At 45.6% G+C, this 57,671-nt stretch carries 36 protein-coding genes (1 of these 36 only partly in view); 25 read left to right on the top strand and 11 right to left on the bottom strand.

From position 1 onward, the window contains the following. The first annotated feature begins 27 nt into the window (after positions 1-27). The 8 genes from QMA41_RS05090 to QMA41_RS05055 all read left to right on the top strand — a co-directional run bounded on the left by QMA41_RS05090 (position 28) and on the right by QMA41_RS05055 (position 13,230). A complete protein-coding gene (locus QMA41_RS05090) occupies positions 28-1,479 on the top strand; it encodes an FAD-binding oxidoreductase (protein WP_019276708.1) in 1,452 nt (483 codons plus the stop codon). A gap of 112 nt (positions 1,480-1,591) precedes the next feature. Then, a complete protein-coding gene (locus QMA41_RS05085) occupies positions 1,592-2,593 on the top strand; it encodes a TRAP transporter substrate-binding protein (protein ID WP_038512651.1) in 1,002 nt (333 codons plus the stop codon). A gap of 123 nt (positions 2,594-2,716) precedes the next feature. Continuing rightward, positions 2,717-3,265 carry a TRAP transporter small permease gene (locus QMA41_RS05080; protein WP_006959181.1) on the top strand — a complete coding sequence of 183 codons (549 nt, stop codon included), beginning with the start codon at positions 2,717-2,719 and terminating at the stop codon, positions 3,263-3,265. A 15-nt stretch (positions 3,266-3,280) separates the two neighbouring features. Continuing rightward, a complete protein-coding gene (locus QMA41_RS05075) occupies positions 3,281-4,621 on the top strand; it encodes a TRAP transporter large permease (RefSeq protein ID WP_281629035.1) in 1,341 nt (446 codons plus the stop codon). 11 nt (positions 4,622-4,632) lie between these two features. Next, positions 4,633-5,538: a cache domain-containing protein gene (locus QMA41_RS05070; RefSeq protein ID WP_281629034.1), complete on the top strand. Its 906-nt coding sequence runs from the start codon at positions 4,633-4,635 to the stop codon at positions 5,536-5,538. Positions 5,539-6,290: 752 nt separating this feature from the next. After that, positions 6,291-9,416 (top strand): hydrogenase expression protein, encoded by a 3,126-nt coding sequence (locus QMA41_RS05065; RefSeq protein WP_281629033.1) that lies wholly within the window; start codon positions 6,291-6,293, stop codon positions 9,414-9,416. Positions 9,417-9,923: 507 nt separating this feature from the next. Continuing rightward, positions 9,924-11,927, top strand: coding sequence for a glycoside hydrolase family 3 N-terminal domain-containing protein (locus QMA41_RS05060; RefSeq protein WP_348650161.1), 2,004 nt, complete (start codon positions 9,924-9,926; stop codon positions 11,925-11,927). 106 nt (positions 11,928-12,033) lie between these two features. Continuing rightward, positions 12,034-13,230, top strand: a complete 1,197-nt coding sequence (locus QMA41_RS05055) for a DUF1343 domain-containing protein (RefSeq protein ID WP_171352160.1) — start codon at positions 12,034-12,036, stop codon at positions 13,228-13,230. A 135-nt stretch (positions 13,231-13,365) separates the two neighbouring features. Here the strand turns inward: QMA41_RS05055 and QMA41_RS05050 are convergent, their stop codons facing one another. The 4 genes from QMA41_RS05050 to QMA41_RS05035 all read right to left on the bottom strand — a co-directional run bounded on the left by QMA41_RS05050 (position 13,366) and on the right by QMA41_RS05035 (position 19,499). Further along, on the bottom strand, positions 13,366-14,403 hold the full coding sequence (locus tag QMA41_RS05050; protein WP_281629032.1) for an HlyD family secretion protein: 1,038 nt from the start codon (positions 14,401-14,403) through the stop codon (positions 13,366-13,368). 1 nt (position 14,404) lies between these two features. Further along, entirely contained in the window at positions 14,405-15,721 is a 1,317-nt protein-coding gene (locus QMA41_RS05045) for a glycosyltransferase (protein ID WP_281629031.1), read from the bottom strand. Further along, positions 15,711-17,066 carry a diguanylate cyclase gene (locus tag QMA41_RS05040; RefSeq protein ID WP_281629030.1) on the bottom strand — a complete coding sequence of 452 codons (1,356 nt, stop codon included), beginning with the start codon at positions 17,064-17,066 and terminating at the stop codon, positions 15,711-15,713. The genes QMA41_RS05045 and QMA41_RS05040 overlap by 11 nt, the downstream gene beginning before the upstream one ends. Positions 17,067-17,543: 477 nt before the next feature. Further along, positions 17,544-19,499, bottom strand: a complete 1,956-nt coding sequence (locus QMA41_RS05035) for a chitin-binding protein (protein WP_281629029.1) — start codon at positions 19,497-19,499, stop codon at positions 17,544-17,546. A 659-nt stretch (positions 19,500-20,158) separates the two neighbouring features. Here QMA41_RS05035 and QMA41_RS05030 point away from each other — a divergent pair. Both QMA41_RS05030 and QMA41_RS05025 read left to right on the top strand, forming a co-directional pair. Then, a complete protein-coding gene (locus QMA41_RS05030) occupies positions 20,159-22,324 on the top strand; it encodes a S9 family peptidase (RefSeq protein ID WP_281629028.1) in 2,166 nt (721 codons plus the stop codon). 291 nt (positions 22,325-22,615) lie between these two features. Beyond that, entirely contained in the window at positions 22,616-24,430 is a 1,815-nt protein-coding gene (locus QMA41_RS05025; RefSeq protein ID WP_281629027.1) for a ricin-type beta-trefoil lectin domain protein, read from the top strand. Between the two features lie 66 nt (positions 24,431-24,496). On the opposite strand, the gene QMA41_RS05020 is transcribed toward QMA41_RS05025, so the two are convergent. Continuing rightward, positions 24,497-26,500: a M4 family metallopeptidase gene (locus tag QMA41_RS05020; protein ID WP_281629026.1), complete on the bottom strand. Its 2,004-nt coding sequence runs from the start codon at positions 26,498-26,500 to the stop codon at positions 24,497-24,499. A 389-nt stretch (positions 26,501-26,889) separates the two neighbouring features. On the opposite strand from QMA41_RS05020, the gene QMA41_RS05015 reads away from it, so the two are divergent. From QMA41_RS05015 to QMA41_RS04990, 6 genes are all read left to right on the top strand, one after another. After that, positions 26,890-27,753, top strand: a complete 864-nt coding sequence (locus tag QMA41_RS05015) for a hypothetical protein (RefSeq protein ID WP_281629025.1) — start codon at positions 26,890-26,892, stop codon at positions 27,751-27,753. A gap of 206 nt (positions 27,754-27,959) precedes the next feature. Next, positions 27,960-29,093: an efflux RND transporter periplasmic adaptor subunit gene (locus tag QMA41_RS05010; RefSeq protein WP_019276694.1), complete on the top strand. Its 1,134-nt coding sequence runs from the start codon at positions 27,960-27,962 to the stop codon at positions 29,091-29,093. Beyond that, the gene (locus QMA41_RS05005; RefSeq protein ID WP_281629024.1) at positions 29,086-30,357 is read left to right on the top strand and encodes a TolC family protein; all 1,272 of its coding nucleotides are present in this window, start codon (positions 29,086-29,088) and stop codon (positions 30,355-30,357) included. Before QMA41_RS05010 ends, QMA41_RS05005 begins: the two co-directional genes overlap by 8 nt. Then, positions 30,354-31,568, top strand: coding sequence for an ABC transporter permease (locus QMA41_RS05000; protein ID WP_045985340.1), 1,215 nt, complete (start codon positions 30,354-30,356; stop codon positions 31,566-31,568). The genes QMA41_RS05005 and QMA41_RS05000 overlap by 4 nt, the downstream gene beginning before the upstream one ends. A 3-nt stretch (positions 31,569-31,571) precedes the next feature. Next, on the top strand, positions 31,572-32,855 hold the full coding sequence (locus tag QMA41_RS04995; protein WP_281629023.1) for an ABC transporter permease: 1,284 nt from the start codon (positions 31,572-31,574) through the stop codon (positions 32,853-32,855). A gap of 25 nt (positions 32,856-32,880) precedes the next feature. Then, positions 32,881-33,585, top strand: a complete 705-nt coding sequence (locus QMA41_RS04990; RefSeq protein WP_029236211.1) for an ABC transporter ATP-binding protein — start codon at positions 32,881-32,883, stop codon at positions 33,583-33,585. 26 nt (positions 33,586-33,611) lie between these two features. Here the strand turns inward: QMA41_RS04990 and QMA41_RS04985 are convergent, their stop codons facing one another. Both QMA41_RS04985 and QMA41_RS04980 read right to left on the bottom strand, forming a co-directional pair. Continuing rightward, positions 33,612-33,845: a hypothetical protein gene (locus tag QMA41_RS04985; RefSeq protein ID WP_043007439.1), complete on the bottom strand. Its 234-nt coding sequence runs from the start codon at positions 33,843-33,845 to the stop codon at positions 33,612-33,614. 10 nt (positions 33,846-33,855) lie between these two features. Continuing rightward, positions 33,856-35,898, bottom strand: coding sequence for a hypothetical protein (locus QMA41_RS04980; RefSeq protein ID WP_281629022.1), 2,043 nt, complete (start codon positions 35,896-35,898; stop codon positions 33,856-33,858). A 263-nt stretch (positions 35,899-36,161) separates the two neighbouring features. On the opposite strand from QMA41_RS04980, the gene QMA41_RS04975 reads away from it, so the two are divergent. Continuing rightward, positions 36,162-37,541: a nodulation protein NfeD gene (locus QMA41_RS04975; protein WP_281629021.1), complete on the top strand. Its 1,380-nt coding sequence runs from the start codon at positions 36,162-36,164 to the stop codon at positions 37,539-37,541. A gap of 9 nt (positions 37,542-37,550) precedes the next feature. Then, positions 37,551-38,321 (top strand): slipin family protein, encoded by a 771-nt coding sequence (locus QMA41_RS04970; RefSeq protein ID WP_019276687.1) that lies wholly within the window; start codon positions 37,551-37,553, stop codon positions 38,319-38,321. A 182-nt stretch (positions 38,322-38,503) separates the two neighbouring features. Here QMA41_RS04970 and QMA41_RS04965 read toward each other — a convergent pair whose 3' ends face one another. Further along, positions 38,504-39,685 carry a lytic polysaccharide monooxygenase gene (locus QMA41_RS04965; RefSeq protein WP_095560604.1) on the bottom strand — a complete coding sequence of 394 codons (1,182 nt, stop codon included), beginning with the start codon at positions 39,683-39,685 and terminating at the stop codon, positions 38,504-38,506. Positions 39,686-40,122: 437 nt separating this feature from the next. On the opposite strand from QMA41_RS04965, the gene QMA41_RS04960 reads away from it, so the two are divergent. The 6 genes from QMA41_RS04960 (at position 40,123) to QMA41_RS04935 (ending at position 50,253) form a co-directional block, all read left to right on the top strand. Continuing rightward, complete coding sequence (locus tag QMA41_RS04960) at positions 40,123-42,006, top strand: methyl-accepting chemotaxis protein (protein WP_019276682.1); 1,884 nt, start codon at positions 40,123-40,125, stop codon at positions 42,004-42,006. A 178-nt stretch (positions 42,007-42,184) separates the two neighbouring features. After that, positions 42,185-43,627: a serine protease gene (locus tag QMA41_RS04955; RefSeq protein ID WP_281629020.1), complete on the top strand. Its 1,443-nt coding sequence runs from the start codon at positions 42,185-42,187 to the stop codon at positions 43,625-43,627. Between the two features lie 163 nt (positions 43,628-43,790). After that, a complete protein-coding gene (locus QMA41_RS04950) occupies positions 43,791-45,311 on the top strand; it encodes a M28 family metallopeptidase (RefSeq protein ID WP_281629019.1) in 1,521 nt (506 codons plus the stop codon). A 329-nt stretch (positions 45,312-45,640) separates the two neighbouring features. Next, a complete protein-coding gene (locus tag QMA41_RS04945) occupies positions 45,641-47,536 on the top strand; it encodes a methyl-accepting chemotaxis protein (RefSeq protein WP_281629018.1) in 1,896 nt (631 codons plus the stop codon). Between the two features lie 27 nt (positions 47,537-47,563). After that, positions 47,564-49,234 carry a pyridoxal-dependent decarboxylase gene (locus tag QMA41_RS04940; protein WP_281629017.1) on the top strand — a complete coding sequence of 557 codons (1,671 nt, stop codon included), beginning with the start codon at positions 47,564-47,566 and terminating at the stop codon, positions 49,232-49,234. Between the two features lie 83 nt (positions 49,235-49,317). Further along, positions 49,318-50,253, top strand: a complete 936-nt coding sequence (locus QMA41_RS04935; RefSeq protein ID WP_281629016.1) for an ABC transporter substrate-binding protein — start codon at positions 49,318-49,320, stop codon at positions 50,251-50,253. A gap of 13 nt (positions 50,254-50,266) precedes the next feature. On the opposite strand, the gene QMA41_RS04930 is transcribed toward QMA41_RS04935, so the two are convergent. From QMA41_RS04930 to QMA41_RS04920, 3 genes are all read right to left on the bottom strand, one after another. Beyond that, positions 50,267-52,042: a tetratricopeptide repeat-containing diguanylate cyclase gene (locus QMA41_RS04930; RefSeq protein WP_281629015.1), complete on the bottom strand. Its 1,776-nt coding sequence runs from the start codon at positions 52,040-52,042 to the stop codon at positions 50,267-50,269. A 259-nt stretch (positions 52,043-52,301) separates the two neighbouring features. Next, positions 52,302-53,501 carry an outer membrane protein transport protein gene (locus QMA41_RS04925; protein WP_281629014.1) on the bottom strand — a complete coding sequence of 400 codons (1,200 nt, stop codon included), beginning with the start codon at positions 53,499-53,501 and terminating at the stop codon, positions 52,302-52,304. Then, on the bottom strand, positions 53,498-55,807 hold the full coding sequence (locus QMA41_RS04920; RefSeq protein WP_281629013.1) for a lipase: 2,310 nt from the start codon (positions 55,805-55,807) through the stop codon (positions 53,498-53,500). Before QMA41_RS04920 ends, QMA41_RS04925 begins: the two co-directional genes overlap by 4 nt. Positions 55,808-56,435: 628 nt before the next feature. On the opposite strand from QMA41_RS04920, the gene QMA41_RS04915 reads away from it, so the two are divergent. Further along, positions 56,436-57,671 carry the 5' portion of an ABC transporter substrate-binding protein gene (locus QMA41_RS04915; protein ID WP_006959116.1) on the top strand. 396 nt of this gene lie beyond the right edge of the window, so only the first 1,236 of its 1,632 coding nucleotides appear in the window; it begins with the start codon at positions 56,436-56,438; its stop codon lies off the right edge, out of view.

Below are 57,671 nucleotides of genomic sequence, written 5' to 3'. Positions count from 1 at the left end.
ACGTGTTATGACCAGGAGAGTCGAATTATGAGTTTAGTCATGGACCAGCCAGCCTTTGATGCTGAAGAGCCTCAGGTAAAAACGACACAAGCAAAAGATAAGTACGATCCCAAGTACGATCCGCTTAAAGACAAAACCCCGGGACAGGGCAAGGAATACGCGCCGACTTACTGGGTTGATACGGCAGGCGCACCGCCAGAAGACGACGGCCCGATCACATCCGATATGGATGTTGATGTCGCCATCATTGGCTCAGGTTTTACTGGCTTGAGCACCGCGATTCACTTAGCTGAAATGTACGGCATTAAAGCGACAGTGATTGAAGCCAACCGCTTAAGTTGGGGGTGTAGCACCCGAAATGGCGGGCAAGCGCAATGCGCCTCCGGAAGACTGAAGCGTTCACAATGGATTCAACGCTGGGGTGTTGATACTGCTCTAAAAATGCACCAAGAGTGTGTGGATGGAATGAACACCTTTAAGTCTCTGATCAAAGACATCGACTGTGATCCTCAGCCGGGTGGCCACTTCTATATTGCTCACCGTGCCAAGATCATGCCGACGTTGGAGAAAGAAGCCAAATTGCTTCGTGAGACCTTCAACTATGACGCGCAGATCTTAGATGCCGACACTGTAAAACGAGAGTACGTTGGTGATCAGGAAGCGGCGGGGGCGATGCATGAGCCTGAAGGTATCGGCATTCATGCGGGTAAGCTGGCGTTTGGTTACCTGAAAAAAGCGCGAGCTCTCGGGGTTAAAGTGCACCCAGCCAGCCCAGTCACAGGGTGGGAAACTCGAGGTGGAGTGCATTATCTCAAGACACCCGGCGGAGTGGTGAAAGCGCAGTCGGTCGGTGTGTGTACGGGTGGCTACACTAGTCAAGGTCTGCATTCTTCTCTCAAAAATCGCCTGTTACCGGTGTTATCTAACTCCATGGTGACGCGTCCACTGACTGCGGATGAAATAGCAGCGTGCAATTTCAAAACCAATCAGGTGATTACCGATACACGCGTATTGCGTCACTACTACCGTTTATTGCCAGACAACCGAGTACAGATTGGTACACGAAGTGCTATCACCGGGCGTGACGCTCCGCAGAAAAAGTACGAAGACATGCTAAGAGCAGATCTGGCGCGTAAATTCCCCGCACTGGATCAGATTCAGGTCGATTACTCGTGGTGGGGTTGGGTAGACGTCAGCCACGACATGATGCCACGGATTTATCAGCCAAATCCGAGCGAGTCCATCTTCTATGCGTTGGGCTATGGCGGAAATGGTGTGATGTATTCGGCGCAGGCTGGTAAGCGCTTAGCACAGTGGATAGCAGGTGAAGGCCATACACTCGACCTTCCAATATTTGAATCAAAACTTCCGTTCCCGAACGTGAGAGAAGTGGTGGAATCGGAGTTATTTGCACCATTTCGACGAGTCGGGCAGCGGTTCCTCTATCAATGGTATCAGCTAAAAGATGAGGTGCTGTAATCAGTTAAACGTTCCAGATTAGGGAAATACAAACGACCAGGAAAGTTGTACCAGGTCACCTTGTGAGCAAAGCGCAGGTAGGGAATCTGCGCGATATGAAAAGGTTAAGACTATGAAACTTATAAAGAATAAAATTGTAGCAGGCATGACAATTGTAGCGATGACAGTATTGTCACACACAGCGGCTGCACAAACTTTCAAGATGGCAATCGGCGATGCTGCCGGTGGCACTCAATGGGAACTCGGCACTAAGTTTACAGAGTTGATGGAGCAAAAAACGGATGGCAAGGTCAAAATCGACCTGTTTCCGAATGGTCAGCTAGGTAACGAGCAAGATACCGTCAATGACGCAGCCATTGGACTGTTGGACTTCTCTGTTTTGGCGATCAATAACGTCACACCTTTCTCTCCAACTGTTGGCCTTCTTACTATGCCTTACGTGATTCAAAGTGCTGAAGAAGCCGTGCTATTGACGCAAGGCCCTGTCGGTCAGGAGCTGGTGGAAAACACCATCCGTGATGCTGGTGTGCGTGTTGTGGGCTGGGCCTATTCAGGCTTCCGTGTGCTGACAAACTCGAAAAAACCGGTTGCGTCTCCGGCTGACCTGAAAGGTTTGGTGATTCGTGTCCCTCGTAACGAAATTATGATTGCCTCTTATCAGGCGTGGGGTGTAAACCCAACACCAATGGCGTGGTCTGAGACGTTTACTGGCCTGCAACAAGGCGTGGTTGATGGTCAAGACAACCCATACATCACTGTCTATGCGATGAAGTTTAACGAAGTGCAGAAGTACGTCACCAACATTCGTTACATCTTCTCGCTTGAGCCACTGATCATCAGTGAAAGTATCTTCCAGCAGCAATCTCCTGAAATGCAGAAAATCATTCTTGATGCAGGTAAAGAAGCAACGGAACACAGCTTTGCTTACCTACAGGAAACAGAAAGCAAAATTCGTAAAGACCTTGAAGACAAAGGCATGGTGTTTACAGACCCAGCTGACGGTGAGAAAGAGTGGATTGATAAAGTCACTAAATCTGTCTGGCCTAAGTTCTACTCAAGCATCGGAGGCAAAGAGAAGCTAGACAACGTTCTTGAACTACTGGGTAGACAATAACGACAAGATACACCCTATCTGTCCCGAGCAGGGCAGGTAGGGTTTTTACATGGCCTTACTTGTTTATCTGTTCAATACCCTTGAGCGACTGGTTGTCATGTAAAGATCAACACCGGAGGCTATATGTCAGTCGCTAAAACAATTAAAAAACACCTGAACAATGTCGAGGAATACACTTGCTGTCTGCTACTGGCAAGTTTTGTCCTGCTGTTGTTTTCACAGATCATTTCACGCCAGCTGTTCGATTATTCCATTCCATGGGGAGACGAAGTCGCCACCTACATGTTTGTTTGGTTTGCCTATTTAGGTGCGGTTGTCGCAGCCAAAATGTCGGCGCATAACCGAGTCAGTTTTCACTTCAAGTTTTTCCCTCCTATCGTCCAGACCATCAGTGAAACCATTGCAGATTTCCTTTGGTTACTGTTCAACGGTTACTTCGTTTATCTGAGCTATGACTTTGTGTTCAACAAAATGAACCTGTTCTGGAAATCTCAGACGACGGGGATTCCGATGAAGTATTTCTATATGATTCTTCCGATCGCGTTTTCACTAATGATGATCAGGATCCTCTGGAACAATTACGAGCGCTTGTTCAAAGGAGTGAAAAGTGAAGACCCAGAGGTCAAGGAGCTCAATAAACTGACAATGCAGAAGTCGCTGAACTCGCAGTAAGAGAGAGAAGTAACGATGGATGAATATTTAACTCTGATTTTGTTTGGCGGCTTTTTAACCCTGCTGATTTTGGGCGCACCTATTACTGTGTCTCTGGCAGGGGCATCAATGGCTGCTTATTTAATACTGGATAAGAACCCGATAGCGTTAGTGCAAATCGCATTTACTTCAGTCGGTAATTTCCCTTTGATGGCTTTGCCTTCATTTGTACTCGCGGGCGCTTTGATGGAAGCGGCCGGGATTTCCAAGCGATTGGTGGATATCGCTGAGAGCCTTGCCGGGCCAGTGACAGGGGGGCTGGGTGCCGCCACTGTAATGGCGTGTCTGTTCTTTGGTGCGATTTCGGGCTCAGGGCCAGCGACGACCGCGGCTGTGGGTATGCTGATGGTGCCAGCGATGGTGAAACGTGATTATGAGAAGAGCTACGCGTCGGCGGTCACCGCTGCCTCAGGCGGTCTCGGGATCATCATTCCGCCGTCGATTCCTTTGGTCATCTTTGGTATTTCGGCGATGGGTTTAATGGCCCCACCGGAAGCCATTGCGCAGCACGGGCAGTTCGCCTCTCTATCGATTCCAAAGCTGTTTGTAGCTGGGGTTGTTCCGGGTTTGATCATGGCATCGTCCTTAGTTATTACCAACTACATGATTGCGAAGCGCAAAGGCTATTCCGGCCTGACAGAGAACTGGTCATTCGGTGATATCAGGCATACTTTGCGCCGTGGTGTGTGGTCCATATTAGCGCCGTTTCTGATCCTTGGCGGTATCTACAGCGGCATGTTTACTCCGACCGAATCGGCCGTGGTTGCGATCTTCTACTCGCTGTTTGTCGGGTTGTTTATTCACCGTGAATTGTCGTTTAAGAGTATTACCAAATCGCTGTCGACCACAACCTGGATTACAGGGCGTGTCCTGCTGATCTTGTTTGCTGCGACTGTGTTTGGTCGCCTGCTGATCGAACAGAAAATACCAGTGGTAGTGGCGGAATCTCTGCTTGGCTTCACCGACAACATGTACTTAGTGTGGGCGCTAACCATCACGCTACTGCTGTTCATTGGTATGTTTATGGAAACCCTAGCGGCCATCATGATCATTGTGCCGGTATTGTTGCCTATTATGTACATGCTTGGCGCAGATCCAACGCACGTTGGGATTGTGGTGGTATGTACGTTGTCGATTGGATTTGCCACTCCACCACTGGGAGAAAATATCTTCGTTGCCTCGGGGATAGGCGGGGCCACGGTGGAGCAAATTACCGCTAAGATTCACCCATTTGTGCTTGCCTCGGTAATTGGTGTGTTTGTGATTGCCTTCTTCCCACAAATCAGCTTATGGCTGCCATCTATGGTCGGATACTAGGAGGTATGAACGTGAAATTACAACGAATTCTTCTTTTAGCCACTGTGATGCTGAGTGCTCTCAGCAGCGCGATAGTACAAGCTGAAGAGAGCCAGCAAGCGGTCAATGTACTGGATATCTCGGAGCCGCATGTCGCAACACAGGCAGAGCGCAGAGCAAAAACGCTGCTATCTAAAGCCGTGCTGCATATTCAGAACCAAGGCGATAAGGCGGTCAGTGATTTTTCTACTGACCCAGCATTTGTTGATGACGAACTGTATGTCTTTGCGGTGGGAGTCGATGGCCAGTTTCTCGCCAGCGGTGGCTCATCAATGGTGCTAATTGGTGACAGTGTATTGGATACTCAGGATGTGTATGGTAAGCCCTTTTTTCGTGAGATGATCTCGAAAGCGGTTCACAATGGCTATGGTGAGGTGGAATACCACTGGACCAATCCAACCGATCGAATGGGGGAGCCCAAGAAAACCTTCTTTGAAAGGGTGGGAGATGTGATTGTGGCCGTGGGCTACTATCCTGAGCGTTCCAGTGCGACTGAAGCAAAACAACTATTGTCGAGGGCCATGGCCGCAATGGTGAATTCAGAGCAGCAGAGTTTAGACGCATTCAATGATATTGATGGCGATTTTGTTCAAGGCGATCTGTATGTGTTCGTGCTCGATATTAACTCTGGTAAGTTTCTCGCTCACGGCACCTCTCCAGAGTTAGTGGGGCGTTCGCATAACGAAATTCTTAACCCAGATCTCAAACCAATCGTGACCGAGTTATTATCGTTGGCGCGTAAGAATGGTCGAGGGGAGTACTCCTACCGATGGTTGAATCCGTTATCAGGTAACGTTGAGAATAAACACACTTATTATCGAGTATTAGATAACAAGGTAGTCGCTGTAGGTTATTACACTAAATCGCAGTCGTCGTAATCTAATTAGAATATAAATACAGAGCTTAATAAGGCCACTCTACGGAGTGGCCTTATTATTTTTTCCTTAACAGATATTTATTAGTGTTTTGATTAACAACTTATTTTATCTAAATGAAAGATTGGAGATGATTGTAACGATATTAAATAATGGATATAGAACATTAAGTTATAAGAGTGTCGGTTTTAATGATTATTCTTTCTTTCATTTATAAGTATTAATGGATTTTTCAGTAAAAGTGGGATTTCATCAGTGTAATACGTGAAAAGTTAACTTTTTACTTTGAAATTGTTTTGTGTAAGTTATTGAAAATATTTGTTTTTGTGTGATTTTTCGTTGCTTGGTTGAATGGGCTGGTTTTTATCGGTGAAAAGGTATTAATATTTATCAATTGATTTAATTGATATTATTTTTATCTGAGTTTTTCAGCCATATATGTTTCTATATTGTTTCATTTCTTCACTTTTATTTTTGATTATTATAAAAATCTCAAGAATTAATAACGGTTGATTATTTTATTTTTTGACAATTTAAACGAGGTTGTTGAATTCTGGGATGCTTATCAAAATTTAATTAAGCAACTTTGCCTTATTAAGATTCCCACTAAAAAATAGTTTTGGTTCCGACTTTTCCTGTAAGACAGAGAATTACTGTCTTAATACAGGTGATAGTGCATCGGAACAAACTATAAATTTGGCTTAACAAATAAAGGCATCACCTAAGTTTGATATAGGTGCTATAGGATTTAAATCATGAAAAAGACAACGATCAGTTTGTTGGTAACTGCAGCGTTAATGGGATCGCCATTGCTGGCTGTTCAATCTGCCATTGCCGCGCCACAGAATAGTATCGCCGCTACTCAGAGTGAGTCGGTGGAAACACAGATTACAATGCAAGGTGTGGAGCAATGGTACTCAACGGCTCAGGTCACAGTGAGTAACGTGTCCGGTGAAATGTTGGATTTAGACAGTGCTGAAGTTTGGGTCACCACAAGTAAAGATGCGTCGGTGAACACCGTATGGGGTGCTCCGGGTTTTAGCGTTAGTAGTCCAGCACCCAATACTTTTGTTTTTACACACGATGCGACGTCTGACCCGCTGTCAGCAGGTGCATCATTCGATCTGATATTTGGTCTTAACTCAACAAACGGAGATTTCATCGATCAAAACGACCTTAGTGTTGAGCAAGTCATCATCAAGAATGACCCCGCGTTACAAGGTAAGATTGAACTGATTGCGTCAACGTCCCCTCACTCCAGCCTGTCTTCAGCTTCCATTTTGGTTGAAGGGGAAAGTTACACAGAAACGGTTTCAGTCGCATGGGGCTCTACCTACACGCTCGACCATTTAAAAGATGGTGAGTATCAGGTCACCGCTTTGGATGTGTCGAGTGAAGAGGGGATTGCTACAGCGGCTTCGCCAACCACAACGGTGACAGTGGATAGTGACCAAGCCGCGCCAACGGCTTCCGTTCAATACGATGCATTTGTTTATTACGCGGGTATCGATCTTACAATGCCTGCCATTGAAGGAGTTGCTGGAAGCCTAACTACAAACGTTGCGGTACATCCTGCAGGCAGCGAAGATATTGAACGCAGTGTCATCGTGCCATTTGGTGGAAATCTGGATATTGGTAAACTGCTTGACGGCCACAGCTACGATCTAAGTTACTCGCCAGTCACCGTGAATAACACTTTGTACCAACCTCAGGACAACTTGAATATTTCAGTCAACAAAGACAGCGAGACTGAAGTAACTGCAGACGTTTCGTCCACTGCTATTGATACTGAAGGTTTCCGTATCGTAGAAGCAACGCTTTCAGGGCTGCCAACTGAAGCGATGCCGGTTTTAGTGAATTTAGTGGCGACAGATGGTTCCGGTCTTTACAGCTATGAGATTACAGAGAACACGTTTACGTTGCCTGATAGCATGAAACCGGGGGAATATCAGGTAGAGATTGATCCAGTATCCGCTGGCGAGACGCGCTACGCCTACGATGGTGAAGAGTCAATCATGGTAACTGCTGGTAGTACTCCGTTCGCGTTAGCCCTACCATTCCGAGAAGCGATGAGCCTAGCAGTGAAAGGTTTCCCTGATTTCGTTGCCAACGGCACCGTGACCAATGACAGTGAGCAGGCTACTCAAGAAATCGGTGCTACGCGCGTCGATGCAATCTTCAAGTACGCCGGTCTGAGTGGCTCCGGTGACCCAGATGTCATCTTGCCGAAAGATGGTCTTCCTCTTCATACTACCTACGCGAACGCTCAAACCGCTTCTGGAATTTCTGGTAAGCCCGTACTGCCTGTCATGGTAGTTTACACCGCCAACGCCAGTGGTGGCGCAAGTTGGGGTGACCTGAAAGATAACAACCTTCTTTACAAACATTACGCGACTTTCATTACTCAGGCGACAGCCGCGCAGGAATACGCTCGTGGCGATGGCAGCTCGCCAATGTCGTTTGTACTTAACCCTGACTTCCTTGGTGAACTACAGAAAAACCCATCTGACGTTGAAATGCTCAGTGTGTCGGGCAGTGTCGAAGTCAACAATCAGTTGGCGCGTGCTCTGGAGTTCATGGAAGAGACCTACGGCTATCAGCCACCTGTAGAAATCCCGCAGTTTGAGGATACGTTGAAGGGCTATATTGCGTCATTAAACTTCATCATGAACGCGCTCGCTGAGGATGTCACTTACGGTTGGCAGATTAACCTTTGGGCAGTGGGCTCTGCGAATTGGATCCATACGTCCGAGGATCAGTCTGAAGCTAAAGGCCAAGAAGTGGCTGAGTTTATCGCTTCGTTAGATGTCTACAGCGGCACCTACACTCCTGACTACATCGTGTTTGATAAATATGAACGAGATGGTTTTGGGTCGGAAGCGATTGCTAACTACGCATACAATGCAACGAGCTGGACACGTTATCTTTCTTACGTGAAAACCATCAGTGACGGTGCCGATTCACCAGCAATGATTTGGCAGATCCCAGGCGGCCATATGCCGACCGAAGAGGAAGGTAATGATCTCATCGGCGTTGAACATGAAGCGTCAGGTGGCTCTTATTTTATGGGTGACGCTCGTATCAGTACAGATATCAGTACTATTCGAGCAGGCTTACTCGATAAAGCTCTGAGCGCGGAGATCTACAACGGTGCGAGTAACGTTGGTGAACTCCTTGCAAAAGATAATGGCTATGATTGGTCGAGAATGGCGATGCATGATTTGCCGAAGAGTAATGTCTTCTCTATTTTCTGGGGAGGCGGCTCGACTACAGCAGTCGTATCGATTGGTTCCAACGGTACGGACAACGGCTGGTTAGACGGTAAGGTTGACGCCTACGCTCAAAGCCCTGCATGTCTGGTGGGCAAGGAATGTGATGGTTCTATCTGGGGTGGAGAAGGTGGAGAAACGCCACCGCCGGGTAATCAGCCACCAGTGATTGATCTATCACCGAATTACGAGGTTGATAGTGGGGAAACGGTTACCATTACGGCATCGGCAACGGATCCGGAAGGTGAACAAGTGAGCTACCAATGGACGGTACCTTCAGATCTAACAGTCGTGGGAGACACGAACAGCGCTACGCTCGAAGTGACCGCGCCTGTGACGGATTACAATCTGACCTACTCCATTTCACTAGAGGCTTCAGATGGTGAGGAGTCAGCGGTTAAGTCAACACAACTAAAAGTGATTGGTGAAAACACGGGTGGTGGCGATGGCATTTGTGCGGATATTCCTGAATTTGAGCCGGGGCAATATGAGGAAGGCGCACAGGTGACATATCAAGGTAGCCTATATGAAGCTGAACGTTGGACGGATGCAGAATTAACGCCTGCGGATCCATATTCTGGCTGGGTGTGGATTGGAAGCTGTACTGAGTAGTTTCACTCCAATCGATAAAGAATAAAATGACCAATCCGATATTGAGTAATCAATATCGGATTTTTGTATAAATTATTATCCACTAATCAATAAGGATATATTACTCTTTTTTGAAATATGGTCGTTTATATTTAGTTTGCTTATTCTATATTTTTATTTATTTGAATATGTTTGAATTAACTAGTTTAGTTATTGTTCATTTTATGTGACATAGAATTGATTGTTAGAAAATATCGATATCTCTTCATCATAATATCACCAATATTATTCCTATTTGGAATAGCCTTTTCTCATCTTTGTAATCATAGCTTTTGATATCTTTATTCATAATTAATCAGTGTTTTATTCCATTTTAAAACTTATTGGAATAGATAAGTCGTGATATTTATTCCAATAATTATCGTGTTTATTGAATAGCATTCTACCGAGTAGAGATTAGTGTGGCGCAATTTATAAGCGAATACGCACTCAATCTGAGAAACAAAATCATATTATTCGGGGGGTAGAATGAAAAAGAGCTTAAGACTTTCTTTAATTACAATAGCATGCCTGATAGGAGTTGGATGTCTTGATGATTCGGACTCCCTCTCTTTGGAAGATAGGGCACGCGTAATTACACAAGATATGACATTGAGAGAAAAGATCTCACAAAAAATAATAATGTCATTTCGTTATTGGTGTGATGAAGGAGAACCTGAATGTGTTGATGGATTAACGGAAATAAATGAGAGTGTTCGACATATTATTGGCAATGATAAAGTCGGTGGTGTGATTTTATTCAGTAGTAATTTGGTCGATATTAATCAAACTGCCGAGTTGATCTGGAACATGCAAAATGCCGTTGAAGAGGATCAAGAGGTTGGATTATTTGTCACCATAGATCAAGAAGGTGGGAATGTTGTTCGTTTGCCAAGAGCACAAGCCACAAACTTACCCGGTAATATGGCTCTTGGCGCTGCTTATTTAAATGATAATAATCCTGAACTGGCCTACGCGTCGGGTAGAATTTTAGCGAAAGAAATTAAATCGGTTGGGTTTAATGTCAACTTCGCTCCTGTCGTTGATGTCCAATCCAATCCGCTTAACCCTGTTATTAATGTTCGATCCTACGGCGAAGACCCTCAACTAGTGGGTTTACTCGGAGGGCAGTCAGCAAAAGGAATGGCCGATGAAAATGTCATCGGGACGTTTAAGCACTATCCGGGGCATGGTGATACTGAATCGGATTCACACTACGGCTTACCTATCGTTAATAAGTCCGTTGAAGAAGCGTATGCGATTGATCTAGCCCCTTACAAAGAAGCCATCGACCAAGGCTTGGCACCAGACATGATCATGACGGCTCATATTCAATATCCGGCCTTGGATGATTCCGAAGTCGTGGGCAGTCGCAGCGGCGAAACCATCGTTGTACCCGCGACATTATCACACAAGATTCAAACTGAATTATTGCGTGAAGAACTCAACTATCAGGGCCTCACTATTACCGACGCGCTGGATATGCAAGGTATCGCTGCACACTTTGAAGAAGCGGATGCGGTGATTAAAACGTTCCAGGCTGGTGTAGATATCGCACTGATGCCAACCCTTTTCAGAACAACCAGCGGTGAAGGGCAGTTAGGTGAGCTGATTGATGAAGTGGTAGCAGCGGTAGAGGCTGGAGAGCTTTCTGAGCAAAGCATTGATGAGTCTGTTGAACGAATCATTGCTACTAAGCTAAAGCGGAATGTGCTTAACGTTGCGGGGAAAGTAGACCTTTCTGAGGTTCAAGATAACGCTCAGAATTTGATAGGTAATGTGCAACATCAAGAGACAGAAAGGGAGATAACCGACAAGTCAATTACCTTGATAGAAAACCAAGACGACACCTTACCCCTCAATCCAGATGAAATTGAAAACGTACACATCATCATGCCTGATTATGGCGAAGGTGATAAAGCCAAAGCGTTGAAAGCGGCGCTCAATGAGCAAGGGGTAACGCAAGTGACAGGCGTTTTAATATCTGAAACCACGGAAGATGCAGAAAAGACAAACATTGATGGTGCTCAGACCATTATTGTCGGTACTGCTGCCACAGAACCATCTCCAGTCGAGGATAACGGTGACTCTTTCAGTACAGCCTTGAAGCGCTTATCCAGTGCATCAAATTCACTGGTATTCAATGTTCACGAGCGTCAAAAAGCAGAGGAGATTGATGATAACCAATTTGCTTACAGCATGATGAAATACGCATTCGACAATCAAAAAAGAGTTATCCACCTTACCTTGCGGGCTCCATACGATGTCGTGAACTTTGAGGATGTCTCACACAGCGCTATTGCGACTTACAACTACTACGGTATCGATGAGCAAGGCAACGATCTTGGCTCACACGTGATGGAGTCTGTGGCTAAAACCATTCTGGGCACCCTCAATCCAAACGGGCGATTACCAGTGCAAGTCTTCGAACAGAACGAAGACGGTAATATGGGCGACCTCAAATACCCCATCGGCCACGGCCTGAGTTACTAACCCCACTGCTTTTTTAGCGAATATCCCTACCACCCTTTTCAGGAAATGAAGAGGGTGCTTAACAACATCTAAATATCAAGCAACACATTAAAGATGAGGTAATAACATGAAGGTTTTACTGTCGATATTATTGATAGTCAGTACGATATTTACCCTAGGTTGTGATGAAGAAGAGTCAACTACTTCCTCAATTGCAGTGGGCGCCGATCAACTGGAAGAATACCTGCCTTATTTGGAGGGCAAACGGGTTGGGTTGGTCGTTAACCCAACCTCGCGCCTGAATACGGGCGTTCACCTTATTGATGCCATGATTGAAGAACAGGTAAACGTGACGACTTTGTTCGCACCTGAGCACGGTCTACGAGGTGAGCAGGATGCAGGTGAAGAAGTGGAAGATGGCATTGATCCTGAAACTGGGTTGCCAGTCATTTCTTTATATGGCGACCATAAAAAGCCTACCGAGGAAGATCTGCAGAATGTTGATGTACTGGTCTTCGATATGCAGGATGTCGGCGTCCGCTTTTACACGTACATCAGTACTATGCAGTTGGTTATGGAAGCGGCGGCAGAATACGGTCGTCAGGTAGTAATTCTCGATCGCCCGAACCCAAATGGGAGCTATATCGCTGGCCCAATCATGGAGCCAGAACATGTCTCTTTTGTGGGGATGGCACCTATTCCTGTCGTCCATGGCCTGACGATTGCTGAGTTAGCATTGATGATTAACGGTGAATTGTGGCTGAGTAATGGTGTGTTCCTTGATGAAGGTGACCTCAAAGTTGTTAAGGTACCGGAATACAGTCACAGCGACAGCTATTCTTTACCTGTCGCGCCATCACCAAATCTACAAACGGATGAGTCTGTTATTCATTACCCAAGCTTAGGATTGTTTGAATCGACCACCATCAGTGTAGGCCGAGGAACGAATACTCCCTTTGAAGTGATTGGTTACCCCGATGAAAACTTAAAAATTAACCATGAGTTCCAAATTGCAGATGACAGCTCTGCATGGCCGCAGCAAGGGCAATATGTGTATGGTGAAAGCTATCGAATTGCTCCACCTGAAAACACCAAATTCAGTATTGAGGCATTTTCTCGTTGGTACTGGGCGATGCGCGATCTAGGTTATCAAGATAGTGAAATTGTGGATCGACCAGAATGGCTCGCTCAGCTGATTGGGACAACGGAAGTACTCAATCAAATTCGCCAAGGAAAACCGTATCAGGAAATTGAAGCCAGTTGGCAGCCTGAACTAGATGCATTCAGCACATTGCGTGAAACTTATCGTTTATACCCTGATTAAAGCCATTAAGCGCCAAAATCAGAGCGAGATTCGGCGAGCGATTGCTGCTCGCCAATTTCAGTCCAAAGAGAATCCTCTTTAGCAAAGACTGGAGTGTTACCTCTCCAGCCTTTTGCATGTTTATCAGTGACTCGGTTAAAACGACACTTCTACACTTACCCCTTCAATCCAGCGTTCTTCAGGAATGGGCTGATCGAAGCTTAAGTTGACTTTTAGATATGCAGGTTGGCCTTCGAAAGGGCTTTGTAGTTCTTGTGGTAGCTTATTCACAACTTCAACTGGGCTTGAAACTGTTGCAGTGTAGGTTTCCCCATCCGGATATTTCACTTTAGCCTGAGTGCCTATTGTGCTGAATCGCAAGTACTTTGGATCAAGAAATGCTGTGATTTCGGGCGTTGTGTTCTTTGTAATCGTAATCAGAGGGGTGTTTTCTGAAACTCGCTCTCCTTCAAGGACGTGAATGTCAATAACCCGCCCTTCAAATGGAGCTTTAATGGTTAAGCTCTCTTGAATTGAGCGCTTTACTACAAGTTCTTTCATCAATGAACGATATTCGGTGGCGATTGGTCCCGCTAACTTTGTCTCAATATCAGTACGTTTTGACTCAGCGAAAGCAATTTTTTGGCTGCTTAACTGGGAGTTAAGAGCATTGGTTATATTGACAATGGACGCGTAGTCGACCTCAGATACCTGACCTTTTGAGCGGTAAGTATCGTAATTTGATTGAATTTTCTGAACTTTATCGAGATTACTCTTTGTTTGGTTTATTGCTTCAGCATATAAGGCTTCAATGTTAAACCCATTGTCGGTTGGTAGTTTCAGAAGTTCACTTTTAATGAAGTTAAGCTCCTGATCCAACGCAGAGTCTTTGAGAAACAGCAACGTTTGGTTATGCGAGACTTTCTTCCCTATATCTGAAGGAATGGGACCGACGATGCCTGTGTGGGTGGCGTTGATGGTAACGGGGTGTGAGGTAATTATCGCCGGAGCCACCACCAATACCTGTGTTTTAAATAAGTAGTAAGCCATTGCTATCAATGGACTAATGACTATAGCCAGAATCAAGTACCAGCGTATTCGATACCCGCCACGCTTAGCTTTGCCGTAGACGACTTTAACGCCATCCTCTGAGTGTGGGTTATTCTTCTTATCTAAATGAAAATTCACTTTCATATTAAAATCTCTTACCTTTCTTAAGTACCCACCAAGGAGCCATACTTGATTCTTCATGACTTCTTCTGACAACCTCATTCACCATTGAAAAAGCGGTTATGAGCCGCATGAAAAATTGGTAAATCGGGTAAAGAGGGAGCCATTTCATCTCTTTGATATCTTCTTTTTTTCGCTCAGACACTAAGCCTACATACACAATGAAAATGATGAGTGACAATGTGAAATAAACGCAATACAGCATGAGTGTCAGTGCCAAAACGAAGGCAATGGGATAGCTGTAGGTTATGAACAAAGTGAAGAAAACAACCAAAAGTGGTAGTAGTACGTTCTGAATCACCCCATATGTGATGGTAAAGATGAAGTTTCCCCACCCTAGCAGAGAAGGGGACAAACCATCTTTGTGCTTGCGAAGAAAAAGGAACAACAAATCACCGTCCCAACGCAGCCTTTGCAATACTAAACCTTTTAAGGTGTCAGGTACGTCAGTATGGCCAATAGCATGTGTCGCGAAGGCGAGCTTGTTCGTTGGGTATCGGCGCTTATATTGTTTGAGGCGCATGGTTAAATCTAAATCTTCCGCGGTATGGGTGTCCCAACCGCCAACTTGCTTGAGAATACTCTTTCTGAAAGCACCGAAGGCACCTGAAATGTTGTTGAGCACTCCCCAGTTTGCCATGCCGGTTTTTCCTGCTTGCATCGAAAGCATGTACTCCAGAGACTGCATTTTAGTCAGGATATTCTGGCTGTGATTCCTCACTCGTAAGGCACCACCACTGGCGATCACATCAGCGGAAGAAAACTGTTTCATCATCGTGAAAACCATGTCGTTATCAAATGAAGTATCTCCGTCAACATTGATAACTATTTCACCTGAAGCAACTGATAAACCAGCATTCAATGTGGAGACCCTTCCTCCTCTTTGCCATTTTGGTACAACACGTACCTTTCGATTTTTTACATGGGCATGGCGTTTTACCCCGTTTACTGCGGCTTGATAAGTCGCTTGGTTTTGCACAGCGCCATCAACAACGGCAAGGATCTCAATTGAGCCCGGGTATATTTGCTCAACTAGTGTATCTATCGTAATACCTATAGCTTCGCCTTCGCCATAGCAGGTGATGACAAAGCTAATTGAAGGGAAGTGTTTTGGCTCTTCTACAGGAGTTTGGTAAGCCCAGCGAAAAATCCCCGTTAGAACAAGTAAATAAAGCGGTAGCTCAATAATGATCATCAGAGGGAAAAGCAAAAACCATAGCTCCTGATTGTTCAGAAGCATGCCTCTAAAGTAATCGAGTAGCGTCAGACTATCAGACAGCATAAACTTCTCTCAGAAGGTCATCTAACCAAGACTCAGGGCTACCATTTAACGTATTGTCAGGAAGGGGACGGGCGAAAACGTTCAGTTCGAAATCATCTTCTTCAATAAGTTGACTGAGTTCTGAAAGCTTGCCCTGCAATGCGGATAAGCTTGAGCGGTGGGTTTTTGGCATAAGTACCAAAAGCACATCTTGCTTGTATTGACAGCAAATGTCTGTATCTCGAAATAAACTGCTTAATCGGGTAGTAATTTGTTCTATCAGAGCAAAGAGCTTTGCATCGCCATATTGCTGCCCATAACGGTCTATGGAAGGTAAATATAGCGCTAGAAGTAGATGGTTCTCGCTGTGTCTCAATGCCACTTTATTAACCCAACTTAGCAAGTTAACGAAGTAGCCTGCTTCAACTCGACCTTTGATTGACAGCTCAGGAGCTTGGGTTGTTTTGCCATGTTGGTAAATGTATTCACCGGATTCACCCAGTTTGTATTGATAGATCTTTCTTTCGATAAGTTCGTGTACAGGAACTTTGGAGTCGCAGCTCATACACTGTGTTACGGTTGAGGCTTCAACAAATGTATTTGAGCAAGTGTTGCACTTCTGATTCTCTAAAGGACGATCATAATCAACGCCAATGTGGCGAAGTTGTGTGAGGCATTTTGGACATTCAAGTTTCCCTCGGCGAGCAAAACTTTGTTGAGCATCGACGTGTCCACAGGTGAAACAGTGCAACGAGCTTTGAGAGTCAATATCAATACTCTGGCAACTGGGACAAACATCAACATAATTCAAATGCCCACTGTTACATTGCGAGCAAATGCGAATTCGGTCGATTAGCGCTTCTTTTTCTATGATATTGCGGCTCTGCTCCGACAAAACATAGCGGTATGCAGAGTCTAGATCTGGATACAAGGCTTCAATAAGTGGATATTGATATATAGAGGGCTCACTGACATTTTTAATTGAGATAATTCGACGCTCGCGATTAACACCTAGCCAACCAATGACAGGGTCAAGAGCACTAATATCTGATACTGCTAAGAGTCGTTTTTGCGTATTACGCCACAATTCAAAAGAAGCATTTTCGTCAAACAGACCATCAGTTAAGCAAGTGCGTAAAGTGTGGTCTGTTTTAGTAAAAAGAGACCAGCTCCATCTCAGCTTTTGGTTGTAGAAAGATTTGAGAGCGTCCTCTTGAACATCACTATTTGCATAATCAACACAAGCTGCACCACCAAAGCCTTCAGGTAGCTCATTAATTGAAGGAATATGAATGACTAGATCAGTAAGGTGGTCTGAAGGAGGAGTGTCACTGATCCAGTAAAAGTCTTTTATTGATATCGGCATAGCTAGTCTCATTAGGTAACTATTCTGACAATCGTGCCACTAGAAATCGCAGACAAGTCTAGTGCGTACTATCGTAAGTCTAGTTGAACAATATTTGCGTGGTAGGTGTATACATACAGCGCAGAATCCAGGCTCCTTTCTTGGCCGAGCGAAGCCATGTTGTGCCTAAATTCCAGCGCGTTTATCCCTAACGAAACGTCTCCTAGTCTTTGATAGAATCTAGTCGGCGCTGATTAAACTATAGTTGCACGTCTCAAAAATAAGACTGAGATTTTTTAATTATTGAGTCATGAGATTTTAGATTTTTAGATGAATTTTTATATGGGATGCGTGTCTAATTAACATTTTAATGTATTGTTTTTATTAGATTATTTGGGATTGCTTTCTGGTGCGCCGATTTTCTATGGGCAATGAGTATTAGAAGGTAAAGGCTGGTGGTTAACCCTTCCAGCCTTGGAGTAATGTATATCTTCTATTCTAGTGAACCAGTTTCCACGCCATTTCCCAATACAATCCGACTCCCGGCTCATATTGATTGGCAGATTCTGACCACTGCTGACAATAGCCGCTGGCTTGACCATCCAGACATTGGTAAATGTTGCCATCTTTTTCCTGAAGTACCTGAGTGCCAGCTTGATAGCTTTCTAAGCTTTCAGGGAAGACGTAATCGTAGCGAGGTAAAGGGTTAGCGTTAGTCACTGAAAGTAACCAATGTTTATAGCTTTCAATGGCTTCTTCTTTCATGAAGATCAAGTGATCCCCGTCTAGCTGTAGTGCACCATCTCCGGAGCGATAGTCAGGTGCGGTTTCTAGATGCTCGCGTGTTTCAAGGACAGGTTCAATCAATGGAAGATTGCCCAACTCCACCAGTGCTTCACCTGTGTATGGTGGTACAAAGCTGTCTTTTAGGCCATATACCATGCCAATTGGAGTGACTTTATCCTCCAAATAACTAACGCCTTCGCCGATTTCAAATTCCGTCTGCATCATAGACCAGAAAAGTGAGGCTTCTGATCCGGTGGCAGATTCAGGTACGACTCCCTGCCAAGATACTGAGTTAGAGGTATAAGTAACGGAGTTGGTGAGGATACGGCTAAAGTTTGTGCCGGGGACTTGCAGGAAGCCGCCATTCAAACCTTGACCAGAGGTGGTTGAAAGGAATCCGTGTCCTAGAATCGTGCCGAGAGACGTTCCAAGGAAAGTTATCTTGGTCTTATCTAAGTCAGGCACACCATCGGGCGAAGGTAAGAAGTCCAGCTCTTGCAAAGATGTATTGATTGCATTGAGGAGAGTGTGCATATCTAGGTTGCTTTGCACAGCACCACCTGGCAGGCTGGCTGCATTTTCCGGGGTCATGATTGAGCCAACGTGCCCAGAATCATCCTCCGCTCTCGAGCCATGCCATACCCAGTCAATGGCGATAACAGCATGACCATCTTCAAGCGCCGGCGCGGCAGCGAAGCTGGCATCTGATTGGTTTCCATTGAGCCCGTGTGCGTAAATAACAACAGGGGTTGAGTGTGATAGTGCGTCTTTAGGGAACAAGATAGTAAAATCTAGCCAGACATCACGTGATTTATTTGTGATTCGGCCTGTTTGCTTGTCTCTGAAGTCTTGAGACTGCAAGCGTCCTTTAAGCGAATAAACCACTTCATTGCTGTCGTGCACATAGCCAGAGTTATCCCAATCAAACTCAACCTTTGGTGCTGACTGAAGCACTTGCTCCTTTAATGGTGCAAACTGCTTGGTTGCGTCATCCTTGGTAACAGTGGTGAAAACGGTCAGAGAAAGGATCTCCTCTCTTTCGATGCCTTTCGCTTCGAGATACTCAATGTAAGGTTCGTAGAAATTGGATAGCTCTGAACCATCTTGGCTCAGTGCTTGTTCCACCCCTTTGGAAGGATGAAAGTGCTCACCGCTTTCACTTTTTAGCTTGTTAGTGACCACCGCAATGTGTGTATTGCCATAGTTAAATCTTGCTCTTGGGTAGACTGAAAGTACGTGGCTATCGTCGTCTTTGACATCCGCTGGCTTGCTCGATAAAGGAGCAACAGGCACTTTTTGGTCGGCGCTGAAGTCGAAAACCTGAACGGTGTTACCACCATCTTCAGGCAAGCTGGATTCATCAAATGGTTGGGGAAATTCAAAAAGTACGGGAGCTGCCACTGAGAATCCGGTTTTACCATTGACAATATCTTCAGGGGTAAAGCTCTTCGGGAGTTCTTGAACAAAGATGTCGGAAAACACCGCATTCTTGATGTTAATACGAAGCCCTGTTTCTGATTGGCTATCCTCTTTTGTAAACGCCTGATTACTTGGCCATGGTAATCCGCATGAATCGCTCGCTAACGGGTTACAGTGATTGCTATCCACTGCACCCCATGCGCTGCCTGTCAAAAATGTCATGCCCAATACAAGCTTGTTTAATTTCATAGTTTTTCTTCTCGCCTTGTTGTTGTGAATTCTTCTTGTCAGCACGTCTTGTGCTATAGATAAAATTATCCATATGCACTTTGTTGCTTTGTCGAACTCTATGGCGAGAAGAAAATGAATGCTTGCCAATGATCATTAATAGTTATTAATTTTCATTTATTCATTCTCATCAATGATCATTAATATTCATATTAAATGTAGAGTTAATGCACTAACTTTTTGATGTAAATAGATAAAATATCTTTATAAAAGCTCAAATGTTACAGCGACTTTCGAGTTAGCCAGTAGGTGACAAGTTCGCTTTGAGGTGGATGAATTTCGTCGATGAGATATTTTTACCGGCCTACTTATGGTTTCTGCTAGGAAATAGCACAGTAACCTAACCGATGGGCGTCCAAAATTGATGCGTATTTGTGGAATTAAGCCCTACGCATGTTCAATTTTATCTTGTCAGTGATTGCTCACTTTCGACATAATAACTATTCGTACTATTTGAACCTTGAATGTATGTTTGATAGCGTAACTGATTGTTAAATATAAGATATTGGTGATTTGTTGCTGAGTTTTATAACAGTAGCGTTTCACTATCTAGGCTGTTTTACAGACGCGTTCACTGAGTGGGCTACTTCAGCTTGATGGACGCTTTTAAGGATCGATAGATGCGTTTTCCCTTAACTACATTAGCTGTATCTGTGGCGCTTATTGCCGGGTGCAGTTCTCAAGGAGTTCAGACTGTGGCTCAACCTTCTCAATTAGAACTCGCGGTTCAGCAAGTTCCGGCTCCTGTGGCCAAGAAAGAACCCTATGCGCTTAATAATCACGGTGAGCGCCGTATAGATAACTACTACTGGATGCGTGACGATGAGCGAAAAGATCCTGAGATCTTGGCGCATCTCGAAAAAGAAAATCAATACACGGATTCGGTGTTAAAGCACACTGAACAGCTACAGGAAAAACTATTCCAAGAGATCAAAGGGCGTATTGCAAAAGATGACAGTTCAGTTCCTGTAAGAGAAGGGAGCTATTTCTATTCGAACGAAGTCTCTGGCGACAATGAGTACCCTATCTACCAGCGCGCCAAAGATTTCTCAGGGACGGATAAGACCGTTATCTTAGACGTCAATGAGCTGGCGAAAGAGCACGAATTTTTCAGTACGGGTGGCTTGTACGTTAGCCCAAATGAGAATTTACTGGCGTACGGTGAAGATACCCTAAGCCGCCGAATTTACACGATTAGAGTCAAAGACCTTGCCACAGGCGAATACCTCAAAGATGAAGTCGAAGGGGCATCGAGCGGTGTGGCTTGGCAAAATGACAATCAAGCTTTTTACTACATCAAGAAAGATCCTCAAACCTTGTTGGGCTACCAGGTCTATCGTCATGTGCTTGGTACTCCACAAAGCAGTGATGAGCTGATTTACCAAGAAGATGACAGCGCGTATTACATGTCTTTAGGCAAGAGTAAAGACGGCGAACAAGTTTACATCTTCCACTCAAGTACAGAGACAAGTGGGGTGTCTGTCATTGACGCCAATGATCCTAAAGCCAAGGCTGAACCTTTCTACCCGAGAGAGGAAGGCATTGAGTACAGCATCGCTAAGCTGAACGACTGGTATTTTATCTACACCAACTATCAGGCTGTGAACTTCCGTTTAATGAAAGTGCATAAGGATCAGATGCATGACCGTTCGAAATGGCAGGATGTGATAGCCGCGGATGATAAAACTCAACTGGTCGATTTTACGCTGTTTGAAGACCATTTAGTTTATGAGCAGCGTAAAGACGGCTTAACCACGGTTAAGGTGCGTCAGCTTTCGACGGGCAAGGAGTTTCCATTAGCCTTTAACGACACCGCGTTTGCGGCTTACATGACTGGCAACCGAGAGCTCGATAACTCAAAGGTTCGTATTTACTACAGTAGCCTGACGACGCCGGGGACGTATTACGATTTCGACCTTGAGTCAGGTGAATCGGAAATCATGAAGCAAACGCCAGTACTTGGTGATTTTGATGCCGACAACTACCAATCTGAACGTATTATGATCACCGCTCGAGATGGGCAAAAAGTGCCGGTTTCGTTGGTTTATCGTAAGGATAAGTTCAAAAAAGACGGCACCAATCCTATCTACCAATACGGTTATGGTTCATATGGTCACACGATCGATCCTACTTTTGGTTCAGCGCGCTTGAGTCTCCTAGATCGCGGATTCGTCTATGCGATAGCGCATATCCGTGGATCTGAAATGCTGGGAAGACCTTGGTATGAAGATGGTAAAAAACTGACCAAACAAAATACATTCAATGACTTTATCGATGTGACCAAAGGCTTAACGGAAGCTGGTTATGGTGCAAAAGACAAAGTGTTTGCGGTCGGTGGATCGGCGGGTGGTTTGTTAATGGGAGCCGTTATAAATCAAGCGCCTGAGCTGTATCGAGGCATTGGTGCTCATGTCCCGTTTGTGGACGTAGTGACAACCATGTTGGATGAATCTATTCCCCTGACAACCAATGAATACGATGAATGGGGTAATCCGAATGACAAGCCATACTACGATTACATGCTGAGCTACTCGCCGTACGACAACGTCAAAGCACAGAATTATCCGAACATGTTAGTGACAACCGGTCTACATGATTCTCAAGTTCAGTATTTTGAGCCAATGAAGTGGGTGGCGAAATTGCGAGAACTGAAAACGGACGATCATGTGTTGCTGTTTAAAACAGACATGGAGGCGGGGCATGGTGGCGCATCTGGTCGCTTTAAGCGTTTACGAGAAGACGCACTTGAATACGCCTTTTTCTTAGATTTGCTCAACGAAGAGTAAAATTTAACCAAGTTATCGATATGCCCGCCTTGTGCGGGCATTTTTTATCGACGCAACAAAGTTAACAGAAATAGGGTATTGCAAATAACCTTCTCATATATAAATAGAAGTCGCTCTAGATAAACACTGAAGTACCCAGCCTGCTTTTTGTTGGAACTATTCACGGTTCTGATGTTTGGTTGATTTTCCCGATTGATTTGCGGAACAAAGATCACCACTCTACGTGCCGCCCAGAGTCGAGGTATCACTCTGGCTTATAGAACATAAAAACTAACAACGTAGAGCTTTATAATGAAAAAAATCATCACCTTGTTGTCTATCTCGGTGCCTTTGACCGCTGTTGCGGACAATGCACGCATAGATGCATTTATGACGGCGTTTCACGCCAATCCGCAAAAAGTCATGGATGCGTTACCAGAGAAAGAAGGAGACGAATATCAAACCATGAGCGCTGAAGAGCTTGAGCGCTTCAGAGATCAAATGCGTGAAACGGTTATGGAGAGAGCAGAGCCAGTCATTGCTCCTCGATTCTCAGCAAACCTGAACAACGATAACCCAGCGCGTTTGGTTGATGTGGGTAACGCACTGATTCGCAATCTGGTTGAATTGGATAGTGCGGCGCCAGATTCAAAGTATCTGGATGTTCAGCCTTGGTCTGATACTTACTGGCCTTTGTACTCCGGCGCAGCCGCGTGGCGTTATTCTGACCGTGAACTTTACGCGTCAGACTGGCAGGAATACTACGATTTTTCACATACCATCAAACCGTTGGATAGCTACTCAAGCGAGCAGCGCCACTTACTTTCTCCGGCAGAGAAGTATGACTTATTAGTCGGGGATAAAAACTTCACGTTGACTAAGCGTTCATGGGACTCGGGTAAAGGTTACTATGAATCTCAGGGTAAAGTAGAGCGTTGGATGGGACTTTGCCATGGCTGGGCTGCGGCGGCTTACATGCTTCCTCGTCCTGAAAAGTCGATTACAGTACCTGATGCCAATGGAGAGATGCTTAAGTTCTATCCGTCAGACGTTAAAGCTCTAGGCACACTGCTTTGGGCTGAAGCGCCGTTCAATACACGTTTTATTGGTGGTCGCTGTAATATTCAGAACCCTGAAAAAGACGAAAATGGTCGTGTTATCGAACCTGACTGTGTGGACAACAACCCAGCAAGTTGGCACTTATCTGTACTCAACCAGATCGGTATTACGGGTCGTAGTATGATTATGGATGCGACATATGATTACCAAGTCTGGAACCAGCCGATCCTTGGCTATCAGGTTAAGTACTTTAACCCAGAGACTAATCGTTCATCAGGCAATCCAGCCGATGTGACCATCGCGATGGCGGACTACAAAAAAGACAAGTTCACCCAGTATCGTGCATCACGTGCTGTCTCAGTTGTTGGTGTACAGATGGTTGTTGATTATATGGTAGAGACGAATCCAACTCATCGAAACTACGACAAGCCAAAGCTTGATGGTGTATCGCGAGTAACGTATTACTACGATTTGGAATTGGATGCGCAGGGCAATGTGATCGGAGGCGAGTGGTATCAGAATCGTCACCCTGATTTCCTTTGGACACCAACCCCTGAAGCGGTAGCGAAGTCTTACTACGATGGCAGTGGCGAATGGGATGTGACTCAGTCAGTTCCACAAAGCTGGCAAGATAGAGCGCCTAAAGCGTCTCGCTATACTCAACCTATGACTTCTGTTGTTTCAGCTTTGTTTAGTGCGGCTGCAGGCGATGAAAAACCAGCAGAGCAATGGAAACAAATTGCTACTCAAGGTAGCCAGTGTCTGGACGTCGAAGGAAGTTCTGCCACTCCGGGAGCTCGAGTATACGGCTGGAGTTGTCACAGCGGTGACAACCAACTTTGGCAACTAACGACTGAAGGTAAGATGATCAGCAAGGTAGCACCAGGTCTGTGTCTGGATCAGCAAGGGTCAAGCATCACTATGGAAACTTGTAGCCAGCGCCCGAATCAGACATGGCGAATGGAAAATGGCCAGCTTAAAAATAGCCTAGATAACGCGTTAAAATGGAATTCCAACAGTTGGTTGGTCCAAGCTGACGTCAATGGCAGTCAGTGGTCTTGGAAATAAATCACTAAAACAATAACAATGCTCTCCTTACTAAAGAGCCCGCGTGCGGGCTCTTTTTTGATCCGATTATTGCAGGCAACTGCCTTCAAATGACCAGTACCAGTAGTAACTGTAAGGATCTGCTCCCCAGTTAGTTTGGGTTGCGACAAAGCGGTTCCCGTAGGACTGCACCTCGGTGCCTTGTGGGTAATAGTAATAAGGTGACCATTCCTCTAAGTTGGCGCACAAGTCCTGTGGTTCTGGCGTCGGTTCTTCGAGATAGGCGCTAACGCCAACATAGGCATCTGAGGAGCTACGCGCACCTGTGACCATCACATAAACATCGGCATCACCTACACCGCTGAAACCACAGTATTCGTTGTTATCGCGGTTGGTGGAAGCACAATCATGATCCGACAGTGAAGCAGGGCGATTTATCGCGACATACATATCAACATTGCCATAGCCGTTATAGGTTTGTACCCAGATATCCTCAGCTGGTGCATTCTTCAACACAAAGTGCTGCTCGTCACTACCCGCTGATTCAATCGCACTTGGTGTATTGATTTGTAAGCTTACGATATCGGGGTTAGGTGTCGGCTCAGGATCTGGCTTCCCAGAAGCGCACTGTGTCACCTGAATACCCACCTGAGCGAATGCGTTGTTCACCGCGGAAGTGTCGTATCCCAGTTCGTGAGCCGCTTTACAAACACCTTCAGCGCCCTGTTGAAAATCAGAGTTTGGTCGCCAGTAAAGTTGGTTAGCGGTGGCATAGGCGATGAACGCTTTTTTGATGTCCCAGTTTGAGCTGGTCGCGAGATGGTAAAACGCCTTGTTGAACACACCGGAGCTGTGGTGGACGTCGATACCATTGTAATACTGGTTGATATGGTCAATGGAAACGCCGTCTTTGCTTGGCTGAATGAAGTAACGCATGGCATCAGAGTACTTCATGACATGTTCGCCCATTTTCCAGTTGAAGCTGCCATGAACGTACTGGCTGAGTGCCGCCGCCGCTACATCAGAGAAGGACTCATTCAGCCCGCCTGACATACCACGGTATTCCAGACCAGAGTTCTGCTCTGTAAAGCCGTGGCTGACTTCATGCGCAATTACATCCCACGTGGCCAGTGGATACATTGACTGGTTACCATCACCAAAGGTCATCTGGCGACCATCCCAGAATGCATTGCCATAGTTAGAGCCATAATGAACCCGCATGGTCAGTTTTTGCTGGATAGGCCGGGTGTTTAACCAATCCATGTACATATCGAAAACGCGTTGACCAAAATAGTGTGCGTCATTCATTGGAGCATAGGCCCCGTTCACGCTCCGGTAGTTGTTTACGTTACAGTCAAACTGATGAACTTGCCCGCCGTATTGCTGGTTGTTCATATTGAGTGTGATGACATTTGGGCTGTCCATTTGGCAATACTGGTTAACTTCAAATCCGCCGTATTGCGTTTTAGGACCGAAGTAGTAGCGACCACTTTTGCGGTTACCACCTGGTCCTTCAGCTTCAATAAAAGCAATCCCTTCCCACCGATCAAGCACGTCACCGGACTTAGCATCGACTAGAGTAATTGGCCTTGAAGGTCCCATACCATTCATCTGAATAAAGTCGACTTTGTAGACCAAACGAGCGATCTGTTGCTCATCTTGCCAGATCATTAGTTCAGCATTCGGGTCGCGAATCGCTTGAGAAGCAAAGCCTTGGCTATTGCCTTTTGCCAGCTCTATCGCTTGCTTTGCGTTGAGCATAGGTAAGGTAGAGCCAATATCGGCATCAATGCCTGTTAAGACTTTTCCGTCAACAGGTGTCACTGTACCTTGGGCGGAAACTTGAGCGACTAAAGACTGGCCGTAAACCGGGACACCATAGTGTAACTGTTGCTTGCGAAGCAGTGTCTGTGGGCCAGCTTTAACACGACTTGCGTCCTGATAAGCCAGCGGCTGATTAGGTGCTGAAAATGCCCGTGTTGTCGGCGGATTAAGGACTTGGGAAAGGTCAACTTGAGAGTAGTCAACAACGTTGGCAGCTTGAGAAGCGAAAGCCATTGGAAACAGCATAAGTAAATTAACGTTACGCATACTTCACCTTTGTAGTTATTTTTCAATTGATTGGGGCAAAAATTGCGTGTGTAGAGTAGTGATATGCTTCTGAAATCATAAGTGCAATTGGTTTTATATGATGCTTGGGTGCAAAACATTTAAGCGCCTCTCTAATAAATGAGATGCTGAGTCGAGAAATGATAATCCCTATTTTATGTTTGGCGCTTTTTGGTCGCGTCCATCCCAGACGTTAAATGTCAAAAAAGACAAAAAGTTAAAAATGATTGATTTATTTATGTCTTAAATTCAAAGTCTTAAATGTAAATTAAACATCCATTTTGTTTTGTGTTGATTCGTTAATTGTAGTTGTTGCAGCTTACTTACACACTAACCCCACTTTATACGGTTTAGAATGAATTGAGGGTGTGATGAAGAAGAGTGTTCTACTGACATTGGTCAGTGCAGTGGTAATGATACAGGGGTGTACACGTAACGTGATTAACCAGACCGAGCTAGCTCAGGTGAAGAAAGTCGCGGTTGTGATGTATTCCGTTCCGGAAACCATTGTACGTGATGTCAGAGATCCAGAGGATATTTCCGAGGACAAACAAGTCATGGCATTTGATGCGTTGTCCATGGCGAGCCAATTGTTGGATGGCTCGGCAAAGAAAGTCGTGAATATGATGGACTCAACTTCTCACGTTCAAAAACAGATCGACGGGCAAGAAGCCGCGGACATCTCTTTGGTTGCAATGCTCAGTGAGTTAAGTGATGAAACGGGCTGGCAATACCTCACGCCACAGCAAGTGGCAGATAACACAGAATATCAGCAGTTGAGCCTGAAGTTAGTTAGCTCTCAGCATATGACAATGGAGCGTTCAATTCGCCGACATGCGGCAGTGCCAGCGGGTTACGTTAATCTTGGCCTACCTCATGGTCACGCTGAAGTGATGAGTTATCAAGATCGAGAAGAGTTTAAGTTGTGGGCGAGTAAAGTCGCTCGAGCTTTGAATGTTGATTCCATTATTTTAGTGAGTGATACCGGATACGCAACGGATGCAAAAAGCCTTCTGATGGGCGGTGGTTGTTACACCAAATCAGCTATGCACTATGCCATGTATAACGTTAATGGCGAGCAAATTGTTGATACGCGAGTGAGCTTTTCTGAAGCGCCGATGATTGAGCAATCAGGGTGTGTTGATGGCAGTTTCTTTAAGTCAGACTACAAAGGCGCTCTGGTACAACATGGCCAAGAGCAAGGCCGGAAAATCGCGGAAAAACTGCGTTCATAAATTGTCAGAATAAATTTAGATTAATTTACTGTCCTGTAGACCGGCCTAAGTGTATTACTTAGGCCGTTTTTTTATTGTCAGAACGGGCCTACAAACTCATACAAACTGTGACTGTATTTCACGCTTCAGTACGCTGTATGATTTTCGGAACTTAATAATCTCAGGGTAGTCAGATGGCTACATATAAAAATCATTGGAAGTAAAGCATGGCTAAACGTTGGCTCTTGTCTGCTGCGAGCATCGCGCTGCTCGGCGGTGGCGCGTATTTTTATCTGCAATCCTCTGCTCAGCCAGAGGCGTTTCCTACTTTGGCAGTGGAAAAAGGCACCATTGAGAAGGAAGCCGTAGCGGTGGGTAAAATTGTCCCAGCGCATTCAGTCTCCATTAAGTCTCAGATCGACGGTATTGTTGGGGAGATTTATGCGCAGGTCGGAGAAAACATAAAGCAAGGACAGCCGCTGATAAAAGTTCGTCCCAACCCGACACCACAAGCGTTAACCGATGCCTCAACAGAGCTGATGAGCAGTGAAGCAACGTTGGAGTCGGCTAAGCAAAAGCTAGCGAACTTAGAGAGCTTAGTTAAGCAAGACATTATTCCAAGCAACTACGATGATTACGTTAGCGCGCGATCGGAAGTTAAATCAGCACAAGCTGCAGTGCTGCAAAAACGTCAAAACCTTGAGTTGATTCAAAGTGGTGAGGCATCCATCGGTGATGCTCGTCTAACTTCGACCATTTATGCGCCGATTGATGGCACAGTGTTGAACCGAAAAGTGGAAGTGGGCGAACCGATCATTTCAACTGAGTCGAGTCAGGCTGCGACAGAAATGATGTCTCTCGCAGACATGAACAGCCTTATTTTCAAAGGCAGCGTGAGTGAGCATGATGCTGCGCAATTAACACCGGGAATGCCAGTTCTACTGACGGTAGCACCATACCCTGATGTACAAATCGAAGGGGTCTTAACTAAGGTAGCGATTCAATCGGAGAACCTCAATTCACCAGAGGATACATCGACAGTAAAGAGCTTCGATAATGGCTTTGAAGTGGAAGTTGGGGAACTGAAAATTCCACAAGACGTTACATTACGTTCGGGATTCTCTTCTACAGCAAAGATCACGCTCAAAAAATCTGAAAATGTACTGACTTTGCCAGAGCGTGCACTGCAATTTGAAGGGGACACGCCAAATGTGCTGATCCCGGATAGTTCAGAGCAAGGTTTCCACAAGCAGAAGGTCAAGCTTGGTCTGTCAGACGGAATCAACGTTGAAGTATTAGAAGGCGTTGAGCTCGGTGAAGACATTATCGATAACAGTATGATGGGAGCCGCCCATGGCTAAACATCATCTCTCTTACTTTGGATGTGCATTGCTGGCTGCAACCTTGAGTTTCCCCAGCTATGCTATTTCGATTGAACAAGCTTGGAAGCAAGCGAAACAGAGTGATCCCGATTACGAAAAAGCCAAGATTGGCGTCCAGATCGGCGAAACAGGTGTTGCTTCCAGTCGTAGCTCGTTGTTGCCATCTTTAAGTGCGACTGCATCATCAAACTGGAATGAAGACAGTGATAACACCAATACCTATGGTGCGACGTTATCCCAAACAATATGGGACAGCAGTCTTTGGTCTGACTTAGATGAAGCACAAGCAAACTATCTGCGAACGGAGCTGGAGCTATCTCAGGCTCACAATGAATTAGCCCAGAAGCTATTGGCGACTTATCTTGATGTCGCTAGTGCACAAGGTGATCTTCTACTGGCAAAAAATAAGCTGGAAGAAGGTAGTAAGCTGCTGAAGATTATCGAAAAACGTTACAAGGCTGGTAAGGTCAAATCGATTGACGTTGAAGAAATTCGAGCCACTCTGGTGACCGATAAAGCGGGGATCCTCAGCGCGCAGGCTCAGCTAGAAGAAAAAAGAGCTGAGCTGGGGGCGCTCATCAACAAGATGCCTGAGCATGTTGACCAAATTCGAACCGATAACCTGATTCAGCCTCCGATGTTGGTTGAGTCCCAAGAACAATGGCTTAAGTTGGCGAAAGACAGTAGCCCAGAGCTGTTAGTCGCCGCACAAAAGGTCAAAGCCAGCGAGTTCGCACGCCAATCAGCCAAAGGCGGCTATTACCCAACGGTAAAGGGTAATCTTGGCTACAGCGACGATGACAAATATTCTGACGGAGAGTTTAATGCCGGGCTAACCTTGAGCGTGCCGATTGACCTCAACGGTGCGACGCGCGCTAAGGTGGACGAAGCGTCTCTGAATATATTGAGTGCTAAGCAGGACTTGCGCAGGGTTGAAATTGATATTCAGAAACGCATTGTCCAGCAGTATACTCAGGTCGACATCAATTGGAATCAGGTTCTGATGGCCAATGAGGTGGTTGCGTCTCGTGCTAAGGTTTTGAGCAGCAAGGAGAAACTCTACGATGCTGGACTTCTGGAAGCATCGGAAGTGATTGATGCTCATAACAACCTGTTCGATGCGAAGAACAGTTTGCAAAACAACCTTTATAACTACTGGCGTCAACGCGTTGGTTTGCTGCAAACGGCTGGCAAGCTCGACGATAATACGATGGCTCTCATTTCTCAGGCCTTTCATTCATGAGTAGCTTGCTTCAGCAAACCTGGCAGACTCTGATCGCGCATCGGATGAAAAGCATTCTGGCCATTATTGCGATCGCTTGGGGTGTTATCTCTGTGGTGGTGCTGATTGCACTTGGGGAAGGATTCTACCGTCATCAAAGCCAGTCTTTTTCATTTATGGTGAACAACGTGCAGGTGGTTTTCCCGTCTCAAACCAGTAAGCCTTGGCAAGGATTACCATCGCGTCGTGAAATCGATATTCCACAAGATAAAGTCGAGATGATTAAGCAGTCGGGCTTTGTTAAGGAAGTTGCGTCCGTGTATGCCAAGTGGGATGCCAGTGTCACGAATATCAAAGGACAAAATTTAGCTCGCGCCGTGAGTGGGATTGACCCTGCTTACTTTGCTCTTGCAGAGCGGAAACTTCAGACGGGCTCCCGCAATATTTCACCGAGTGACATTGCGAGCCACACTCGCGTTGCTGTGCTGGGCGATCAGATTGCCAAAATGGGTGGTATCGGGATTGGTGAGGAGGTCAAAGTTAATGGCATTCCTTTCTTGGTTATTGGTGTACTCAGCGACGAAGACACCGGTATTTCTTTTGGTGATAGCCGCAGAGTTTTCATCCCGCAAACCACCTATCGCGATCTATGGAACGATAAACCTTGGATGCTGTTGATGAAACCGATAGATGGTATGGACTCTGCCTCGTTCCGAGAGAGTATTGTTCGCTTTTACGCTAAGCAGCTCCACTTTGACCCAAGTGATAAGGATGCGGTGCGTTTGCCTGACTTTAGTGAGGGAGCGGCTGTGATCAGCGGCATTCTTCGCGGGATTCAAATATTTCTTGGAGCCAGCGGTGCAATGACAATGGCGGTGGGGGCACTTGGTGTGGCGAACATTATGTTCCTTTCGGTCACCGAACGAACCCGAGAAATCGGTGTGCGATTGGCGATAGGGGCAACACAGGTGTCAATACTGAGCCAGTTTATCATTGAGGGGCTAATACTGGTCGCCGTTGGAACGGCCATTGGTTTAATGATCTCGTTTGCATTGGTTGCACTACTGAGCACTGTTGCATTACCAGAGTGGATTGGTTCGCCAGTGATTACCCCTGACTCGATTGCGTTGTCATTACTGGTCACCGTGGTATTAGCGTTAATGGCGTCTTACTTCCCTGCAAGACGAGCTTCGAGACTGACGCCGGTGTTAGCGCTGAGTGCGAGGGCTTAAACAATGTTGCTACCAATGAGACAGATTTTTCAGGAAATGGCAGCAGAAAAGCTGAGGTTAGGCCTGACAATATTGGCAGTTGCTTGGGCTACCTTATGTATTGCGGCCATGTTAGCTGTGGGAGAGGGCATTCGCCAGGGAGTGCTGAAAACCGCGCAAAATGGCAATGGCAATTTGATCTACCTGACAGGTGGGATGGCAACCGTAGATTATGGTGTGTTCCATCAGGGCAAGCCGCTGACGCTCAAAGTCGATGATGCCGATGTCGTCAGCGCGCTGCCGGAAGTCAAAACTGTAGCGCCGACGGCACTATGGGATGAGCGCATCACGGTTGGCGATCGCGGTACATGGCGAGAGCCACTTGCAGTCACTACTGACTTTCGAGCTATGACCAACCTTGCTCCGCTTTCGGGTGGTCGCTGGCTCAATCCGCTTGATCAGAAAGAACAACGTAAAGTTGTTGTACTTGGCTACCTGTTAGCTGCTGACTTGTTTAACCCAGAAGATGACTTTAACTGGTTTGCGACTGTAACACTGAAAGTCAATCCGGTTGGGGAAAAGGTCAAAATCGGCAGTGAAGAGTTCACAGTGGTTGGAGTACTGGAAAAAAATAGTGCCGATATTGAGCAGGGTGATCCCATTAATTATTCCAGTTTTGTCCCGCTCTCCACGTGGCAGCGCTTCCATACTAGTGCTGATATAGCTGGTATTAATGTTCAACCAAAAAGTGGTGTTGATAGAGTCAAGTTGGCGGAAACCATTCGTCAGGTGATTGCGCGCAAGCATGGTGCCAGTGTTACTGATCAGCAGATTGTTCAAGTAGAAGACATGTTCTTAAAGCAAAAAAGCATGCAGCAGTTTCTGGTTGGCTTGCAGAGCTTTCTTGGCATCATTGGTTTTGTCACACTCGCGGTAGCGGGAGTCGGTATTGCCAATGTCATGTACGCTACCGTGAAACGTTCAACCCGAGATATTGGTGTGCGAATGGCTGTGGGCGCAACGCCGACGGCGATTCGGCTCCACTATCTGGTTCAGTCGCTCATGACGATGGTGATGGGTGGGGCTCTCGGGCTTGCAGTCACTTACGCATTGGTATCGGCGATTGGTTCTGTCAGTCTAGAAGGCAATGTTTTTTATGAACGCTTGGGCAAACCTGTCCCAGAGCTTTCTTGGATTGTGGTGGCAATTGTGATTGCGACTCTGGTTGTCATCGGCGTGGCATCAGCGTGGTTGCCAGCGAATCGCGCCGCTAAGGTGACACCTATGGAGGCGTTACAAAGTGAATGATGTGGTCAAAAAATCAGGAGTCACTATGTCAGATAATGCATTGGTTCAACTGACGAATCTTTGTAAGTATTACTCAAGCGGTGAAGTGGAAGTTCGGGCACTAGATGGCGTAGAACTGACGATTGAGCAGGGCGAATTTCTCTCTATCCTCGGCCCTTCAGGTTCGGGCAAATCTACTCTGATGAATATGCTCGGCTGCTTAGATAAACCAACCGATGGTGACTATTTGCTTGATGGGCAGAACGTGGCAGCCCTGAGTGCTAATGAACTAGCGGGAATACGAAACCAGAAAATCGGGTTTGTTTTTCAGAGCTTCAACCTGCTTGAATACGCAACGGCGCTTGATAATGTCGCGTTGCCTTTAGTGTACTCAGGTATCAAAGCTAAAGAGCGTCGCCAGCGCGCGGCCAAACTGCTTGAACAGGTTGGGCTGGGTGATCGTCTCGATCATAAACCGAATCAGTTATCCGGTGGCCAAAAGCAGCGTGTTGCGATTGCTCGAGCACTGGTTAACGATCCGCAGATTATTTTGGCAGATGAGCCGACCGGTGCTCTGGATTCCAAGTCTGGTGCTGAAATCGAAGCTTTGTTTAATCAGTTACATGCGGAAGGACGAACCTTGATTATCGTTACGCATGACAATGCGCTGGCTGAACGTACCAAACGCATTATTACGATTAAGGATGGCAAGGTCATATCAGACAGGCTACCCGTCTCAGAGGTCGCATAAAAAAGCGAGCCATACGGCTCGCTTTTTTAGTTCTCATGTGGTGGAGACAAGGTGTGATTAATGGCATGAGCCTGATGAGCACTGTGCCACTCCTCAAGCTTTTTGCGTGTTTCTTTTGACGATGGCTGATTGAGGCAGTGTTCAGTGACGCATTGGTACTGCTGAATCAGCTTGTCACTGGCCTCCACCGATTGTTCAGAAATGTTGGTTGTCGCTTGCTTCAAACGTTTGGTCTTCGCTTTGTCGAATACTGATGTCATGGCGCTCTCCTTAGCTGATTTTATATACGTTGACGCGATTCAAAGCGCAGTCAGGTAGGTAAAGGGTTTGATTGTGCGCATGGAGAAGGTAGGGCATCCATAGTTCACCTTTACTTGGATCAGCACCAAATCCACTAAAACTATCGATAAACTGGCCTTGCTGATCGAAGATTTTAATCGCGCGGTTGACCAAATCCGATACAAACAATTTACCCTCATCAAAATCGATGCTGGTCGGCAACAAGAAGTTGTCGTTGTCTGTGCCGTAACCTTGTTGGCCAAAGCTGCCTACGTATTTGTCATGACGGTCATAAATGACTACTCGGTTGTTGTTCTGATCCGTAATGTACTTTTGCCCATCAGGTGTAATAGTGATGTCGGTTGGGGTAAAGAAATCTTGGTCGCCATGGCCTTTTTGACCAAAGGTACTCACCAGGCCTGCAATCCCCTGAGCGTTTAATCGCCAGCGGCAAATACGGTTATTGCCAGAGTCGGCGACGTATATATCTCGGCTGATCGGATCCACCGCGATTCCTTGAGGTTTAAACAGTTGCCAGTCGGCGTGGCCTAAACCACCAAAGTAGCTGAAAGGCACCAATTCGCCGATGAATTCGTCGTATTGGTAAATGGTAATAATGCCGCTGATATAGTTACTCACAACCAACAAGGGTAGGTCAGGGTTAAGCTGACCAATTAACGGCGTGGCAGGTGTAAGCGAGCAGATACCCAAAGATCCAGGAAGAAGCGGTAAGCTACCCGGTCTTGCTGCATCTGGTTGGCTGCGCTCAGTAGCCTGAAGTTGATAGTTACCGGCATCCACTAACCAAAGCAATTGGTTTGGGTCATCGAATTTGTCGCCAAGGAAGATGCGCACCCAGGTTTGTTGCCATCTTTGCGTCCATTCAAGCTGCGTGCTCAATGTCATCGACACCCAAGATGGTGCATCGAGCTGATGTATTGAATTGAGCCATTTATCTTGCTGCTGGAAGTGTTGGTCCCACCATTCGCTGACCATAGGGTACTGGCTGGTGTATCCACCTTGAGTTGTTGGTGAGGTATCGCCGGCAACCGAAGTCACGAAGTGAAGCTGGCCTTTTCGATCCCGCTCATCACCTAACTGGTCTATTACTAAAGTCGCTGTTGGTAGTTCTGGTGATAAGTCGGACCAATCAACTTTATGAATTTGTAGTGAAGCGAGAATGGGCTCAGTGATCAGTAACACGTCCTGATGCATCTTAGTGACCTGAATAGGTGAGAAGAACCCACTTAAACTGCCTGAGAAGTGCCCGTCGATATCGTAGACCGATACAGAGTACTGCTTCGCGCCTGGAATGAGTATGCGGTTATCAATGATTGAAACATCACGAGCAAGATCGATGTCATCCAAGTAAGTTTTGCCGCTGGTAAACGGGACCGGGTTTCCATCCCAATCGCAGCGAACCACAGTGGCAAATCCGGTATTTGCAACATACAAGTGGCCATTGTTATCGCAGCTCAGACCCTGTGGCCACAGAAAATGCACCGCTTCTTGTGCATTAACGACATTAATATCCCTTAGCCAGTTTCCATTTTCGTCGAACACGACCAAACGGCTTTCGTTGTCGGGTCCTTCGTAAAACTCATCAGCGACACATAGTTTCCCTTCATAAAACGCTAGTCCATTTGGCCCCTCGAGGTGAACGGGTTCACCCGCACCGAAGCGGTGAATGGATCGAATGTTTAGTGCCTGGTTGTATTCAAGGATATGGATGCGTTTGTTGGCAATGTCACTGACATAAATCCATGGTTTTTCTGGGTGAGGAAGAAGGCGAAAAGGCATATTAAATTGTTGGCTGCCACTTCCTACCGAACCAAAACTGGCGAGTAACTTTTTCATTTTTCTATCAAACACCAACAAACGATTGTGGGCGGTGTCTGCCAGCCAGATGCGGCCGAAGCGATCGATGCAGTTGCCTACTGGTGTATTCAGAGAAACATTTCCTGCCGCTCGGCAGGGGAGATTGGGCAAGTGAGTGACCTGCTTGCCAATATAGGTGTGATACGCGATTCCCATAGTTCTAGCCTTTGACATTAATTATATGTAATCAAACACATAACTCTAGCAGTCAAAAATGACAGTTCCACATTGCTACTTATATAAACGAACGCTCAGGTATCTGGTGTGACGTTTTTGCAGGTAAGGTAAAATTATATTTTACGTGTTGCATATTCATTGCGGAATAAGTTGCTTTGTGACGCATGATTATGAACCTTCAGAGTGGGTATCTATAATTTAAGGCGTGACCACCAAAGACTTGTTAACAACAGGAGGGTGGTATGAAATGGATATCGATTTTTATCATCAGCTGGTTACTGGCGGTGTCATCGGCTGTGGCCAATGAAGTGTGGATTATTCCGCTTAAGGGAGCGATTGGCCCTGCGACCAGTGATTATGTGTCTCGCGAGATTGAACAAGCGCATCAGACGGGCACGGTCAAGCTGATCCTACTCAAAATGGACACCCCCGGTGGGCTGGACAGTGCGATGCGAGACATGATTCGCTCGATCACTACATCACACATTCCAGTCGCCACATGGGTTGGCCCTTCAGGCGCAAGAGCCGCCAGTGCTGGTACTTACATCTTATTTGCCAGTCATATCGCAGCGATGGCTGAAGCGACCAACCTTGGGGCCGCTACTCCCGTGAGTCTGGGAGGCGGTGCTCCGCCATCTACCACACCTGCTAATGAAGATGACTCAACTCAGGGAAGTGATGAGTCTGCACCTCAAAACTCAGAAAAAGTGCCTGCTAAAACGGCGATGGAAAAGAAAGTCATCAACGATGCGAAAGCTTACATCAAAGGTTTAGCTAGGCTACATGGTCGTAATGCCGAGTGGGCAGAAAAAGCCGTCAGTGAGGCTGCCAGTTTGGATGCGATGGAAGCGTTTGAATTAAACGTGATCGACTTTATTGCCTCTTCACCAGAACAGCTGATAGAAAAAGCCAATGGTCGCGAGGTGATGATTAACAGCGTTGCTACAGAGCTGGTGCTAAAAAACGTGGCTTGGGTCGAGCGAAAACCCGATTGGCGAGCGGAGATGCTTGCGGTGATTACCAACCCTAATGTTGCCTATATTCTGATGCTGATTGGAATCTATGGCTTACTGCTTGAGTTTTATAATCCAGGAATTGGCCTGCCCGGTGTGTTGGGTGGCATCTGTTTATTGCTGGCGATGTACGCCTTGCAAATGTTGCCCGTGAATTATGTCGGTTTAGCGTTATTACTGCTCGGTATCGCGTTGATGGTTGTGGAAGCATTTAACCCCAGCTTTGGAATTTTTGGCTTGGGTGGCATCACAGCATTTGTACTCGGGTCGATCTTTCTTCTTGATAGCGGTTTGCCCGCTTTCCAAATTGCGGTGCCTTTGATTCTCGGTATTGCGCTGTTTTCCGCGGTATTCATCATTCTTACTGTTGGTCTGCTACTTAAAGTGCGTCGTAAGCAGGTCACAACAGGGGTGGAAAATTACACAGGAAAAACGGCGGTGGTGTGTGAAGACTTTGCTGAAGGTGTTGGCAGGGTAAGAATGGACGGTGCGTTATGGCATGCAAAAGCGACAGATGAAGAAATACTAAGGCAGGGTGACAAAGTCGAAGTCATCCAAATTCAAGGGTTAAAGCTGACAGTGAGAGCGCAACAAGGCGCGAAAAACTAGGAGGCGTTTATGTGGATGTATACAGGTGGAGTGATCGCGCTATTGTTGATTGCAGTAGCGACTCAAATGTTCAAAGTACTGCGTGAATACGAGCGCGGTGTGGTGTTTTTCCTTGGCCGATTTCAAGAAGTAAAAGGGCCGGGGCTAATAATCTTGATTCCGTTTATACAACAAATGGTGCGTGTTGATCTTCGTACAGTGGTGTTAGATGTGCCGACTCAGGATCTGATCACACGGGATAATGTCTCTGTGCGTGTTAACGCCGTGGTCTATTTTCGGGTGATAGATCCGCAAATGGCGATCAACAATATTGAAAGCTATAGTGATGCGACCAGTCAGCTCTCCCAAACAACGTTGCGTTCTGTGCTGGGTCAACATGAGCTGGATGAACTGCTGTCGGAACGAGAACAACTGAACAAAGATCTACAGGCGATACTTGATCAGCAAACGGATGATTGGGGGATTAAAATCGCCACTGTTGAGGTGAAACATGTGGACCTCAATGACAGTATGGTCCGAGCTCTGGCTCGGCAAGCGGAAGCCGAACGTAATCGGCGAGCGAAAATTATCCATGCGACTGGTGAGCTAGAGGCCTCGAATAAACTCAGAGAAGCGGCAGAGATACTCAATCAAGCGCCCAATGCGTTGCAGCTTCGATATATGCAGACGCTAACGGAAATCTCGACTGATAAAACCTCAACTATTATTTTCCCAATGCCGATTAATTTGGTTGAAACCATGGCTGAGTTTGCCAAATCACAGCAGAAAAATAATGAGTAGAGATGAAATGTCTTTGCTTACTAAACAAAGTGAACCTTAATTTGGTCGCGTTTCAGTGTCACTTCTAGTTTTCCGTTTGGGATAACGGGGTATGCTGACTATTATGAGCCTGATTTATCAAAAGCCAAACCCCCAAGGAATCATGGGGATTTGGATTAGCACAAGCAGATGTTGAGGCTAGACTAGCGCCATACACCCCAGTCTCCGGTAGTGCCCGGCTCTTCACCACGAGTCCACCATTGTGCTGTCCATGAACGGCCGTTATGAGTCACCACATCACCTTGCTCATAAGTGCTGTCGGCAGACCACGCATTATCCGGTTGCGTTGGTGGTGGCGTATCACCTTTCACCAAGGACAATTGATAGCTGAAGTTTGCGGTTGGAGCATGAACTTGATTTGCATGGATGTTCGAAGAGTCATACATATAGTGGTTCATTTCGGCATGCCAGATGCCAATAAACCAAGCCCCCGCTGTCAGGCTGTTAAATTGCCCAGCCAACTCAGCAGACCAAATTTCTTCACTGGTATTGTTAGCTGTGATCGCCAATGAGATATCGTGCTGTTCGCTGCCGTTCTGATCAAAGGTACGGAAACGAATGGTATCACCAGATTCCACTGGCCCAAATCCTTGCGGGACATAGTAACCAAGTACAGAGAGGTTATTGCCCGGGTCGGTTGGGTCCGTCGGGTCGGTAGGCGTGCTGCCATCCCCATTGAAGGTAATGTCACTACAGTTATAGAAACCTTCACCAGCTGGGTCTTCACGTTGCCAGCGGGTATAGAGAACCGCTTCGCCTGTTCTGTCAGAGGGCAATGTTATTTTGATGCGGTACTTTTTATCCGAACCGACTGCGACGTTACCCGCAGTATCCACCAGATCCAAGTCGGACCAAGTTAAAGGCTGGCTGCTATCGTATTCCGGCTTGCTCAAGTAAAACTGCCAATAAGACGGGTTGTGCGGAGCGGTGGCGTTAAATACCAATTCGAATTGGTTGTTGGCATCTAGCGACAGTGCCGTTTTCTGCCAATGTGGGGAAGCGACATCTAGCCCTGCTTTTGCACTGTCACCAGCGCTACACAGTGTGCCATCTCGGACAATGGCATGTACGTGTGCCATATCTCGATAGTTAGCCACATTAGCTGCCACTTCATTACGTTGAACAAAAGGGTAGGCACCGGACTGATCAAAGGCTGCCTGACAAGCAGCATTCGGAATCTGATCGTCCCAGAACCCCCCATCTAAGTAGCAAGTATTCTGACGAGCACTTGGATATTCGACCCAGCCATGAGCATGGACATTGACTGATGTGAGGGCCGTTAGGCCGGCTAGGGTAGCAAAACTGACATTCAAATAAGATTTCATAATCTTTCCTTATAATGGTTATCGATCATCCGAAAGCACCTACGACGTGCAGACAGCGATCTCAACCTAGCAAGAATTTTATAAAATATTTATTTAAGTGATTAATAAGTCGTCGTTTTGATGTCAATTTGCCACATTGTCCGCATGGAAAAGTAATGCGCTGTTGGCCGCTGATTTTCCCTTCGAGTCACTTCAAATAAATTTGATTACCAATATTTACTCAGATTCATACCTAAGCATTAAGTTGAGATTTAGCAATAAAAATAGTTCATATGATTGTTTTATTTTAAAGTGTGAAATAAATCCGTGATAACCATACAAAGAATTGCTCTTGAAGTGGGGCGCACAAAGCGGGTGAGTTATCTTTGCAATTGTGTAGGCGAGCAACTACAGCTTAGTACTGCATGACGATAAAAATGATCAAACAAGGTTGTCCTATGTTTAAAAACTTGTCTTTAAAGAACAAACTGGCGTTGTCAGCCAGTGTTGCCATCATCGTTGGTGGTTTGCTGGTGGAGCTGCTCTCTTTTCGAGCGTCTTTACAACGTCTGGATATTGAAGTGACTCAGCGGCTTGAGAGCTCATCGGCATCTTACAATCAATACGTATCAGACTGGATCGAATCCAAAGAAAGGGCGCTGACGTCAATCGTGCCTGATGCCAATATGAGTTCGATTGTCAGTAACCTCAAACAGGTGAAGAATTCAGCAGGTTTGGACAATGTATTTCTTGCTTACCCCGACGGCTCTCAGGAGAACGCTAATGGTGTCGTCTTACCGCCTGGTAATGATGACCCGCGTAAGTGGGGGTGGTACATCAATGCGATGAAGAACCCGTCAAAAGTCTTTATGGACAACCCAACGGTAGCGGCGGCGACAGGTGCAAATGTGGTCTCTTTAGGTAGCGTGGTCAGCCTAGGTGGCGAAAACGTTGTGTTGGGTGCAGATGTAGAAATTACCGATATTATCTCAGGGTTGGACAAAGTAATTCTTCCAGGTGAAGGCTACATGTTTATTGCCAATCAGCAAGGTAATGTATTTACTCATAAAGATACCAAACTGCTAAACCAACCTGTGCAACAGCTTGGCTTAGACTTCGGTGTTATCCAGCAGGCGATGAGCTCGGGCAGTGATGTCTATACCGACGTTAATGGCGAGTTAAGCGTCGTCTACGCAGCGTCGATTCAAGGAACGCCACTTATTACAGTTACTGTGCTTAATCGCGAGTCGTTAGTGGCTCCTTTGTACAGTGCAGTCTGGGGACAAATTGCAGTGACTATCTTGGTGGTCATTGTCTGTACTTTCTTGTTTAACATGTTGTGTGGCATTTTGTTCCGTCCGCTAACGAATGTATCAAACGCACTGGAACAAATAGCGCACGGTAGTGGTGATCTTACTCAGAGACTTGAAGTGGACAGCAATGATGAAGTGGGTCAGCTTGCCAATAACTTCAACACATTTGTTGGCAGTATGCGTCAGCTCATCGCCCATATTCGCGAGCAGTCCCAGCAGTTGTCTCAGCAATCAGAAGTCAGTAATCAACGTGCTAATCGAAATGTGGATGAGATCAACCACCAGCAGCAGGAAATCACTATGGTGGCGACGGCTGTTACGGAGATGGCTTCCGCAACTGCCGAGATTGCTTCTCATGCAGAACAAACCGCTCACTCTGCACAAGGCTCAGCGAAAAATACTGAGAATGGACGTGCTGTTGTTCTGGAGAACAAAAACTCCATTAACCGTCTCGCCAATGAGCTGCAAGAAGCAAGCAATGTTGTTGGAGAGTTAAACCGCCATTCTCAGGATATTTCAACCGTTCTGGCGACAATTCAGGGTATTGCTGAGCAAACTAACTTGCTGGCACTGAATGCAGCGATTGAGGCTGCGCGAGCAGGTGAGCAAGGGCGAGGCTTCGCGGTTGTTGCTGATGAAGTTCGAGTGCTGTCTCAGCGTACTCATGATTCAACTGAAGAAATAAAAGCGACGATCGATACGCTGCAAGTTACTACCGGTAATGCAGTGAAGTTGATGGAAAACAGTTCCGCTCTGGCGACGCATTCTGTGGAAGATGCGGACAAGGCGAGTGTGGCATTGGAAGAGATTAATACTGCCGTTCAAACCATTAGTGACATGGCGACACAAATTGCGACAGCAGCTGAAGAGCAAACCCATGTAACGAATGAGATTACGCAGAATATTACTTCAATCAAAGATGTCGCTGATCAGTTAGTTCATAGTGCTCAGGAAAGCTCGCAGGAAGCGGGTACAGTGAAGGGACTTTCTGGCGAATTAATGGCCAAGGTTTCGACATTTAAGCTCTGATATTTCACTAAATTATATCTTGATTAAGGCACTCTTTGAGTGCCTTTTTATTCACCCCAATAAAACGACCTGTTCAATTTTCTTTACTCAAAAACAAATATGCAATTGATTGCTTATTTGTTTTTTCCGCATATGTTTGTTTTTGGGACAACACAAATAAACAAAAAAGGAAAAAACAATGAAGACAAATTTATGCAACGTTGGGTTGGCTATTGCATGTTTTATCACTCCAGTCGCGATGGCAGATACAGTGTTGCCTGTCATTGCTGATGAAGTGAAATTCACTATGTCAGATGCAGAATTGACCGGTGTTTCAGGTCAGCACTTGAGCCAGATAGTGGAGCATGAAGGGGCTGCGTTCATTAAGTTGCACTTCAAACAGCTTTCACTACCAAAAGGGGCGGTTTTACGTGTTAAATCCGCTACTACGGATGAGATGGTTGAGTACACTGACAGCCAGCTAGATTGGTTTGCACAATCTATCTCAGGCGATGCACTTGTTATTGAACTGATAGCGAATTCTAAAGGTCAGCAAGGACAGTTTGAGCTCGATTACTACATGGCAGGTAAAGATACGGCAGAGCAAGAGATGTCGACACTTTCCACTTGTGGGGTTAATGAGCGGAAAGATGTGGCGTGTTGGGAAGATTCACACCCAGAGAAAGTCGCTTGGACAACGCCAGTCGCGAGGTTATTGATTAACGGTCGTAGTTTATGTACCGCATGGCGCGTAGGCCCGGATAACCGTATGTTTACCAACAACCACTGTGTTGAGAGTGAAACGGAACTGAAAAATACCGAAGTCTGGTTTAACTATCAGCGTTCGACCTGCAATGGTTCGATGTCGACGACCGTCAAAGTGATGGGTGATCAAATGCTCAGCACAGACTATGAGCTGGACTACACGCTGTTTACCGTTGATGATTTCGCCAAGATCGCCTCGTTTGGTTACCTGGGTCTGGATGCTTCCGAGCCTACTTATGGTGACGGTATTTATATTCCGCAACACGGTTCAGGTAACCCGAAAGAGCTCGCGATTGAAAGCGACCAGAATGGTTCCGGACTGTGTCAAATTGATGTTGCTTCGGCCAATGGCCGTGGAGTGAACACCGATACAGGTTACTTCTGTGACACTATTGGTGGCTCTTCTGGTTCACCAGTGCTCAAAACCAGCAGTAACAAAGCGATTGCGTTGCATCACTTTGGTGGCTGTGAAAACCAAGGGGTGAAAATCAGTAAAATCTGGCCAAAAGTGGCGAGCCATTTTAACAACACTCTGCCTGATGGCATGGTTGAACAACCAGGAAGTGATATCACTGAGCTGAGCCTAGATACGCCGTTGACTGGTCTTGCTTTAGCGAAAGGTGAGCAGAAAATGTATGTCCTTCGCTCAGATAAACGTGCTTCTGACGTCACAGTGTCTATTGCATCTGGGTCGGGGGATGCTGATCTTTATGTTCGTTCTGGACTTCAACCAACTAGGAGTGCCTACGACTGCAGACCATATCGCTCTGGTAATACGGAGTCATGTGATGCAGTGAATGCGAGTGAAGATCTTTACATTATGCTCAATGCGTACAGCAATTTTTCAGGCGTAACCTTGTCCGTAACGGCAAAATAGTCTGAGTCAAGCCTGGGGCACTTCGGTGCCCTTATTAACCATTCTCTGTATTGATATAAAAGTGACAACATATTGTTACGACCTGATGTAAATCGAATAATTCTCAAAATGTAAATAAATATCCTAAGTTTTGGTGATTTTATAAAACTCCATGGAGGAGATAATGAACTACACTAAAACGCTTTTGGCTATGGCGCTTTCCACGGCTTTCATGAATGCACACGCAGAAGACAAAGTATGGATATCAATCGGTGCTGATGCATCCAAAACAGTGGCGAAATCAGGGGCGCAAGCTGTGCTGCCGAATTCACTGGCTAGCAGTGGGAGTGTTTGGGTTGGGCAGGTTGATGAAACGGAACTAGCAGAATTGTCTCACAACATGCATGAAGAGCATCATCGTTGTGGGGGCTACATGGTTCACCCTTCGGCTCAGAGTGCAATGGCGGCAAGCGCGATGCCACTGGCCCTCAATACTTTTGCAATCCCTGATATTTCTCAACAAACAACCGTTAATGCATGGCTGCCGCAAGTGGACTCGGCGCAGATCACTGGCACAATCACTTCACTGACGAGCTTCAACAACCGTTTTTACACTACCACCTCTGGTGCGCAAGCGTCTGATTGGATTGCCAGCGAGTGGCGCTCCTTGATTTCAGGGTTGTCTAATGCCAGTGTTGAGCAGTTCTCTCACTCAGGTTACAACCAGAAATCTGTGATCTTGACGATTCAGGGTTCAGAAAGCCCTGATGAATGGGTTGTGATTGGTGGTCATCTAGATTCCACTATTGGCTCAAGAACGGATGAACACACAATTGCCCCTGGTGCTGACGATGATGCGTCGGGCATCGCAAGTGTGACGGAGATAATTCGTGTTCTGGCTGAGAACAATTTCAAGCCTAAACGCTCGATGGCCTTTATGGCTTACGCAGCAGAAGAAGTCGGGTTGCGTGGCTCTCAGGATATCGCCAACTCCTACAAATCTCAGGGTAAAAATGTCGTGTCTGCCCTTCAGTTGGATATGACCAACTATCAAGGCTCTGCTCAAGATATCGTCTTCATTACCGATTACACTGACAGCAGCTTGACTCAGTTCTTAGCTAACTTGCTTGACGAATATCTGCCAGCGTTGAGTTATGGCTATGATCGTTGTGGCTATGCGTGTTCAGACCACGCTTCTTGGCACAACGCTGGGTATTCTGCTGCGATGCCTTTTGAGTCAAAGTTTAATGACTACAACCCTAAGATTCACACTTCACAGGACACATTAGAGAATTCGGATCCCACCGGTGCTCATGCAACCAAATTTACTAAGCTTGGTCTTGCTTACGCAGTCGAGATGGGCAATGCATCTGGTGGAACAACGCCTCCTCCTACTGATAACATCCTTCTGGATGGTGTTCCAGTGACTGGCTTATCGGGAGCAACTGGCAGCGAGGTCGCGTACAGTTTCGACCTGACTTCTTCTAAAACACTTGATATTAAGACCTCCGGTGGCTCTGGTGATGTGGATCTTTACGTTAAGTTTGGTTCGGAAGCCAGTAAACAGAATTGGGACTGCCGACCATACCGTTATGGAAATAGCGAGACTTGTACATTCAGTAATGCCACACCCGGTACTTACCATGTTTTGCTAAACGGATACTCTTCGTTTAATGGCGTCACGCTTGAAGCCTCTACACGCTAAAAGTAGATAATTGATGGCCCTTTATGGGGCCATCTTACCTAGTGTTCATATTGCTTAAGCTGCTGAATTAAAGCGTAAAAGAATATAGACTTCCCCGATTTTCTCGTCGCTTCTTCCTTTTTAAAGATAATAAATTTATATAATAATGGTTGCATATATTTGTGATATCAAGCTAAGGTAATTGTGTTGGCTGGGTGTATAGACGGTTTGATGATGGGCACAAGCTCACGATTTGCTGATGATTCGGCAACCAATATACAAATTAAAATGCAGACCGGAATTCATCCTTACGTTCTTTTTATCGCTCGTTCATGTAGTGAGGAGGCGTAATGAATATAGGTTTTAAAACGCGTATCTATCTCGGTGTTGGTTTGTTGGTGACGATCTCTTTGATTGTTCTTGGCACGCTTAACATCCTATCTATGAAAGAAAAAATGGTCACGTCCTTGGTAAATGAAACTCAAAACAAACTGAGTTTCCATGTGACCGAACTCGAACAGTTGATGCAGTTCCGTATTAATGCAATTGCGACTGGTGCAGAGCAATTCGACCCTAGCTTGTCTGATGCTGATAATCAGAAACTGGTCAATCTACTTGCCAAAAGCACAGGGATTTCCAATGTCATCATGACCTATGAAGATGGGCGGAACTATATGTCTGTCGAGAGTAGCAATCAATTCGACTTCAGAACTCGTGATTGGTACAAAGCGGCAAAAGTAGCTTCCTCAGTGGCATTGACGGATATTTATCAAGACAAAGTTACTGGAGAAAAAGTGGTCAGTGCGACCATGCCCGTTAAACAAGGCGGTCAGGTTGTTGGTGTATTGCTTGGTGATATCCAGTTAGGCGAAATCATCAGCACGGTTAGCAATATGCGTTTTGCAGGTGGTGCGGCAACGCTAACGGATCAGAACGCGGTATTTTTTGCCAGTGATGATCCTAATGATATCGGTCGGACACCTTCTCAAGTGAGCCCGAACTTTATTGAGATGGAGCGGATGTTCAGCAGTCAGCAAAATGGTCATCTGACTTTTCCTTACCTTGGTATTCAGTTTGATGGTTATTTCCAGAGAGTAAATCTGACAGACAACATGTACTGGACTCTGATGGTATTCGTCGACCAAGCCACAGCGTTAGCGCACGTTGACAAAGCCGAGCAAGAATCAATCATTACGGGCTTTTTGCTGTTCCTTGTCAGTTTTGGCGCTATCTTTGTCATTCTTCACTATGCCTACAAGCCTTTGCTTGGCCTAAAGTCTGCTGTGTTGGATCTGTCTCAGGGGAATGGTGATTTAACCCAGCGCCTTGAAGTGAACAGTAACGATGATCTCGGGCAGATCAGCCAGGGTTTCAATCAGTTTGTAGAAAGCCTTCAGCAAATGATGCTACAAATTTCAAATGCCAGTCAAAGTATCTCTTCCAGTCTGGTTCAGCTAGGTCAGACCGCTAAGGAAAACGAATCTAAGCTGCTTACGCACTCCAGTGAAACGGAACAAGTCGTCACAGCAATTACTGAGATGAGTGAAAGTGCGCGAACGGTAGCCGAGAATGTTCATCAATCCAATCGAATTACCGAAGCAGCCAGTGGAGAGGCACAATCGTCACTGGATATCGTGAACAACGCAGTATCGACGGTAAGCGCGTTGGTGACGGAAGTGGATGACATGGCAAACCGTATTGTCAGCATGAAGCAGGATGCGAATCGCATTAGCGAAGTGTTGACCGTAATTGGTGAAATCTCGGAGCAAACTAACTTGCTGGCTCTTAATGCGGCGATAGAAGCAGCACGTGCTGGTGAACAAGGCCGAGGCTTTGCCGTAGTAGCGGATGAGGTTAGGGCACTGGCTGCCAGAACGCAAAACAGCACAACCGAAATCTCCGACATGCTCAGTCAGCTGCTTGATGGCACCGAGAGTGTGGTTCGCGCCATGGAAGCGACCAAAGATCAATGTCAGTCCACTGCTGAGAAAACGTCAGAGGTGTCTGAAAGCCTTGGCATGATGACGGTTTCAGTCAAAGAGATTGATGATGTCAGTACGCAGATCTCGGCAGCAACCGAAGAGCAGAGTACGGTTGCGGAAGAGCTAAGTCGCAACATGCTCTCGATTAGAGAGATCGTTGAATCGCTAGTAAGCAGCGGCCAGCAGACTGTTTCAGCAACAGAATCGCTGAGTGAATCCAACCATGAACTAGAAAGGTTAGTCGCCAACTTTAAATTACGATGACACTTTTAAGCCACCAGGAGGTGATGTATGAATCATGCAGCAACACTCGAGAAAGATGGCTTAAAAGCGAATGCGTTATCACCTTGTTATGTAGAGAAATATAATGAGGTGATCCGCCGTTTTTTTAGTCGTGATAAACGGTTATGGCCTCTGTTTGCTTCCCCAGAAGTGAGCATGCTTGCAAGTAGAAACTCTCCATTTTCTACAGAAGATTATCGTCAGCTGGAAAAAGCACTTCGCGAACGTGAAGATATTCCTGACCGAATGAATGCTCCTAATGATGCGTTTGATCCACTAGCGTTATTTGCGGCCCATCATTGTAAAGACTGGCAGGATCCAAGATCGGTTGAGAATGTCATTTCAACACCCTGTGATCCGGCGATCCATGGAGCGATGCTCGCAACGATGAAAAATCCCAATTTGGTTTATAGCGAATATGCGGGCATGGCCGTGGAGCTGGAGAAAATGGTAGTCCGCCAGATTGCTCATTTAGCTGGTTATGATCCTCAAACTGCTGGAGGCCTGTTTACGCAAGGCGGCACGTTTTGCAATCTTTATGGCTATTTGTTTGGTTTACGCAAAACGTTCCCAAAGTCCAAGTCTGAAGGGGTGGCAGGTCGCCGATTTTGTATGCTCAATTCAGAGTCTGGTCATTATTCAAATATGACCAACCTGTCTTTACTGGGTATTGATCTTGATAGGCAGGTCATTCGGGTTCGTATCAATCGAGATAACCAAATTTGTCTCGATGATTTGGAACGTCAACTAGAGACATGCTTTAAACAGGGAACTGTGGTTCCGACGATTATGCTCACTTGCGGCACCACTGATACCTTTGCGATTGATGATATTCAGCAAGTTCGCCAACTGTCAGAACGTTTGTGCCGAAAGCATGAAATCGTTCGCTGTCCTCATATCCATGTGGATGCGGCAGTAGGCTGGAGTTTGTTGTTTTTCCTTGACTACGATATCCAAGCTAATCCTTTGTCGATCAATAGTGCCACGCTGACCAGTTTGCGTTACTTAAAGAAAATGATGGCTGGCCTGAGAGAAGCAGATTCTTTTGCCGTCGACTTTCAAAAGTGGGGCTACGCACCTTATACCTCGAGCTTATTGATGGTACGAGATAAGCAGGATTTTGAAGCTCTCCGGCAGGAACCGAGCTACTTCTCTTACTTTGAATCTCAACTCAAACAAAAGACTCACCTGCAATCGACAATCGAGTGCTCGCGAGGGGCCGCAGGTGTTTTTTCTGCTTATTCCGCGATGCAATTTCTCGGCAAGGAAGGCTATCAAGTCGTATTGGCTCATGGCCTACAGAATGCGAACTATTTGCGAATGAAGCTAGCTCAGTTACCCGGTTGTAAGGTGGTATGTGCAGGTAACCATGGCCCGGCAGTTGCGCTGAGGTTATACCCTAAGCATACGCCCTCTGTCCTCCACGCCTTTGAACGTGAGCTCGCAATTAAGAACAGTGATGCCGCAGTTGATGAGTTGATTCAAAATACTTTGTTTCATCGCAATCATTTTCTTAAGCGGCAAGGGCAAGGGCTGAATACAAACTGGGTCGAATCTATCGCTCATACAGATTACGACTTTCAAGGACACTGTATAGCCTTGCCGGGTGAGAAGGCAGTGTTTCTCAATCCATATACATCTCGAAAGCAAATTGATGAGTATTGCCGCTTATTCGTATAAGGACCCATAGAACAGCTGTTTTAATCACTACGTGGTAACGGATGAACTAATCTTTATATATGAAGATTTGTTCGTCTGTTGCTATGAAGATAAACGCTGTATCGATTTTCTGCGGCTTAACCTACTGTTGTTCATCTAGTGTTGGTGCTGAAACCGTCCGGCTGCTTGAGCTTGACTGGTCAAGTCAGCGTGTCCTCACACACGTGTTGGCAGAGATATTACAGTCAAAGCACGTCGATACTGAAGTCATCACCATTCCTTCAACGCCACAATGGATGTACTTGAGTACAGGGAAAGCGGATATTCAGGTAGAGGTTTGGGAAGGGTCAATGGGGCCACAATACCAAGAATTGCTGGACAAATCTTTGATTGAAGAGGGAACAACCCATCAAGCAAAGACCCGAGAGGAATGGTGGTATCCAGACTATGTTGAATCTTTGTGCCCTGGGCTACCTGATTGGAAGGCTTTGGAGTCGTGCTCATCGGTTTTTGCCGAAAATGGTGACCAATTAGGGACCTTTTATACCGGACCTTGGGAGAAGCCAGATAACGCGAGGATACGTGCATTTGGCCTCAACTTTAAAGTCGTTGTTCTACCAACCGGGCAAGCGATTAATCAGAAAATCCATCAATATGTTAGAGACAAAAAACCTCTACTTATCTTTAATTGGACGCCCAACTGGGTTGAGTCTGTGTATTCGGGAAGCTTTATTGAGTTCCCTACCTATACACATGAGTGTGAAAAAGATCCTTCTTGGGGATCAAATCCTAAATATTTGTGGGATTGTGGTAATCCATCGGGTGGTTGGCTGAAGATAGCGATTTCCAATCAGCTTAAAAGCCGTTCTCAATGTGCTTATGACGTAGTTCAACGCTTCCAACTTAATAATAGAGATATCGCGTTGGCGGCTACATTAGTCGATGTCGAACATTTTGATGTTAAAGGGGCTGCGAAGACTTGGATAGAACGCAACTCAAAGTATGTTGAACAGCTATTGATGTCGGTTAATTGCCAATAAACATTTCTTTACGTCAATCTTGATAATGGAACGTAATACACTTGTTTCGCCCACTCTGTTTCGCTTGGTATAGGGCTTTATCTGCTTTTCTAAAAACGCGATCCCAATCCGTTTCAATATCTTGGTAATGGCACAACTGAGTACCTACTGAAATGGTTACAGCAAGGCTATCTTCATCGATATGAATCTTGTGATTTTCAACGCTCTTTCTAAGCCTTTCTAAGGTTTCTTCAACTGTATGTACGTTATCGATAGGAATGATCATGACAAACTCTTCACCGCCCCAGCGAGCGATAATGTCATGGCTGCGAGTATTGTTCTTTAGCTGATTCGCTGTTGCTTTGAGTACAGTATCACCCACATCATGGCCGTGAGTGTCGTTGAATTGTTTGAAGTGATCAATGTCGATCACACTCAGAGCATAAGACTTATGTTGTCGCACATTATCAGACTGTGACAACCAGTTTTCGATATAGCGACGATTAGCTAAACCAGTGAGTAGATCCGTGGTGTTTTGACTCTCTAGCTCTTTAGTAATTCGCTTCATCTTCCACAGGCGTCGAATGACTAGGTATGCTAATGCAAAAAACAGGGTAATAAATAGAATCTCACGGGTACGTTGAGACCGAAGCTTGGTTTGCTGCAATTCATTTTGAGCCTCAAGCAACTCTATTTCCCGTTTATTTAATTGCCTTTCCAGAGCATTTTTCTCACTTAGAATCTCGTCGTCGTATGTCTGCCGATAGAAGTTTTGACGTACCTGTGATTGTTGTTTCATGTAAGCCAAAGCTTGTTGATAATCTCCTTGCGCCTCATAAGCTTTGACCAATGTCTCCAGAGTTTGAATTTCCCAAACCACTTCGTTGCTTTCTGAGGTATGCAGTACTTCGATGACTCGTTTGGCGTAGTCGATGCTTTTTTGATAGTCACGAGCGACAAAACTGGCCTCGGCATAGGCTTCATAGCATGTGGCTAAGGTGATGTTTGACTTGGTATCGAGAGCCTGGCTTTCTTCAATACATTGTCTGGCGAGTTTTAAAGCTTCTTGTGAGTTTCCAACGTCACTGTAACGCTGTGACATATTTGATAATGTTGAAAACTTAATCTTGTTTGACCCAGTTTTGTCGGCCTCCTTGAGTGCTTTCAACATGTATTGTTCCGAGCGCTCCTCTTTGCCCAACGCAAAATAAATGGCACTGGCATTTGAGTACATAATGGCTTCAAACAAGCTATTGTCATAACCGTGTTTTTGGTAAAGATCCAATGCACGCTTGATGTATTTATTGGCACGTTTCCATTCTTCAGACTGCATGTAGACAGTGGCAATATTATTGAGCGTCATTGTGGTCTGAAAGTTGTCTCCAATCTCTGTCATCACCTCATATGCGGTTTTGTAATAACTGAGACTGGACTTAAGATTGGAGCGCTGAATCTTTACGTTACCTAACCAACGATAGGTTCGACCCAATAGCCGCTTATAACCAATGTCTCTCGCAATTGGGACGACTTCATGGAGTAAGAACTCCCCTTCCAAAAGTAAATCAGACTCGATTAAGTGAATAGCTTTGTTGAGTGTTGCTTCTGCACTGACCCATTCAATACGACTGTCGTCGCCGAGTGAAAGTAAATCGGGTATGCGAGGCGTTCGTAGCCCTTCGTACTTACGAAGATTTTTGAGGCCAAAGTAATAAAGTGCCTGTTCAGACGCAGACGCGTTTGGCGGCAATTCAATATGTGAAAGGTCGACTTGTCCTGGTTTACAAAGTGAGTCGTAGTAAAAGGTCAGCATTGCCTTTTGCTTGGCGTTCGTATGTGAGTAGAGATAATCGCTATCTGTCTGGATATTGCACGCGGACATAGCGGGCAGGGGGAGAGAGGAAATAAAAATTGCGACAATTAGCACAAAGAATGAGGGCATTATTCACCGAGTCAAAAGATAACGATAGCTCATGCTTAAGTTTATCATTATATAAATAGCCTGCCTAACCGCAGGAAAGAAAAAGCCAGCTTATTGCGCTGGCTTTAAACACTTACTTTTGATTCTCAGATTAGAACGCGTAGTTCAACTGAGCACCGACTAACCAAGCACTCGTGTTGACCGTTGCTTCGATATTGTACTCATCAACAACAGTTTGAGATTCATTGATTGCAGCCTGTTCACCTGTTAAGTAACCGACAGACAGATCTAGCGTTAGCTGATCCGTTGCTGCGTATGAACCACCGAATGTAAACCAGTGTCGGTCTGTGTCAGGAATAGACAGTGAACTGATTTGGTCGACAGGTGAAAGGTCATACATATAACCTGCTCGTAACTCAATATCTTTGTTTAGATAGTGTGTTACACCAACAGAAACATGACCTGCATTCTTCCACTCATAGTCTTTAATCGATGCACTGTAGTTTTCCGAAGTCAGCTTATCAAACTCAGACCAAGCAACGTATTGTAGGCTGTAATGCGCGGCCCACTTAGCATTGAGTTTGTGGTAGCCGGAGAACTCAATGATATCCGGAAGGGGAATATCAACACTATCAGTCTTACCTTGTTCCCAAGCGTAGACATCGCCTTCGGCTGTTAGCTCAGGGCTGTATCGGTATGACAAACCAAATCGATTGTTTTCATCGACCACATAGGCGACACCTAGATTGAAACCAAGTCCTATGCCGTCTGCATCAATCCGAAGAGGGTTAGCGCTATTAGGTGTTCTGGATATCTCGCCTTCACCGTAAATAATATCGATGCCACCACCAAGTGACCATGCTTCATTCAACTGGTAGGCTGCTGAAAAGCCAGCATTTATGCTGCTAAGGTAAGTTTTTCCACCAAAGATCGGAGCTTCAAAGCTATCTTCAAACTCAACGTCGGTACCAAAGTTTGAGTGAACCGTCGCGCCTAGCGTCCAGTCTGTACCCTCTAATGGGTAAACCACGTGAGCATTAGGAATAAAGGTGTTGTTATCCAACCCAGTATCGCCAATTTCCTGTGTCGTAGAACTAGGCGGCGTGTAACGAATATTGCTGAAGTCTACCTGGCTGGCAATATTCACTGCGCCAACAGAGAGCATTGGTTTGTCGATTAAACTCATAGCAGCAGCATTTTTCGCTACAACTGAGGCATTATCAGCAATGATTGCATCACCCGCGTATGCGCGGCCTAAACCAGTTGCGGATTGGGCGTTAAGTTGGAAGCCTGCGGCGTGTACTTGTACTGCTGCAGATAGAGCCGTGAGGCCAAATACTATTTTTTTCATTCTTTAACCCCATCGGTAATGTCTTCTATGTTATCGCGGTCATCTTCTTCAATAACAATGATATGAGAATTGGTCTCAATCATATTTCTGACAGCTTCTTGTTGCGTCATGCGAGACGCATTGCCCGCTGGTATATGCTCTGGGTCCATGGATGGCAAACCAGTCTCGTCCATTGGGCCTTCATATGGGAATAAAAATGTCCCATGTCCACCAACAGTTGCACGAATTACGCCTCGGATGTTTGCTTGTCCTGTGGAGTCTAAGATGTCTTCCAGTTCTAGCGCTTTAATCAAGGGTTCGGTGCCTGTCATAATGTTGTTGTCAGCTGAATTTGGGACAACGGTATCCGGCATATATTCGCCGATTTCGCAACTTTCCCCGCAATCACCCGCTGCTTCAATGAGGAGAGTAGGTTGCTGCGCTTCTACTTGACGTGAAACTTTTGTTGCTGGATCTGAACCGTCAATAGTTTGCTGAACCCCTTGTTTTAAGATGGGTATGAGTGCCGCGTAGATTTCATCTTCGAGCATGCTAATGCTGTCTTTTAGCTCTTCACTGTTAGCATTTAGTGATGTTATACATTCTTCATTACTAACACCCTCATAACAAATATTAGGTATCAGAGTCTCTGCGATGGCTCTTTGTACATCTGCGGACTTCTTAACTGATTCTTCCATTTCCGAGCCTAACGTCAGTGAAGATAGAGTTAGGTTGACTAGTCCTTGACCAGGCACAACGTAATTTGATGTGGCAAACTCCAAACCTTCGATAACTTCAGCAGGGAATTGGCGCCCAACTTCATATGTGGCTTCAGTTGTCATTACGGACACAATACCGCCAAGGGAAACTCCAATCAGATGTACTTCTCTATCAGCATCTGCATGACCAAAGTTAAATGCCCAACGCAAACCGATAAAGTCACTGACCGACTGGTGGATGTTAGAACGCAATGTTAGAGGGGAGGTTATATTGATGTAATAAGATTTATCTGCACGTGCGCTAACGGGTTTCCCACCATCTGGACAAAACTGAAGTGTGGTTGGGTCACTGTAGTTTGAACTATCACATACAATTCGTTCGCCGTGGTAAGGCATGTCAATGGCTGCGAAGATGAAATTTTTGTTAATCTTGTCATCTTTATTGTTAGTAACGTAATCTTTCGCTACCAGAGATGCAGATCCCTTGTCTCCGGTAATTCCATGTATAAAGAGTATTACAGGGTTTTGGGGGTCAGTAATATAACCCTCTGCTCCTAAAGCAGTGTCCGTTACACCATCGATTAGTGGTAGATATAGTAATACAGGAATCGCGGTAGAATTGTCGTTGTATGTCTGAATCTGAGCACTTGGATCATCAAAGAATTGGTCTGTAAGCTGCTCTCCTTGTTCTCCTGACATCCATCGATACATAGACGGACAACTCGATACCGGATCGTAACTATTTAGTTCACAACTCTCGCTATCTGCAATGTCCTGGGTAAAAGGAAGGTAGTTGTTGGTTTTCAAATAGGTTGATACAACAACGTACTTCTTATCACGCGAACCCTCGATCCTATGATTTAATATTCGGAGGTCAAAACTGGGCTGAGCCTTAATTGTTTGTTGAATGACGTTATCAATAACTGAATAACTATTCTGAGTTGTAAACGTTGCGGCATACGCAAAACTCGTGTTGTGTCCATGTACCTCAAACGCATCGATCGCTTCTTGGGTTGTACCTTGAAGGACCTGTTCATCTGTATTACTTGGAGTAGATTGCAATAAGTTGGTAAATGAAGCAGAAGGCTGGATTGAGATACCATCTGTAGTTCTAACTCCTGTAGATACTGCGAGATGGTATTGAGTACCAGGCTTTAAAGCGCTGCCACATTCAATAACAATCTTACGCCCATCGCTCGAGAGTTTTGTCTCAACAAGTTGCCCAGTACCGTCCATAAGTAGAACGTTGCCATCTAGCGAAGATTGGTCAATAGCCGGTACCTGTCCTGAATTGACACTATCCAGTGGAATCTCTATTGGTTCAACACAAAGTCCCCAACCGTCAATCGCAGCATAACTGGTTTCGAAACTCTGGTAGTAGGCCTCGTACTCTTCATTAGTGGAGTAGCTTTGAGGAGATGACGGTTCATCGGGTAGGGAAATGGAGCCATCTTCATCGTATCCATAGCCATCATTTGGCATCGGGATATCGTTTAATGCAAAAGGAACTTCTACCGCAATGTTTTCTGTTGTGCTTTCTTCACCATCGCAGCCAGCGAGTATAAATGCGGCAGATAGTGATACAGCTAGTATATTGAGCTTTCTCATAATAGAGGTGCCTATACAGTTGTGGGGGTAGCGGTATATCAATGCGCATGCGGCTCTCTCACAAATGATTAAGCTTAAAAAAAACTAAGAAAAAACTAAAAATCCTTATTTTTTATAAACTTAATCATTGTTATCAAGATGTTAAATTTTGGGTGATTTTGAGGTGTTTGGACCAAAATGGGGCATAGAGCACATTACTTGTGCAACAGAGTGATTAACTTCACAGAATGCTATTTTGGTAAGAGGAAAGTAGTTAAATGTTAGGTTGCTTACATAACTTTTGTTAAAAGTTTTGCACAATATTTAGAATAAGATGCTAAAAAGTAGCAGCTTATTAGATGAATTGGCACTTCAATCTAAATCTGAAGAATTTCTTATTCTAATAAACTGGGAATCCTTTCTTTAGTAGTGTTTTTTACCAAAATGTTGCACTGGTTGGAGAATTAAACGATTTTTCGCTACATTTTTATGGCAAATTACACCGATGATTGATAATGTGTGCTGCAATCTTTGTAGGGTTTTAGATTTTTGTGCTTAAATTTTGCGCTAAACAGATCTAAATCACTGTCCGTTCTAGTGGCCTTACGAAGAAGTCATGGATGCAAATGAAAAACTTGGAGTTTTACTCATGTATAAGAACAAAATCACTCAAGCCCTTCTTCTGGGTGCTGGTCTGGCAGTGGCCGCTACTTCTACCGCAACACTCGCTGCAGATGTCCCTGCAGGAACTAAGTTAGCAGAAAAACAAGAACTAGTTCGTGGTAACGGTACTGAGGTTGCGACGATCGACCCGCATAAATCTCAGGGTGTTCCTGAGTCTCACGTTATTCGTGATCTTCTAGAAGGCTTGGTGAACCAAGACGCGGACGGTAACACTATCCCTGGTGTTGCGGAGTCTTGGGAAACAACGGACAACAAAACATTCACTTTCCACCTGCGTAAAGATGCTAAATGGTCAAACGGCGATCCTGTAACTGCCGGTGACTTCGTATACAGCTTCCAACGTGCTGTCGACCCAGCAACAGCTTCACCATACTCTTGGTACATGGAATACACCAAGATGGCGAACGCGAAAGACATCATCGCTGGTAAAAAGGACAAGAGCACTCTAGGTGTTAAAGCAACAGACGACCACACTCTAGTTGTTGAACTTGAAACAGCGGTTCCTTACTTCGTAATGATGACTGGCCACACAACAATGAAGCCAGTTCACAAAGCGACAGTTGAGAAGTATGGTGATCAGTGGACTAAACCTGAGCACTTCGTTGGTAACGGTGCATTTGTTGTAAACAACTGGGTAGTTAACGAGCGTCTAGAGCTAACTCGTAACGACCAGTACTGGGACAACGACAAAACGGTTCTTAATAAGGTCACTTTCCTACCTATCGAAAACCAAGTAGCGGAAATGAACCGTTTCCTATCTGGTGAGATCGATTTCACTTCTACTCTTCCTACAGAGCACTTCAAGCGTCTTAAGAAAGAGCACCCACAAGAAGTATCAGTGGAAGGCAGTCTATGTACTTACTACTACTCATTCAACACAGCTAAAAAGCCGTTTGATGATGTACGCGTACGTAAAGCGATTTCTTACGCAATTGACCGTGACATCGTAGCAAATGCGATTCTAGGCCAAGGCCAGAAGCCAGCTTATTTCCTAACTCCGGAAATTACAGCTAACTTCAACCCAACATTGCCTGCTTATGGTCAAATGTCTCAGAAAGATCGTATCGCTGAAGCGAAACGTCTTCTTGAAGAAGCTGGTTTCGGTCCAGATAACCCACTTAAGTTCAACCTTCTATATAACACTAACGAAAACCACAAGAAGATTGCGGTAGCGCTAGGTTCAATGTGGAAGAAAACACTT

Origin of the sequence: Vibrio sp. St2 (assembly GCF_947311885.1) — a bacterium.
Classification (GTDB): domain Bacteria; phylum Pseudomonadota; class Gammaproteobacteria; order Enterobacterales; family Vibrionaceae; genus Vibrio; species Vibrio coralliilyticus.
The sequence above is the reverse complement of the archived record's forward strand: the minus strand, read 5'-3'. Positions and strand labels throughout refer to the sequence as shown.

What these genes read in the sequence shown, in the direction of transcription:
- QMA41_RS04990 (WP_029236211.1), top strand. Translation starts at nt 32,881, where the DNA reads ATGTCAGATAATGCATTGGTTCAACTGACGAATCTTTGTAAGTATTAC.
- QMA41_RS05030 (WP_281629028.1), top strand. Translation starts at nt 20,159, where the DNA reads ATGCGTTTTCCCTTAACTACATTAGCTGTATCTGTGGCGCTTATTGCC.
- QMA41_RS04995 (WP_281629023.1), top strand. Translation starts at nt 31,572, where the DNA reads ATGTTGCTACCAATGAGACAGATTTTTCAGGAAATGGCAGCAGAAAAG.
- QMA41_RS04960 (WP_019276682.1), top strand. Translation starts at nt 40,123, where the DNA reads ATGTTTAAAAACTTGTCTTTAAAGAACAAACTGGCGTTGTCAGCCAGT.
- QMA41_RS04975 (WP_281629021.1), top strand. Translation starts at nt 36,162, where the DNA reads ATGAAATGGATATCGATTTTTATCATCAGCTGGTTACTGGCGGTGTCA.
- QMA41_RS05085 (WP_038512651.1), top strand. Translation starts at nt 1,592, where the DNA reads ATGAAACTTATAAAGAATAAAATTGTAGCAGGCATGACAATTGTAGCG.
- QMA41_RS05035 (WP_281629029.1), bottom strand. Translation starts at nt 19,499, where the DNA reads ATGAAATTAAACAAGCTTGTATTGGGCATGACATTTTTGACAGGCAGC.
- QMA41_RS05025 (WP_281629027.1), top strand. Translation starts at nt 22,616, where the DNA reads ATGAAAAAAATCATCACCTTGTTGTCTATCTCGGTGCCTTTGACCGCT.
- QMA41_RS04965 (WP_095560604.1), bottom strand. Translation starts at nt 39,685, where the DNA reads ATGAAATCTTATTTGAATGTCAGTTTTGCTACCCTAGCCGGCCTAACG.
- QMA41_RS05020 (WP_281629026.1), bottom strand. Translation starts at nt 26,500, where the DNA reads ATGCGTAACGTTAATTTACTTATGCTGTTTCCAATGGCTTTCGCTTCT.
- QMA41_RS05090 (WP_019276708.1), top strand. Translation starts at nt 28, where the DNA reads ATGAGTTTAGTCATGGACCAGCCAGCCTTTGATGCTGAAGAGCCTCAG.
- QMA41_RS04930 (WP_281629015.1), bottom strand. Translation starts at nt 52,042, where the DNA reads ATGCTGACCTTTTACTACGACTCACTTTGTAAACCAGGACAAGTCGAC.
- QMA41_RS04980 (WP_281629022.1), bottom strand. Translation starts at nt 35,898, where the DNA reads ATGGGAATCGCGTATCACACCTATATTGGCAAGCAGGTCACTCACTTG.
- QMA41_RS05050 (WP_281629032.1), bottom strand. Translation starts at nt 14,403, where the DNA reads ATGAAAGTGAATTTTCATTTAGATAAGAAGAATAACCCACACTCAGAG.
- QMA41_RS04920 (WP_281629013.1), bottom strand. Translation starts at nt 55,807, where the DNA reads ATGAGAAAGCTCAATATACTAGCTGTATCACTATCTGCCGCATTTATA.
- QMA41_RS05045 (WP_281629031.1), bottom strand. Translation starts at nt 15,721, where the DNA reads ATGCTGTCTGATAGTCTGACGCTACTCGATTACTTTAGAGGCATGCTT.
- QMA41_RS04945 (WP_281629018.1), top strand. Translation starts at nt 45,641, where the DNA reads ATGAATATAGGTTTTAAAACGCGTATCTATCTCGGTGTTGGTTTGTTG.
- QMA41_RS05010 (WP_019276694.1), top strand. Translation starts at nt 27,960, where the DNA reads ATGGCTAAACGTTGGCTCTTGTCTGCTGCGAGCATCGCGCTGCTCGGC.
- QMA41_RS05015 (WP_281629025.1), top strand. Translation starts at nt 26,890, where the DNA reads ATGAAGAAGAGTGTTCTACTGACATTGGTCAGTGCAGTGGTAATGATA.
- QMA41_RS05040 (WP_281629030.1), bottom strand. Translation starts at nt 17,066, where the DNA reads ATGCCGATATCAATAAAAGACTTTTACTGGATCAGTGACACTCCTCCT.
- QMA41_RS05000 (WP_045985340.1), top strand. Translation starts at nt 30,354, where the DNA reads ATGAGTAGCTTGCTTCAGCAAACCTGGCAGACTCTGATCGCGCATCGG.
- QMA41_RS04970 (WP_019276687.1), top strand. Translation starts at nt 37,551, where the DNA reads ATGTGGATGTATACAGGTGGAGTGATCGCGCTATTGTTGATTGCAGTA.
- QMA41_RS05055 (WP_171352160.1), top strand. Translation starts at nt 12,034, where the DNA reads ATGAAGGTTTTACTGTCGATATTATTGATAGTCAGTACGATATTTACC.
- QMA41_RS04985 (WP_043007439.1), bottom strand. Translation starts at nt 33,845, where the DNA reads ATGACATCAGTATTCGACAAAGCGAAGACCAAACGTTTGAAGCAAGCG.
- QMA41_RS05080 (WP_006959181.1), top strand. Translation starts at nt 2,717, where the DNA reads ATGTCAGTCGCTAAAACAATTAAAAAACACCTGAACAATGTCGAGGAA.
- QMA41_RS04950 (WP_281629019.1), top strand. Translation starts at nt 43,791, where the DNA reads ATGAACTACACTAAAACGCTTTTGGCTATGGCGCTTTCCACGGCTTTC.
- QMA41_RS04955 (WP_281629020.1), top strand. Translation starts at nt 42,185, where the DNA reads ATGAAGACAAATTTATGCAACGTTGGGTTGGCTATTGCATGTTTTATC.
- QMA41_RS04925 (WP_281629014.1), bottom strand. Translation starts at nt 53,501, where the DNA reads ATGAAAAAAATAGTATTTGGCCTCACGGCTCTATCTGCAGCAGTACAA.
- QMA41_RS04940 (WP_281629017.1), top strand. Translation starts at nt 47,564, where the DNA reads ATGAATCATGCAGCAACACTCGAGAAAGATGGCTTAAAAGCGAATGCG.
- QMA41_RS05060 (WP_348650161.1), top strand. Translation starts at nt 9,924, where the DNA reads ATGAAAAAGAGCTTAAGACTTTCTTTAATTACAATAGCATGCCTGATA.
- QMA41_RS05065 (WP_281629033.1), top strand. Translation starts at nt 6,291, where the DNA reads ATGAAAAAGACAACGATCAGTTTGTTGGTAACTGCAGCGTTAATGGGA.
- QMA41_RS05005 (WP_281629024.1), top strand. Translation starts at nt 29,086, where the DNA reads ATGGCTAAACATCATCTCTCTTACTTTGGATGTGCATTGCTGGCTGCA.
- QMA41_RS04935 (WP_281629016.1), top strand. Translation starts at nt 49,318, where the DNA reads ATGAAGATAAACGCTGTATCGATTTTCTGCGGCTTAACCTACTGTTGT.
- QMA41_RS05075 (WP_281629035.1), top strand. Translation starts at nt 3,281, where the DNA reads ATGGATGAATATTTAACTCTGATTTTGTTTGGCGGCTTTTTAACCCTG.